General features: G+C 68.8%; 50 protein-coding genes and 2 pseudogenes (1 of these 52 cut by a window edge). 35 read left to right on the forward strand and 17 right to left on the reverse strand.

Annotation, left to right across the window (positions count from 1 at the left end):
- The 8 genes from ACQCX5_RS13720 to proC all read left to right on the forward strand — a co-directional run.
- Positions 1 to 644, forward strand: the 3' portion of a protein-coding gene (locus tag ACQCX5_RS13720; protein ID WP_434542607.1) for an SDR family oxidoreductase. 127 nt of this gene lie to the left of the window's left edge; 644 of the gene's 771 nt are visible here — the last part of the coding sequence; the start codon falls outside the window, past its left edge; its stop codon occupies positions 642 to 644.
- Positions 641 to 1291: a bifunctional 4-hydroxy-2-oxoglutarate aldolase/2-dehydro-3-deoxy-phosphogluconate aldolase gene (locus ACQCX5_RS13725; protein WP_434542608.1), complete on the forward strand. Its 651-nt coding sequence runs from the start codon at positions 641 to 643 to the stop codon at positions 1289 to 1291. Before ACQCX5_RS13720 ends, ACQCX5_RS13725 begins: the two co-directional genes overlap by 4 nt.
- On the forward strand, positions 1291 to 2388 hold the full coding sequence (locus tag ACQCX5_RS13730) for a sugar kinase (RefSeq protein ID WP_434542609.1): 1098 nt from the start codon (positions 1291 to 1293) through the stop codon (positions 2386 to 2388). The genes ACQCX5_RS13725 and ACQCX5_RS13730 overlap by 1 nt, the downstream gene beginning before the upstream one ends.
- 75 nt (positions 2389 to 2463) lie before the next feature.
- On the forward strand, positions 2464 to 3372 hold the full coding sequence (locus ACQCX5_RS13735) for a sugar phosphate isomerase/epimerase family protein (RefSeq protein ID WP_434542610.1): 909 nt from the start codon (positions 2464 to 2466) through the stop codon (positions 3370 to 3372).
- Positions 3372 to 4313 (forward strand): proline dehydrogenase family protein, encoded by a 942-nt coding sequence (locus ACQCX5_RS13740; RefSeq protein ID WP_434542611.1) that lies wholly within the window; start codon positions 3372 to 3374, stop codon positions 4311 to 4313. Before ACQCX5_RS13735 ends, ACQCX5_RS13740 begins: the two co-directional genes overlap by 1 nt.
- Entirely contained in the window at positions 4310 to 5131 is an 822-nt protein-coding gene (locus tag ACQCX5_RS13745; protein WP_434542612.1) for a CPBP family intramembrane glutamic endopeptidase, read from the forward strand. The genes ACQCX5_RS13740 and ACQCX5_RS13745 overlap by 4 nt, the downstream gene beginning before the upstream one ends.
- A gap of 34 nt (positions 5132 to 5165) precedes the next feature.
- Positions 5166 to 6209, forward strand: coding sequence for an aspartate-semialdehyde dehydrogenase (locus tag ACQCX5_RS13750; protein ID WP_434542650.1), 1044 nt, complete (start codon positions 5166 to 5168; stop codon positions 6207 to 6209).
- Positions 6206 to 7018 carry a pyrroline-5-carboxylate reductase gene (proC, locus tag ACQCX5_RS13755; RefSeq protein ID WP_434542613.1) on the forward strand — a complete coding sequence of 271 codons (813 nt, stop codon included), beginning with the start codon at positions 6206 to 6208 and terminating at the stop codon, positions 7016 to 7018. The genes ACQCX5_RS13750 and proC overlap by 4 nt, the downstream gene beginning before the upstream one ends.
- A 43-nt stretch (positions 7019 to 7061) precedes the next feature.
- Here the strand turns inward: proC and ACQCX5_RS13760 are convergent, their stop codons facing one another.
- Entirely contained in the window at positions 7062 to 7895 is an 834-nt protein-coding gene (locus ACQCX5_RS13760; RefSeq protein ID WP_434542614.1) for an endonuclease domain-containing protein, read from the reverse strand.
- A 1093-nt stretch (positions 7896 to 8988) separates the two neighbouring features.
- Here ACQCX5_RS13760 and ACQCX5_RS13765 point away from each other — a divergent pair.
- On the forward strand, positions 8989 to 9090 hold the full coding sequence (locus tag ACQCX5_RS13765) for a 30S ribosomal protein bS22 (protein WP_002550589.1): 102 nt from the start codon (positions 8989 to 8991) through the stop codon (positions 9088 to 9090).
- 90 nt (positions 9091 to 9180) lie between these two features.
- Here ACQCX5_RS13765 and ACQCX5_RS13770 read toward each other — a convergent pair whose 3' ends face one another.
- On the reverse strand, positions 9181 to 9396 hold the full coding sequence (locus ACQCX5_RS13770) for a hypothetical protein (RefSeq protein ID WP_434542656.1): 216 nt from the start codon (positions 9394 to 9396) through the stop codon (positions 9181 to 9183).
- Between ACQCX5_RS13770 and ACQCX5_RS13775 the strand changes: the two genes are divergently transcribed.
- The 9 genes and pseudogenes from ACQCX5_RS13775 (at position 9304) to ACQCX5_RS13815 (ending at position 17651) form a co-directional block, all read left to right on the forward strand.
- Positions 9304 to 9507, forward strand: a complete 204-nt coding sequence (locus tag ACQCX5_RS13775; protein WP_434542651.1) for a hypothetical protein — start codon at positions 9304 to 9306, stop codon at positions 9505 to 9507. The two genes, ACQCX5_RS13770 and ACQCX5_RS13775, sit on opposite strands and share 93 nt — an antisense overlap.
- A gap of 78 nt (positions 9508 to 9585) precedes the next feature.
- Positions 9586 to 10254, forward strand: a pseudogene (locus ACQCX5_RS13780) (redox-sensing transcriptional repressor Rex); the annotation flags it as partial.
- Between the two features lie 53 nt (positions 10255 to 10307).
- Positions 10308 to 11870, forward strand: coding sequence for a uroporphyrinogen-III synthase (locus ACQCX5_RS13785; RefSeq protein ID WP_434542615.1), 1563 nt, complete (start codon positions 10308 to 10310; stop codon positions 11868 to 11870).
- Positions 11871 to 12028: 158 nt separating this feature from the next.
- Complete coding sequence (locus ACQCX5_RS13790; protein WP_434542652.1) at positions 12029 to 12700, forward strand: histidine phosphatase family protein; 672 nt, start codon at positions 12029 to 12031, stop codon at positions 12698 to 12700.
- Complete coding sequence (locus ACQCX5_RS13795) at positions 12693 to 13277, forward strand: TlpA family protein disulfide reductase (RefSeq protein WP_434542616.1); 585 nt, start codon at positions 12693 to 12695, stop codon at positions 13275 to 13277. The genes ACQCX5_RS13790 and ACQCX5_RS13795 overlap by 8 nt, the downstream gene beginning before the upstream one ends.
- 98 nt (positions 13278 to 13375) lie before the next feature.
- Positions 13376 to 14089 carry a cytochrome c biogenesis CcdA family protein gene (locus ACQCX5_RS13800; RefSeq protein WP_434542653.1) on the forward strand — a complete coding sequence of 238 codons (714 nt, stop codon included), beginning with the start codon at positions 13376 to 13378 and terminating at the stop codon, positions 14087 to 14089.
- The gene (resB, locus tag ACQCX5_RS13805; RefSeq protein WP_434542617.1) at positions 14089 to 15687 is read left to right on the forward strand and encodes a cytochrome c biogenesis protein ResB; all 1599 of its coding nucleotides are present in this window, start codon (positions 14089 to 14091) and stop codon (positions 15685 to 15687) included. Before ACQCX5_RS13800 ends, resB begins: the two co-directional genes overlap by 1 nt.
- A gap of 179 nt (positions 15688 to 15866) precedes the next feature.
- A complete protein-coding gene (gene ccsB, locus ACQCX5_RS13810) occupies positions 15867 to 16724 on the forward strand; it encodes a c-type cytochrome biogenesis protein CcsB (protein ID WP_434542654.1) in 858 nt (285 codons plus the stop codon).
- 9 nt (positions 16725 to 16733) lie between these two features.
- Positions 16734 to 17651, forward strand: a complete 918-nt coding sequence (locus tag ACQCX5_RS13815) for a GerMN domain-containing protein (protein ID WP_434542618.1) — start codon at positions 16734 to 16736, stop codon at positions 17649 to 17651.
- Positions 17652 to 17687: 36 nt separating this feature from the next.
- Here the strand turns inward: ACQCX5_RS13815 and ACQCX5_RS13820 are convergent, their stop codons facing one another.
- On the reverse strand, positions 17688 to 18482 hold the full coding sequence (locus tag ACQCX5_RS13820) for an SDR family NAD(P)-dependent oxidoreductase (RefSeq protein WP_434542619.1): 795 nt from the start codon (positions 18480 to 18482) through the stop codon (positions 17688 to 17690).
- Positions 18483 to 18514: 32 nt separating this feature from the next.
- On the opposite strand from ACQCX5_RS13820, the gene ACQCX5_RS13825 reads away from it, so the two are divergent.
- The gene (locus tag ACQCX5_RS13825; RefSeq protein WP_434542620.1) at positions 18515 to 19966 is read left to right on the forward strand and encodes a mycothione reductase; all 1452 of its coding nucleotides are present in this window, start codon (positions 18515 to 18517) and stop codon (positions 19964 to 19966) included.
- Positions 19963 to 21207: a glycoside hydrolase family 3 N-terminal domain-containing protein gene (locus tag ACQCX5_RS13830; RefSeq protein ID WP_434542621.1), complete on the forward strand. Its 1245-nt coding sequence runs from the start codon at positions 19963 to 19965 to the stop codon at positions 21205 to 21207. Before ACQCX5_RS13825 ends, ACQCX5_RS13830 begins: the two co-directional genes overlap by 4 nt.
- A 9-nt stretch (positions 21208 to 21216) precedes the next feature.
- Here ACQCX5_RS13830 and ACQCX5_RS13835 read toward each other — a convergent pair whose 3' ends face one another.
- The 9 genes and pseudogenes from ACQCX5_RS13835 to mshD form a co-directional block, all read right to left on the reverse strand.
- Positions 21217 to 22101, reverse strand: a complete 885-nt coding sequence (locus tag ACQCX5_RS13835; protein ID WP_434542622.1) for a DUF2510 domain-containing protein — start codon at positions 22099 to 22101, stop codon at positions 21217 to 21219.
- Positions 22094 to 23038, reverse strand: a complete 945-nt coding sequence (locus tag ACQCX5_RS13840) for a sucrase ferredoxin (protein WP_434542623.1) — start codon at positions 23036 to 23038, stop codon at positions 22094 to 22096. The genes ACQCX5_RS13835 and ACQCX5_RS13840 overlap by 8 nt, the downstream gene beginning before the upstream one ends.
- 109 nt (positions 23039 to 23147) lie before the next feature.
- The gene (pstB, locus tag ACQCX5_RS13845) at positions 23148 to 23924 is read right to left on the reverse strand and encodes a phosphate ABC transporter ATP-binding protein PstB (RefSeq protein ID WP_434542624.1); all 777 of its coding nucleotides are present in this window, start codon (positions 23922 to 23924) and stop codon (positions 23148 to 23150) included.
- A 17-nt stretch (positions 23925 to 23941) separates the two neighbouring features.
- Positions 23942 to 24667, reverse strand: a pseudogene (gene pstA / locus ACQCX5_RS13850) (phosphate ABC transporter permease PstA); the annotation flags it as partial.
- 485 nt (positions 24668 to 25152) lie between these two features.
- The gene (pstC, locus tag ACQCX5_RS13855) at positions 25153 to 26226 is read right to left on the reverse strand and encodes a phosphate ABC transporter permease subunit PstC (RefSeq protein ID WP_434542625.1); all 1074 of its coding nucleotides are present in this window, start codon (positions 26224 to 26226) and stop codon (positions 25153 to 25155) included.
- 108 nt (positions 26227 to 26334) lie between these two features.
- The gene (gene pstS / locus ACQCX5_RS13860) at positions 26335 to 27498 is read right to left on the reverse strand and encodes a phosphate ABC transporter substrate-binding protein PstS (protein ID WP_434542655.1); all 1164 of its coding nucleotides are present in this window, start codon (positions 27496 to 27498) and stop codon (positions 26335 to 26337) included.
- 265 nt (positions 27499 to 27763) lie between these two features.
- Positions 27764 to 28705 carry an NUDIX hydrolase gene (locus tag ACQCX5_RS13865; RefSeq protein WP_434542626.1) on the reverse strand — a complete coding sequence of 314 codons (942 nt, stop codon included), beginning with the start codon at positions 28703 to 28705 and terminating at the stop codon, positions 27764 to 27766.
- 20 nt (positions 28706 to 28725) lie between these two features.
- On the reverse strand, positions 28726 to 30900 hold the full coding sequence (locus tag ACQCX5_RS13870) for an RNA degradosome polyphosphate kinase (protein ID WP_434542627.1): 2175 nt from the start codon (positions 30898 to 30900) through the stop codon (positions 28726 to 28728).
- Positions 30901 to 30946: 46 nt separating this feature from the next.
- Positions 30947 to 31900: a mycothiol synthase gene (gene mshD, locus ACQCX5_RS13875; RefSeq protein ID WP_434542628.1), complete on the reverse strand. Its 954-nt coding sequence runs from the start codon at positions 31898 to 31900 to the stop codon at positions 30947 to 30949.
- Positions 31901 to 31956: 56 nt separating this feature from the next.
- Here mshD and ACQCX5_RS13880 point away from each other — a divergent pair, with 56 nt between their 5' ends.
- A complete protein-coding gene (locus ACQCX5_RS13880) occupies positions 31957 to 32601 on the forward strand; it encodes a hypothetical protein (RefSeq protein WP_434542629.1) in 645 nt (214 codons plus the stop codon).
- On the opposite strand, the gene ACQCX5_RS13885 is transcribed toward ACQCX5_RS13880, so the two are convergent.
- Positions 32571 to 33233: a winged helix-turn-helix transcriptional regulator gene (locus ACQCX5_RS13885; protein ID WP_434542630.1), complete on the reverse strand. Its 663-nt coding sequence runs from the start codon at positions 33231 to 33233 to the stop codon at positions 32571 to 32573. The genes ACQCX5_RS13880 and ACQCX5_RS13885 overlap by 31 nt on opposite strands.
- A gap of 83 nt (positions 33234 to 33316) precedes the next feature.
- On the opposite strand from ACQCX5_RS13885, the gene ACQCX5_RS13890 reads away from it, so the two are divergent.
- Complete coding sequence (locus ACQCX5_RS13890; RefSeq protein WP_434542631.1) at positions 33317 to 34336, forward strand: NADase-type glycan-binding domain-containing protein; 1020 nt, start codon at positions 33317 to 33319, stop codon at positions 34334 to 34336.
- A 32-nt stretch (positions 34337 to 34368) separates the two neighbouring features.
- Here ACQCX5_RS13890 and dtd read toward each other — a convergent pair whose 3' ends face one another.
- Complete coding sequence (gene dtd / locus ACQCX5_RS13895) at positions 34369 to 34833, reverse strand: D-aminoacyl-tRNA deacylase (RefSeq protein WP_434542632.1); 465 nt, start codon at positions 34831 to 34833, stop codon at positions 34369 to 34371.
- A gap of 201 nt (positions 34834 to 35034) precedes the next feature.
- On the opposite strand from dtd, the gene ACQCX5_RS13900 reads away from it, so the two are divergent.
- The 5 genes from ACQCX5_RS13900 (at position 35035) to ACQCX5_RS13920 (ending at position 39487) form a co-directional block, all read left to right on the forward strand.
- Positions 35035 to 35532, forward strand: coding sequence for an FABP family protein (locus ACQCX5_RS13900; RefSeq protein ID WP_434542633.1), 498 nt, complete (start codon positions 35035 to 35037; stop codon positions 35530 to 35532).
- A gap of 1 nt (position 35533) precedes the next feature.
- On the forward strand, positions 35534 to 36514 hold the full coding sequence (locus ACQCX5_RS13905; RefSeq protein ID WP_434542634.1) for a YgfZ/GcvT domain-containing protein: 981 nt from the start codon (positions 35534 to 35536) through the stop codon (positions 36512 to 36514).
- Between the two features lie 193 nt (positions 36515 to 36707).
- Positions 36708 to 37823, forward strand: a complete 1116-nt coding sequence (locus tag ACQCX5_RS13910) for an S-(hydroxymethyl)mycothiol dehydrogenase (RefSeq protein ID WP_434542635.1) — start codon at positions 36708 to 36710, stop codon at positions 37821 to 37823.
- Positions 37820 to 38449, forward strand: a complete 630-nt coding sequence (locus tag ACQCX5_RS13915) for an MBL fold metallo-hydrolase (RefSeq protein WP_434542636.1) — start codon at positions 37820 to 37822, stop codon at positions 38447 to 38449. Before ACQCX5_RS13910 ends, ACQCX5_RS13915 begins: the two co-directional genes overlap by 4 nt.
- A 63-nt stretch (positions 38450 to 38512) precedes the next feature.
- Positions 38513 to 39487 (forward strand): asparaginase, encoded by a 975-nt coding sequence (locus ACQCX5_RS13920; protein WP_434542637.1) that lies wholly within the window; start codon positions 38513 to 38515, stop codon positions 39485 to 39487.
- 100 nt (positions 39488 to 39587) lie between these two features.
- On the opposite strand, the gene ACQCX5_RS13925 is transcribed toward ACQCX5_RS13920, so the two are convergent.
- The 3 genes from ACQCX5_RS13925 to typA all read right to left on the reverse strand — a co-directional run bounded on the left by ACQCX5_RS13925 (position 39588) and on the right by typA (position 43498).
- A complete protein-coding gene (locus tag ACQCX5_RS13925) occupies positions 39588 to 40523 on the reverse strand; it encodes a hypothetical protein (protein WP_434542638.1) in 936 nt (311 codons plus the stop codon).
- Between the two features lie 172 nt (positions 40524 to 40695).
- A complete protein-coding gene (locus ACQCX5_RS13930) occupies positions 40696 to 41511 on the reverse strand; it encodes a L,D-transpeptidase family protein (protein ID WP_434542639.1) in 816 nt (271 codons plus the stop codon).
- A gap of 127 nt (positions 41512 to 41638) precedes the next feature.
- A complete protein-coding gene (typA, locus tag ACQCX5_RS13935) occupies positions 41639 to 43498 on the reverse strand; it encodes a translational GTPase TypA (protein WP_434542640.1) in 1860 nt (619 codons plus the stop codon).
- A gap of 193 nt (positions 43499 to 43691) precedes the next feature.
- Between typA and ACQCX5_RS13940 the strand changes: the two genes are divergently transcribed.
- The 8 genes from ACQCX5_RS13940 (at position 43692) to ACQCX5_RS13975 (ending at position 53903) form a co-directional block, all read left to right on the forward strand.
- Positions 43692 to 46898, forward strand: coding sequence for an acyltransferase family protein (locus ACQCX5_RS13940; RefSeq protein WP_434542641.1), 3207 nt, complete (start codon positions 43692 to 43694; stop codon positions 46896 to 46898).
- 69 nt (positions 46899 to 46967) lie between these two features.
- Positions 46968 to 47441 (forward strand): DUF3151 domain-containing protein, encoded by a 474-nt coding sequence (locus ACQCX5_RS13945; RefSeq protein ID WP_434542642.1) that lies wholly within the window; start codon positions 46968 to 46970, stop codon positions 47439 to 47441.
- Positions 47442 to 47610: 169 nt separating this feature from the next.
- The gene (locus ACQCX5_RS13950; RefSeq protein ID WP_434542643.1) at positions 47611 to 48897 is read left to right on the forward strand and encodes an adenylosuccinate synthase; all 1287 of its coding nucleotides are present in this window, start codon (positions 47611 to 47613) and stop codon (positions 48895 to 48897) included.
- The gene (locus tag ACQCX5_RS13955) at positions 48897 to 49598 is read left to right on the forward strand and encodes a DUF6498-containing protein (RefSeq protein ID WP_434542644.1); all 702 of its coding nucleotides are present in this window, start codon (positions 48897 to 48899) and stop codon (positions 49596 to 49598) included. Before ACQCX5_RS13950 ends, ACQCX5_RS13955 begins: the two co-directional genes overlap by 1 nt.
- Entirely contained in the window at positions 49595 to 49828 is a 234-nt protein-coding gene (locus ACQCX5_RS13960; RefSeq protein WP_434542645.1) for a PLD nuclease N-terminal domain-containing protein, read from the forward strand. Before ACQCX5_RS13955 ends, ACQCX5_RS13960 begins: the two co-directional genes overlap by 4 nt.
- 72 nt (positions 49829 to 49900) lie before the next feature.
- Positions 49901 to 51199, forward strand: a complete 1299-nt coding sequence (gene purD / locus ACQCX5_RS13965; protein ID WP_434542646.1) for a phosphoribosylamine--glycine ligase — start codon at positions 49901 to 49903, stop codon at positions 51197 to 51199.
- The gene (gene purB, locus ACQCX5_RS13970) at positions 51196 to 52629 is read left to right on the forward strand and encodes an adenylosuccinate lyase (RefSeq protein WP_434542647.1); all 1434 of its coding nucleotides are present in this window, start codon (positions 51196 to 51198) and stop codon (positions 52627 to 52629) included. Before purD ends, purB begins: the two co-directional genes overlap by 4 nt.
- 83 nt (positions 52630 to 52712) lie before the next feature.
- Positions 52713 to 53903, forward strand: coding sequence for a PQQ-dependent sugar dehydrogenase (locus ACQCX5_RS13975; protein ID WP_434542648.1), 1191 nt, complete (start codon positions 52713 to 52715; stop codon positions 53901 to 53903).
- Positions 53904 to 54135 lie beyond the last annotated feature (232 nt).

Genomic DNA, 54135 nt, shown 5'->3' on the forward strand with positions numbered 1-54135 from the left:
TGGTGGGCACAGCCAGGGGCAGCCAGGCCCCGTCCGAACTCGTCGACGCCGTGCAGGCCGCCGGACGCACACTCACCTGGCTGCCCTGCGACATGGCCGACCCCGATGCCGTGGCCGCGCTGGCCGACCAGCTCGGCAGTGTCGATGTGCTCGTCAACAACGCGGGCATGATCATCCGCGAACCGGCCGTCGGGCATTCCGACCAGACGTGGCACCAGGTCATGCAGGTCAACCTCAACGCCCCGTTCGTGCTGGCCCGTGAGGTCGGGAGCCGGATGGTCGAGCGCGGCAGCGGCAAGATCATCTTCATCGCCTCGATGCTGTCGTTCCAGGGCGGCATCCGGGTGCCGAGCTACACCGCCTCGAAGTCGGCCATCGCCGGGCTGACCAAGGCGCTGGCGTGCGAATGGGCGGCGTCGAACGTCAACGTCAACGCCATCGCTCCCGGCTACATCGCCACCGCCAACACGCAGGCGCTACGTGACGACCCGGTGCGTTCGCGCGACATCCTGGCCCGCATCCCGGCGGGGCGGTGGGGCGAGGCCGACGACATCGGTGCCACCGCCGTGTTCCTCGCCTCGGAGGCGGCCCGGTATGTGCACGGGGCCGTGATCCCGGTCGACGGTGGCTGGTTGGCGCGATGAACGACATGGTGGCGACCGAGGTGCTGGCGCAGGTGCTGGCCCAGCGCATCGTCCCGGTGGTGGTCATCGACCGTGCCGGGGACGCCCAGCCGCTCGGCGATGCGCTGGTCGCCGGCGGGCTGCCGGTGGCCGAGGTGACGTTCCGCACGGCTGCGGCACCGGACGCGATCAGGGCGCTGGCGGCGCGGGGTGACGTGCTGGTGGGCGCGGGCACGGTGTGCACGCCGGCCCAGGCGCAGCTGGCCTGCCGCAACGGCGCGCGGTTCCTGGTCAGCCCGGGGCTGTCGCGGGCGGTCATCGAGTGGGCCCACGAGCACGGGGTGCCGGTGCTGCCCGGGGTGATGACCCCCAGCGAGGTGATGGCCGCGCTCGACCTGGGCGTCGAGGTGGTCAAATTCTTCCCGGCCCAGGTCGCAGGTGGGGTGGGCATGCTCAAGGCACTCGCCGGACCCTTCCCCGACGTCCGGTTCGTGCCGACGGGCGGTATCAGCGCGGACACCATGGCCGACTACCTCGCGCTGCCCTGCGTCGCGGCGGTCGGCGCGTCGTGGCTGGTTGAGCGCAGCCTCGTCGCCGGCGGACAGGTCGACCAGATCAGCGACCGACTGCGCGCGGCCGTCCGGATCGCCAACCGGCAGGGGGCGTGATGAACCTGCAGCTCAAACCCGCCGACGACTGCCGCTACGACGCCGTCGCCCTGGGCGAGGTGATGTTGCGGCTCGACCCGGGTGAGGACCGGATTCGCTCGGCGCGCACGTTCAGCGCCTGGGAGGGCGGCGGTGAGTACAACGTCATCCGCGGCCTGAGCAGGGTATTCGGGTGGCGCACCGGGGTGTTGACCGCACTGGTCGACAACGAGGTGGGCCACCTGGTCGAGGGCCTGATGCTGGCCGGTGGCGTCGACACCAGCCGGGTCGTCTGGCAGCCGCACGACGGCATCGGCCGCGAACTGCGCAACGGGCTCAACTTCACCGAACGCGGCTTCGGCGTGCGTGGGGCAGTCGGCGTCTCGGACCGCGGGCACACCGCAATGTCGCAGCTGCGGCCCGAAGAACTCGACCTGGACGGGCTGTTCGACCAGGGGGTGCGGTGGCTGCACACCGGCGGCATCTGCGCTGGTCTGTCGAGGGCCAGCGGTGAGCTCGTCCTCGACGTCGTGCGACGCGCGAAACAGGCGGGGGTGGTGGTCTCGTACGACCTCAACTACCGGCCCAGTCTGTGGCAGGGGATCGGGGGGCAGGCGGCCGCGCAAGAGGTCAACCGCGAGATCGCCCGGCACGTCGACGTGATGCTCGGCAACGAAGAGGACTTCACCGCGTGCCTCGGGTTCGAGGTCGAGGGAAATGCCGACGGGCTCGGCGAGCTTGACCGGTCGGGCTACGAGGCGATGATCGCCCGGGTCGCTGCCGAGTACCCGCAGCTGGCGGTGATCGGCACCACCCTGCGTGAGGTGCACTCGGCGTCGCGCAACTCCTGGGGTGCGATGGCGTGGTCGCCGGGGACGGGAGTGGTGCACGCCACCCAGCGCGACGACATCGAGATCCTCGACAGGGTCGGTGGCGGTGACTCGTTCGCCTCGGGGCTGGTGCACGGGCTGCTGGCGGGTGAGGGGTTGGCGCGGGCCGTCGACCTGGGCGCTGCCCACGGGGCGCTGGCGATGACGACCCCGGGCGATGTCAGCCGGGCCACGCGGCGCGAGGTCGAGAAACTGGCCGACGGCGGCAGCGCCCGGGTGCTGCGGTAGACGTGATGTCCAGTCGGCCCATCCGCATCACCCGGCCCGTACCTGCCCGCCCCGGATCAGCGCTAGTTTGGAACCGTGAGCGCACACAACCCCGTCGTGCTGTCGACATCCTCGGTCTACCCCGAGGCCACCGCCAGCGGCTTCGAACTGGCCGCCCGCCTCGGCTACGACGGCGTTGAAGTGATGATCGGCATCGACCCCGTGGCCGGCGACATCGACCGTGTCGAGGCGCTGCGCGATTTCCACGAGGTGCCGGTGCTCTCGATCCATGCCCCCACGCTGCTGGTGACCCAGTCGACCTGGGGCACCGACCCATGGCACAAGCTCCACCGTTCCGGCGAGGCCGCCAAGCGGCTCGGCGCCAAGGTTGTCGTGGTGCACCCGCCGTTCCGGTGGCAGCGCAAGTACGGCCGTGACTTCGTCGAGGGCATCAAGCGGCTCAACAAGCACTTCGCCCCCATCAAGTTCTGCGTCGAGAACATGTACCCGTGGCGCTCGGTGGTGGGGCAGTTCATGGCCTACCTGCCGTATTGGGAACCCACCGACCTGCCCCACGACTACCTCACCCTCGACCTGTCCCACGCCTCGACCGCCCACCGCTCATCACGTGACTACGCCGCGGTCTGGGGCAAGCGGCTGCAGCATGTGCATTTCACCGACGGTTCGGGGTCATTCAAGGACGAGCACCTGATGCCCGGTGAGGGTGACCAGGAGGCCTTCGAGCTGCTCGATGACCTGGTCGCCGATGGTTACCAGGGCCAGATCGTGCTCGAGGTGAATTCGCGCCGGGCCGGCAACCGTGCCGCCCGCGAGGCCCTGCTGGGGCAGGCGCTCATTGACATCCGCACCCGGCTGGGCCAGGACGTCGCCGAGGGCACCCGCCGCCACACCGAGGATGCGCTCGAGCTCGTGCTGACCGCGGCACCCGAAGACCTCGGTCCTGACCCGAGGGGCGCACTGGGCCCCGATTGGAGAGATGGCTGATGACCCAGGACGACCGCACCCCCCGGACGCTCACCACCCGGCTCGCCACCAGCGCGCAGCTCGAGCACCTCGTGCGTTCCCGGGGGCTGGGTGACCTGCTCGACCAGTTCATCGCCGGCGAGACCCCGTCGACCGCCGTCGTGCTGGCCATGGACCTGGCCACCAAGGGCCTCGACGTCGACTTCGCCCGCACCACCACCACCGCCACCACCGAGCAGGACGCGCAGCAGGCGGCTGATGAGTACCTCGAGGTGGTCCAGTCGGCCCACGGCGCCGGACTGGTCGGCTTCGACGTCTCGATCGCACTGCACGGCCTCGGGCTGGCCCTGGGCGGCCGGGGTCGGCAGCTGGCGCTGGCCCATGCCCGCGACATCGCGGAGGCTGCCCACGCGGCCGGCGGCACCACCACCGTCGAAATGGGCCCCCCGGACGAGGTCGACGACGTGCTGGCCGCCGTGGTCGAGCTGCGTCGTGCTCGTCCGGATGTCGGGGTGACCCTGCAGGCGCGCCTGTGTCGCAGCGCCTCTGACCTCGAACAGTTCCTGGACGCGGGCAGCCGGGTGCGGCTCTGCAAGGGTGCCTTCCCTGTCGGCCACGCCGAGACGTTTGACACCGAGCGCGAGGCCGACCGCAATTTCGTGCGGATGCTGCGCACCCTGCACGAGTCGGACGCCTATCCCATGACGGCCACCCACGACGCCCGTCTCGTCTCGATCAACCACGAACTCGTGCGCCGCAACCGGCGCACCCGCGCCGACTACGAGTTCCAGATGCTGCTGGGCGTGCGTTCGCTCGAACACCGCCGGCTCGTCGACACCGGACGCCGCCTGCGCGTCTACCTGCCCTTCGGGCGGCGCTGGTATGCCTACATCGTGCACCGCGCCCTCGACAACCCCCGCACGTTCGGCCTGTTCGCCAGGCAACTGGTCAACCGCCGGTGAGCCGGGCGTTGCCGGCACGGTTCTCGCTGCCCACCACCCCCCTGCCGGACGCGCCGCTGCGACGCCGCCTCGGCTGGGAGACCGGCCTGCTGCTGGCCCTGAGCCTGGGCCAGTCCGGGGTCTATGCCGTGCTGCGCATCACCGAACGGATGACCCGCCCCGAGCCGCTGGCCCAGCAGACCTCGACGCTGAACGTGAGTGCCACGCCGGATCGTCCGTGGCTCGACTTCATCTACCAAACGACGGATGCGGTGTTCCTGGTGGTGCCGGGGTTGATGGCGATCTTCCTGGTCACCACGGTGCTGCCGCCACGGGGCGAGGGCTCGGGCGCGCTGCGTGTCATGGGCCTCGACGGTGGTCGCAGGGGCTTCGACATCGGCTGGGGCTTCGGCATCGCCGCGGCCATCGGTGTGCCGGGGCTGTTCTTCTATCTGGGTGCGCGGGCGCTTGGCATCAACACCAATGTCGCCGCGGCCAACCTCACCGACACCTGGTGGACCATCCCTGTGCTGGTCGTCGCCGCCTTCGCCAACGGGTTTGTGGAAGAGGTGGTCATGGTCGGCTACCTGTTCACCCGCTGGGCCCAGGCCGGCATGGCGATGTGGCCGGTGCTGGTGGTCTCTGCCCTTGTCAGGGGCTCCTACCACCTGTACCAGGGCTGGGGCGGGTTCGCCGGCAACGTGCTGATGGGCCTGGCGTTCGGCGCGTTCTTCCTGAGGACGAAGCGGGTGTGGCCACTGGTGGTCGCCCACGGGCTGATCGATGTCGCCGCGTTCGTCGGGTATGCGCTGCTGGCGCCGCGGGTGAGCTGGCTTTGAGCAGCTGACGCCCTCGTCCGATGCCCACCGTAGACTGGAGGGCATGCATGTTGGAGTTTTTGGGGCCACCGGCCAGGTCGGCGGCGTGATGTTGAAGCTGCTCGCCGAGCGCGACCTGCCCATCACGTCGATTCGTTTGTTCGCATCTTCCCGCTCGGCGGGCAAGACCATTGACTTCAAGGGCAAGCCGATCACGGTCGAAGACGTCGCCATCGCCGACTTCGACGGGCTGGACATCGCCCTGTTCTCGGCCGGCAAGGGTGCGTCGAAGGAATACGCCCCCAAGGTGGCCGCGGCGGGAGCGGTCGTCATCGACAACTCCTCGGGCTGGCGCATGGACCCCGAGGTGCCGCTGGTCGTCAGCGAGGTCAACCCCGACGACATCGCCGACCGGCCCAAGGGCATCATCGCCAACCCGAACTGCACGACCATGGCCGCCATGCCCGTGCTGCGTCCGCTGCACGAGGCCGCAGGCCTGAAGCGCCTTGTCGTGGCCACCTACCAGGCCGTGTCAGGTTCGGGGCTGGCTGGTGTGGACGCCCTGGCGGCGCAGATCCACGACACCGACCACCCCGAGCGGCTGGCCCATGACGGCACCGTGTTCGAGGACGGCAACACCGCCCCTTATGTGGCGCCCATCGCCCACAACGTGGTGCCACTGGCGGGTTCGGTCGTCGATGACGGCAGCCTCGAGACCGACGAGGAACAGAAGCTGCGCAACGAGTCGCGCAAGATCCTGCACATCCCCGACCTGCTGGTCGCGGGCACGTGCGTGCGGGTGCCGGTGTTCACCGGTCACTCGCTGGCGATCCATGCCGAGTTCGAGGGTGAGATCACGCCTGAGCAGGCGAGCGCGCTGCTGGCCGATGCCCCCGGCGTCGAGCTCGTCGACGTGCCCACACCGCGCAAGGCGGCCGGCGCCGACCCGTCGCTGGTGGGGCGCATCCGCGCTGACCAGTCGGCCCCCGAGGGCCACGGGCTGGTGCTGTTCGTCTCGAACGACAACCTGCGCAAGGGTGCCGCGCTGAACGCCATCCAGGTGGCCGAGCTCGTGGCCAAGGAGTTGCAGGCACGATGAGTGAGCCGCAGGCTGGTGCTGGGTTCGGTCGGATTGCGGTGATCGGCGCCGGCAACATGGGCGGCGCCATCCTGCACGGGCTCATCAAGGCGGGCACCAACCCGTCCGATGTGGTGGCCGCCGAGCCGTCGGCGGCCCGCCGCGAGGCGCTCGAGGCCGACCTGGGCATCGGGACCACCGCCGATGCCGCTGAGGCGGTCGAGGGTGCCGACGTGGTGCTCGTGGCGGTCAAGCCGCAGTACGTGGTCGAGGTGCTGACGGGCCTGCCCATTCGGGACGGTGCGCTGCTCGTCTCGATCGCGGCTGGGGTCACCATCGCGACGCTCGAGGCGGCCGTGCCGCAGGCCCACGTGGTGCGGGTGATGCCGAACACCGCCGCGCTGGTGGGTGAGGGCATGGCCGGGTTGTCGGCCGGCAGTTCAGCGACCGCGGACGACCTGGGCACCGCCACGGCGCTGCTCTCGACGGTCGGCCGCGCGGTGGTGGTGCCCGAGTCGCAGCAGGACCTGGTCGTGGCCGCTTCGGGGTCGGGCATTGCCTACCTGTTCCTGGTGGCCGAGGCGATGATCGAGGGCGGGGTGACGCTCGGCCTGACGAGGGCGCAGGCTGATGAACTCGTCCGACAGACGTTTGCGGGTGCGTCGGCGATGCTGGCCAATGGCGAGCACCCGACAATCCTGCGCGAGCAGGTGACCAGCCCCGGGGGAACGACGGCGGCGGCGCTGGCGGAGTTGGACGCGCATGGCCTGCGCACGGCGATCCTGGCGGCAATGACCGCGGCCCGGGACAAGTCGCGCGCGCTGGGCTGAGTGTGGGGGGCCGCGACCTGCGGAACTGGCCCGGGTGCCCCACTCAGGCCACGTCCGCGAGCCATCCCGCCCCCAGGTGCGGTGCCCGTCCACGCCACCCACGCGCCCGCAGCGCTGCCTCGACGCGGCGCATCAGGGCAACGGGGTCATACAGCGCAATCGCCGTCACCCTGATGACGGTCCAGCCTTCACGTTCGAGGTCTTCGTAGCGGCGGATGTCCTTGTCCCACTGGTTCGAATCCGTCAGGTGCTGCTTGCCCTCGTACTCGAGCACCACCTTGTGCGCGGGCCACGCGAAATCGACTGTGCCGAGCGACCTGCCATCGGCGGCCAGCACCGTGTACTGGGCCCGCGGGGCCGGCAGTCCGGACAGGTGCAACATCATGCGGGTGCGTGACTCGCGCACTGACCCCGAGTTCGCCACGCTCAAGTGCCAGGCTTCTGGACGATACGTGGCCAGCTCAGTCTCATCGGAATACCTCAACCGACCCAGGCGTCGCAGCTCGTCGATGGTGATGACTTCGTCGATCAGCCGCAGGTCGGCGTCGTCGAGGGCCCGCCTGATCGAGGCGACGCTGCCGTCCATGGGTTGGTGCGCCGGCACGGTGATGATGCCGTCGCGACGCACCCGGGCATCGGTCGCCAACCACACGGGGGAGTCGGCGCCGATGCTCGCGCCCCGCAGTCGCAGGGCGGTGATTCCCGTGACGGTCGAGTCGGGGACGAGCGCCCGCGCCGCGGCGACCAGCACCCGCAGGGTGGGCTCGACGTGGACATCGACGTAGACACCGCGGAAGAGACGGCGGAACTTCGGACCCTGCAACTGGCCCCGGGTGATGCCGGCGACGGCGGCGGTCTCTGGCGTGAGGATGCGCATGTGCCCATGGTGGGGCCGGATTCGAGGGGTTCGGGGGTTATCCACAGGGGGAGTTTCTGCGGGGGTGTCATCCACAATCCGGGGTGGGGCTCTTGCCAGCGGGCGGTGTTGACGGTATGGGCTGGACGAGATCCGTGCAGTCGTGGCGCTGGTGTCAGTTGTGCAGGTTCTGGTGTGCCGGGGGCGGGGCATCTTCGGCCCGCCTTGCGTGGATCGGGCCTGCCGACCTTGCACAACTGGCACGCATGCCTCGTCCGCACGCGGTGTGGACGATTGCGGGTGCAGTCGTGGCGGTGGTGTCAGTTCTGCAGGTTCTGGTGTGCCGGGGCGGGTCATCCCTGGCCCGCCGTGCCTGGATCGAGCCCGCCGACCTTGCACAACTGGCACGCATGCCTGGTCCGCACGCGGTGTGGACGATTGCGGGTGCAGTCGTGGCGGTGGTGTCAGTTCTGCAGGTTCTGGTGTGCCGGGGGCGGGTGATCTTCGGCCCGCCGGCGCGTGGATCGAGCCGCTGACCTTGCACAACTGGCACGCATGCCTCGTCCGCACCTCCGCCAGAAGAAACCAGGCGCAGTCGTGGCGGTGGTGTCAGTAATGCAGGTGTGAGGTTGTCAGTGGTGCAGGTGTGAGATCCGGCGGATCGGGGTGGGGTGGCCCGGCTGGTGGGCGTGCTTGGTCTCTGGGGTGGCTCGGGCGTGCTGATCTTGTAGAAGTGGCACGCATGCCTCGTCCGCGCCTCGGGTGGACGATGGCGGGTGCACTCGTGGCGGTGGTGTCAGCTCTGCAGGTTCTGGTGTGCCGGGGCGGGTCATCTTCGGCCGCCGGCGCCTGGATCGAGCCCGCCGACCTTGCACAACTGGCACGCGTGCCTCGTCCGCAGGGGGTGTGGACGATTGCGGGTGCACTGGTGGCGGTGGTGTCAGTTGTGCAGGTTCTGGTGCCGACGCCCACCCAATCCACTCCCCACGCGACCCCACCCACACCCCGCCCCTGAGCAGCCGATTCGGTCGACACCGGCATCAGGCGGTATGATCGTCCCTTGCTGCCCCGGCTGAGGTTCTCGGGGTCCCTGTTCAACACCGAAAGGCCTACCGTGGGTTCTGTCATCAAGAAGCGTCGCAAGCGCATGGCTAAGAAGAAGCACCGCAAGCTGCTCAAGAAGACGCGCATCCAGCGTCGCCGCGCCGGCAAGTAATCGACGCTCACCGAGAATCAGTTGATTCCCGGTTCGTTCTCGCGCTGGTTGTTCCGGCGCGGGAACTCCACATCTGGCGATGACACCGCATCACCCCAGCGGGGCGATGCGGCTTTCGTCGTCCCCGAGCAGGTCACGTCCGCATTCGCGGCCGACCCGAAACGCCGGGTCGTCGTGGCCACCCGCCAGGGCTGCCACCTGTGCGATGACGCCATGGCGACCGTCGCCGCGCACTGCGCCCCCGACGAGTGGACGAGCCTCGATGTCGACGCCGATGACGACCTGCGGGCGATGTTCACCGCGCATGTGCCCGTCGTGTGGGTCGACGGTCGGCTGTTGACCTATTGGACGTTGTCGGAAGTCCAACTACGGCAGGCACTCGAGGTGGGACATTGGCCCCCACCACCCGATTTGTGAGAGCATTCACGTACTTGTCATGAGTTTCGTCAGGCTGTTACGGCCCGGACGAACTCCTGCCACACCAAAGGAGTCGACGTCGTGAGCGACCAGGCCATCTCGGGCGCCACCATCGGCCGCCTGCCGATCTACCTGCGTGCGCTGGGCGACATGAGCCGGGCCGGCACCACCACGGTGAGCTCCGAAGCCCTGGCCGCGGCCACCGGTGTGCAGTCATCGCTCGTGCGCCGTGACCTGGCCCAGTTCGGCAGCTATGGCATCCGCGGGGTGGGTTACAACGTCGCCACCCTGTCCGAAGAGATCCAGCACCTGGTCGGCGCGCACAAGCTCTGGAAGGTGGCGCTCGTGGGCGCCGGCAACCTCGGCCACGCGCTCGTCCGGCATTTCGGCTTGTCAGCGGACACGTTCACGATCGTCGCCATCGTCGACATCAACCCGGACGTCGTGGGCACCACCATGGCCGGGGTCACGGTGACGCACCAGGCCGACCTCGCCGACACGCTGCGCCGGACCGGCGCCGAACTCGCCATCATCGCGACGCCGGCCAGCGCCGCCCAGCAAGTGGCCGACGCCCTGGTCGAAGCCGGCGTGCACAGCCTGCTGAACATGGCCCCCATCACCCTGCACGTGCCCGAGTCGGTCACCGTGCGCAGCGTCGACTTCACCCAGGAGTTGTTGATCCTGAGCTACCACGAGGCCCATCGCTCGCCCCCCGCAGCGACCGCCGACGCCTCGACCAAGAGCTGAAGGTGGCACCAGCACATGAATTTGACCATGATTGGCGGATGGAAGGAGGTCGGATGAGCGAGAGCCCGACCCATACCAGGGTGGCATTCGTCGGCGGTGGCCCCGGCCCTGCGTGGCTGTTGACCTTGGCTGCCGTGGACGCGCTGAATGCGGCCGATGAGGTCATCATCACCTCGGAGGAACTGCAACTGGGCCACCCGCGCCTGCACCTGCGCCATGTGCACCGCCAGCCCCTCGCCGAGCTGAACCCCGACACGCTCGCCGGCCGCCAGGTCGCCGTCGTGGTGTGGGGCGACCCGCTGCTCGATTCTGCGGCTGCCGAGGTCGCCGCCCAGTGCATCGACGCGGGGCTCGAGGTCGACATCATTCCCGGTGTCGCGGCGCGCACCTCGCTGCCGGAGTTCGCGGGCGTCGCCCTCGCCGGTGGCGCAGTGCAGTTGCTCACGCTCGTCCACGAAACCCACGAGAGCCAGTCGCTGCCAGAGATCTCGGCGACCGGCACGGTCGTGCTGCTCGCCCGGGGCGACCAGCTGGGACTCGTCGCCGAACTCGCCGAAGAAGCCCGCCGACCCGCCGCAGAACCCGTGCTGGTGACCGCCCAGGCCGCGAGCCCCGAGCAGGTCTCGGTCTCGACGACGCTCGGCAAACTCGATAAGGCATTGGACGAACTGAGGGCCCCACAGGACGCGGTACTGGTGGTCGTGCTCGGCACCCAGTCGGCCCCCGAGCAGCGCAACCGGCTGAACTGGTACGAAACCAAGCCGCTGTTCGGCTGGCGCGTGCTGGTGCCCCGCACCAAGGACCAGGCCGGCACGCTGACCTCGCGCCTGGCCTCGCACGGTGCCGTGCCCGAAGTGGTGCCGACCATGTCGATCGAACCGCCGCGCACCCCGCAGCAGCTCGACCGCGCCATCACAGGCCTGGTCGAGGGCCGCTACCGCTGGATCGCCTTCACCAGCGCCAATGCCGTGCGTGCCATCCGGGACAAGTTCATCGAGTACGGCCTGGACGCCCGCGCGCTCGGTGGCGTGCAGATCGCGGTGGTGGGTGCGGCGACCGCCGAGACGTGTCGTGCGTGGGGTCTCGAGCCCGACCTGATCCCGATCGGTGAGCAGTCGGCCGCCGGGCTGGCCGCAGAGTTCCCCGCCTATGACGACCTGCTCGACCCAATGGACGGTGTGCTGTTGCCCAAGGCTGACATCGCCACCGAGACGCTGTCGGCCGGGCTCACCGACCTGGGCTGGCAGGTCGAGGACGTCGTGGCCTACCGCACCGTGCGGGCCGCCCCGCCGCCGCTGGAGACCCGCGAAGCGATCAAGACCGGCAAGTTCGACGCCGTTGTGTTCACCTCGTCGAGCACCGTGCGCAACCTGGTCGGCATCGCCGGCAAGCCGCACAAGGTCACCATCGTTGCCGCCATCGGGCCGCAGACCGCCGAGACGTGCCGTGAGCACGGCCTGCGCGTCGACGTCCAGGCCGAGAACCCGTCGGTGGTCGAACTGGCCGATGCACTGGCCCGGTTCGCCATCGAGCGCCGCGCCGACCTGGTCGCCAGGAAGAAGCCCACGGTGCGACCCTCGCTGCAGCGCCGCCGCGGGCGCCCGGTCGGCTCCTGACCCGGCAGGCCGCCCTCTCGACATCGCGTATCGTGGGGGCACGGGTCGAAGAGTCGTCATCAGGAGGAATCGTGAACGAGCCAGCCGCGGGCACGCAGACCCCTGTGCCCGAGCAGACCCCTGAGCCCGAGCAGACCACTGTGCACGAGCAGACCACTGTGCCCGAGCAGACCGTGGTGCACCTGGTCAGGCACGGCGAGGTCAACAACCCCGAGGGTGTGCTCTACGGCCGCCTGCCCGGGTTCCAGCTGACCGAGCGTGGCGAGCGGATGGCCGACCGGTTGGCGGCCCACTTCGCCGGCATGCCCATCACCTACCTGGCCTCGTCCCCGCTCGAACGGGCCCGCCAGACCATCGCCCCGATTGCGGCGAAGTTCCCGCACCTGGCGATCGACATCCAGCCGCTGGTCATCGAGGCCGCCAACGACTTCGAGGGCGAAGTGTTCGGGCGCGGTAACAAGGCGCTGCGCGACCCCCGCAAGTGGTGGCGGCTGCGCAACCCCTTGCTGCCGTCGTGGGGCGAGCCCTACCAAGAGGTGGCCGAGCGCATGCTGCTCGCGGTGCACGAGGCGGCCGAGGCCATCGGGCCCGGCAGGCAGGGCATCATCGTCAGCCACCAGCTGCCGATCTGGATCACCCGACTGCACGTCGAGGGCCGCCGGTTGCCGCATGACCCCCGCAGGCGCCGGTGCACGCTGGCGTCGGTCACCTCGCTGCACCTTGTCGGTGGCCGCGTCGTCCGGGTCGAGTACGCCGAGCCCGCAATCGACCTGATCCCGCCCAAGGACCGCACCATGAACCTGTCGGTAGCAGGTGGCTCGAGTGCCTGATTCGACGCCCAGCCGTCGCGCGGTAGTGCGCATCGGGTTGGGGCTCGGCTCGCTGGCCGTGCTTGCCGGCTGCCAGAACAACCCATCGGCCAGCTCAGAGATCGGGTTCGCCCAGGGCGACGGCTCGTTCACGATGATCGAACCCGGCAAGCGCAAGCCCGCGCCGGTGCTCACCGGCACTGACCTGGCGGGCAAGCCCCTGACCACCAGCACCTATGCCGGGCTCGTGCTCGTGCTCAACGTGTGGGGGTCGTGGTGCGGTCCCTGCCGCAAAGAGGCACCCGAGTTGGTCAAGGCCGCCCAGCAGAAGGCGGGCATCGCCCAGTTCATCGGCATCAACACCCGCGACAATTCAGCGGGCACCGCGACGGCGTTCACCCGCTCGTTCGCCATCGACTACCCCAACTTCTATGACCCCACCGGCGAACTGCTGCTGCAGTTGCGCGACCTGCCACCCAGCGCGATCCCGAGCACGCTCGTGATCGACAAGCAGGGACGCGTCGCCGCCCGCATCCTTGGTGAGACCTCGGCGTCGACCCTGACGGGAATCATCGACGACGTGGCGGCCGACTCGTGACCGACGTGGCGCTGGTGCTGCCGCTGCTCGACCTGGCCCCGCTCGACCTGGCCCCGCTCGACCTCGGCACCTGGTCGAAGCAGGCCGTCGGGGGTGCGATGCCGATCGCCATCCCGGTGGCGATGCTGGCTGGCCTGGTCTCGTTCTTCTCACCCTGCGTGCTGCCGCTGCTGCCCGGCTACCTGTCCTATGCCACGGGGCTCTCGGCGGCCGAGGTCGCCTCGGGCGAGGGCAAGCGCTGGAAGCTGCTGTTCGGCACGCTCGGGTTCATCCTGGGCTTCGCGCTGGTGATGGTGGCGACCGGGGCACTCGCGGGCACCGTCGGCGGCTTCCTGATGCGCTACCGCACCATCATCACCCCCGTGATGGGCGTGCTGATCATCGTGCTCGGCCTGATGTTCTGCGGGGTGTTCAGGTTCGGCACGTCGACCAAACGGCTCAACCTCACACCCAAGGTCGGCGTGGCATTCGCGCCGCTGCTCGGCATCGTCTTCGGCATCGGCTGGACTCCCTGCATCGGCCCGGCGCTCTCGGTCGTGCTCACGCTCAGCGCCACCGAGGGCACGGCGACCCGGGGCGGCATCCTGTCGTTCGCCTATGCCCTGGGGCTCGGCATCCCGTTCCTGCTGGCGGCGCTGCTGATGAACCGCTTCTCGCGCGCGATCCACTGGGTCAAGCGTCACCAGCGCGGCGTCCAGGTCGCCGGCGGGGTGCTGATGGTGCTGGTCGGCCTGGCCATGGTGACCGGCGTCTGGAACTGGATCATCGGCTGGATGCAGGTGTACACGTCGCAATGGGGGACCCCGATCTGATGGCAGACGAAGTAGAGCGCAGCACCGACGCGGCACCGGCGACTCCGTCGCTCAACACCATCGAGTTCCTGCGCTGGATCTGGACGCAGCTGACCAGCATGCGCACCGCCCTGGTGCTGCTCTTCCTGCTGGCGCTGGCCGCCATCCCCGGTTCGCTGATCCCGCAGCAGCCCGTCTCACCGATCCGGGTGCTCGACTTCGCCGAGGCCAACCCCGAACTCGACAAGGTCTACCGGGCGCTCGGGCTCTACGACGTCTATGGCTCGCCCTGGTTCGCCGCGATCTACCTGTTGCTGTTCGTCAGCCTCATCGGCTGCATCCTGCCCCGCATCAAGGTCTATGCCCGCGCCCTGCGCACCCCGCCCCCCAAGGTCCCGGCCCGGTTGAGCAGGCTTCCCGAATGGGGACGAGCCAAGCTGCCGGCAGGCACGAGCACCGCTGCGGCGCTCGACGCCGCCGAACAGGCGCTGAAGGCCAAGCGCTTCCGCGTCGTCCGGTCAGACAACGGGAACGGTGAACACGGGCTCAGCGCCGAACGCGGCTACCTGCGTGAGCTGGGCAACCTGGTCTTTCACCTGAGCCTGGTCTTCGTGCTCGTCGGGGTCGCCTGGAACAACCTGTTCAGCTTCAAGGGCACCGCCATCGTCGTCGAGGGCAACGGCTTCAGCAATGTCATCACCCAGTACGACGAATTCCACGCCGGAGCCGGGGTCAACATGAACTCGCTGCCGCCCTTCTCGCTGAAGCTCAACCGGTTTCACGCCGCCTTCGAACAGGGCCCCGTGCAGCGCGGCGCCGCGCGCCTGTTCAACGCCGAGGTCACCGCCACCCACGACGGCAAGACCGAGGACACCAACATCGAGGTCAACCATCCACTGAACATCGACGGCACCAATGTGCACCTGCTGGGCCACGGCTATGCCGCCCACGTCACGGTGCGTGACGGCAGCGGCAACATCGCCTTCTCGGGCCCGGTGATCTTCCAGCCCCAGGACGGCAACTTCACCAGCTTCGGTGTCATCAAGGCACCCGATGGACGACCGCAGCGGCTGGCCTTCGAGGGCTGGTTCCTGCCGACCGGCGTGGTCGACCAGCTCGGGCCGCGCTCGATCTTTCCCGATGCCGGCGACCCGCAGCTGTTCCTCAACGCCTGGGCCGGACCACCGAAGCAGGAAACCGGGCGCCCCGAGAACGTCTACACCCTCGACAAGACGGGCCTGACCCAGCTGCAGCGCGACGGCCAGCCCGTCGCCTTCAGGCTCAAGCCGGGCGAGGCCTACCAGCTGCCCGATGGCCAGGGCGAGATCATCTTCGACGGTTGGTCCCGCTGGACCCAGCTGCAGATCAGCCGCAACCCCGGCCTGCCGCTGGCCACCGGCAGCCTCGCGCTGGGCGTGCTCGGGCTGTGCTTCAGCCTGTTCGTGCGCCCGCGCCGACTGTGGGTGAAGGTGGTTGAACCGGACGACGACGCACCGGACGATGCCCAACCCACCGTCGAGGTCGGCGGTCTTGACCGGGCCGATTCACGCACCGGGCTGGCAGAGGACGTCACCGAGGTGTTGAGTAGTGTCAGCCCACGCGAAGGAGACAAACAGTGACCGCGGCCGAGTATTCAAGCCTGGGGATCGTTGCGTCGTTCGTGCTGTACCTGCTGGCGCTGCTGGCGCACAGCGCGGAATGGGCCAGCATCCGCGGGGTGACGCTGAAGAAGGACGCGGACGCCGCAGGCGGTGACGACCTGGACCCCGTGCGCGTGCGCAGCGATGCCTTCGGCCGGATGGGGCTGATGCTCACCGCGCTGGGTGCCGTCGCCCACCTGCTCGGCGTGGTGCTGCGCGGCGTGGCGGCCAACCGCATGCCCTGGGGCAACATGTACGAGTTCGTGATCTCGGCGTTGCTGTTCGCCGTCGTGCTGTACCTGGTCGGCGTGTGGCGCTGGGGCCTGCGCTGGCTCGGCGTGCCGATCACCCTGCTGCTGGCCGTGGGCAACGGCCTGGCCGTGACCGTCTTCTACGTTGACGTGGCACCGCTGGTGCCGGCGTTGCATTCGGTGTGGTTCGTCATCCACATCGTCGCCGCCTGCATCTCGGCGGCCGCGTTCAACCTGGGCGCGCTGGCCTCAATCATCTACCTGGTCAAGCGCCGCGCCGTGCTGAACGCCGAGAAGCGGGCCGCTGCCGAGCCGACGACGAAGAAGGGCGCGGCGACTGCCTCGTCCACGGCTGTTGACGAGGGTGGCGACTGGGCGGGCACCGTCGCGGTCAAGACCCGCCCCGCGCTCGGCACCGACAATGTCGTGACCGGCTTCCTGGCCCGCGTGCCGTCGCTCGCCGCCATCGACCGGTTGGCCTACCGTGCGCATGCGTTCGCGTTCCCGGTGTGGACGTTCACGATTGCCGCGGGTGCCATCTGGGCCGAATACGCCTGGGGCCGGTTCTGGGGCTGGGACCCCAAGGAGACCTGGTCGCTGGTCACCTGGGTGGTCTATGCCGCCTACCTGCACGCCCGCGCCACCGCAGGCTGGAAGGGCCGCAACGCCGCCATCATCGCGATCCTCGGCATCGCCACCTTCTGGTTCAACTTCATCGGCGTCAACCTGCTGGTGAGCGGTCTGCACTCGTACGCGGGCATCTGAGCGGCGGCCATGAACGCGTGGCAGGTGCAGCCCCCCGACGCGCCAGTCCCGGGTCTGCGGGCGGCCCGGCGCCGGTGGCGCTGGCTGCTGCTGGCCGCGGGCGTGGCGCTGGTCGTCGGGCTGCTGCTGCCCGTGCTGTGGCCGCGGTCCGCGCTGTTCGGGCGCACCCAGCCCCCCGCCACACCCGGCACGGCACTGACCATCGGGTCGTCCGCGCCGCCGGCCTCATTGCCGACGCTGCAACGAGCGGTGCCCGTCTATTACGTCGGCGACGACCGTCGGCTGTACCGCGAGTTCCGCGACCTGCCAACCCAGGGCGACCGGCTGACCACCGCGGTGGGCGCAGTGCTCAACGTCGCCGCGAACGACCCCGGCTTCAGCTCGCTGTGGGCCGGCGGCCAGGTGAACTCCGCCACGATTGTGGGCAACCGGCTCGTCATCGACATCTCGGCCTCGGCATTCGCCACGTTCACCAGCCGGGTGGTCGCCGATGCCGCCATCAACCAGGTGGTCTACACCGCTGTCGCGGCCGTCGGTGACACGACCGGCGAGCGCACGGTGCAGATCCTGATGGACGGGTCACCGAACCTGCCCGTGGTGGGCCTGCCCACCGCCGACTTCAAGCGCACCGGCACCGACCCCCTGGGGCTGATCTGGATCGAGGTGCCAGAGGGTGACTCGCAACTGCCGGCCGGCAGGCTCACGTTGCGCGGCTACCAGCAGGTCTCGCTGACGAACGACATCGTCAGCTGGATGGTGGCCGACCATGCGGGCAGCACCGTGCAGCAGGGCGAGGTGCCCGCCAGCGGCAACATCGAGGGTTGGCGCTCGTGGGCCGTGAACGTCACGCTGGCTGCCGGTGACTACGAGTTGAAGGTCTGGACGGGAGCGATGACGCCCCGCGTGCGCCACTTCACGGTTGCCTGAAACACGGTGGTCGGGTCCCAGGGTCGTCCGGGTGCCTCAGGTGTGGTGGATGAACACCTTCGCCAGCGCCGTCGACACACTCTCGGGCACGAACCGGTTGGCCATGGCCGTGGCCTGGTTCATCACGCCGTCGATGGCCGTGGGCCGGTTCGCATTCAGCGCCTTGAACGTCGTCTCGACGACGTCTTCGGGGCTGCGCCGGCGGCGCAGCACATTGTTGTTGCCGGCGCGGGTGAAGAACCCGGTCTCGGTCGGCCCGGGGTTGATGCAGACCACCCGCACACCGGTGCCGCGGGTCTCGTGCCACAGCGCCAGCGACAGGCTGCGCACATAGGCCTTCGATGCCGCATAGGCGCCCATGCTGGGGATCGGCTGGTAGCTCGCGGTGCTGGCGACGTTGATGATCGAACCCTGCTTGGCCTCGAGCATCGCGGGCAGCAGCAGCCGGGTCAGGTGGGTCAGGGCCGCAGTGTTCACCTCGACCATGTCGAGCAGGTCGTCGACGTCGGTCTCGTGCAGGTCGTTCACCAGCCCGTAGCCGGCATTGTTCACCAGCGTCGAGATGTGCACGCCTTCGGCCGTGAGCTCGTCCACCATGCGGGTGCGGGCAGCCCGGTCGACAAGGTCGACGGGCAACAGGATCGACTGGGCACCGAAACCCGCCACCTCGGTGGCGATGTCACCCAGCTTGACGGTGTTGCGCCCGGTCAACACCAGGTTTGAGCCGTGCTGGGCCAGGTAGCGGGCGAACTCGGCGCCGATGCCGCCGGTGGCCCCGGTGATCAGGGCCCAGGGGCGCTCGGACGTGGTGGCGTCGGTGGAAGCTGGCATGACTCCACTGTAGAGGTGGAAGGATGAACTACATGGAGCCGCTGAAGTACGACCTCATCATCATCGGGTCGGGATCTGGGAATTCGCTGATCGACCCCCGTCTGGACCACCTGCGCATCGCCATGGTCGATGACGCACCCTGGTACGGGGGCACGTGCCTGAACGTCGGCTGCATCCCGACCAAGATGTTCGTGCTGCCCGCTGACCACGCCGTCGCACCTGCCGAGGCGGCCCGGCTGGGCGTCACCCAGCACACCGACCACGTCGACTTCCCGGCGATCCGAGACCGGGTCTTCGGTCGCATCGACCCCATCGCCGAAGGCGGTCTCGACTGGCGCCGGCGCCAACCCCATGTCGAGGTGCACCGCGAGACCGCGGCGTTCGTCGACGCGCACACGCTCGAGCTCTCGCCGTCCGGCCAGCGGATCACCGCCGACCAGATCGTGCTCGCCGCCGGCTCGCGCCCGCGGTCGGCCGTCGAACCGGACGCCGACATCGCCCACCTGGTGCACACCTCTGACAGCGTCATGCGGATTGATGCCCTGCCCAAGCGCATGGTGATCCTGGGCGGTGGGTTCATCGCGGCCGAGTTCGGGCACGTCTTCTCGGCCTACGGCGTCGACGTCACGGTCGTCACCCGCGGCCCGGCGCTGCTGCGCCGCGAGGACCGCGACATCAGCGCGAAGTTCACCGAACAGCTCGGCCGCCAGGTGAAGCTGGCGCTGAACCAGCCCGTCAAGGGCATCCATGCCGGTGCCGATGGTGGCGTGCGGGTGGTCACCACCGACGCCGAGGGCCGCGAGGTCGTCCACGAGGCCGACCTGGTGCTGAACGCGGTGGGGCGCGTGCCGAACGGTGACCGGCTCAACCTGCCCGCCGCCGGGGTCGAGGTCGACGGGCGGGGCTTCGTGAAGGTCGACGAGCACCAGCGCACCACCGTGGCGCACATCTGGGCGCTGGGCGATGTCGCCTCACCCTGGATGCTGAAGCACGTGGCCAACCACGAGATGCGCGTGGTGATGCACAACCTGCTGCATCCCCACGACCTGGTCGCCTCTGACCACCGCTACGTGCCGCATGCGGTCTTTGCGCACCCCCAGATCGGCGCCGTCGGCCTCACCGAACAGGAACTGGAGGCACAGGGCACGCCCTACCTGGTGCAGGTGCAGCAGTACGGCAGCGTGGCCTATGGCTGGGCCATGGAGGACCAGGAGCACTTTCTGAAGCTGCTGGCCGACCCCCGGACGGGGCGCCTGCTGGGCGCGCATGTGATGGGCCCGCAGGCGGCGACGCTCGTGCAGCAGTTGATCCACATGATGTCGTTCGACCAGGACATCGAATCGGTCGCGACCAAGCAGTACTGGATTCACCCGGCCCTGCCCGAGCTGATCGAGAACGGCCTGCTGGGCCTGGTGGCGCAGCGCCGTGACTGGCTCAAGCAGCAGGGTGGGGTGGCCAACGACCAGGGGCGTGCAGACTCGTGAGCCCCACCAGCCGTCGCGCAATCCTGGGCAGGGCGGTACTGGGCGGTGCACTGCTGGGCGGTGCCGGTCTCGCGCTGGCCGGGTGCGCCGGCCGGGACGACGTGGGCGCGACGACACCAGCCGGTTCGACGTCGGGTGCCGGTTCGACCAGTGCGGCCGGTTCGCCGACCGCGACTGGTTCGACGACCCCCGCCGGTTCGCCGGGCGACTCGACCATGCCCGCCACCAGTGCCTCGTCCACGGCGCTCGACCTGGTCACGGTCGTGGGGCAGCTGCTGATGGTGGGGCATACGACCCCGTCGATCAGCACGGCCACCCGTGACCTGCTGACCACCCACCAGTTCGGTTCGCTGGTGCTGCTGGGCAACCAGTTGGGCGGGCGCGGCGACCTGGCGGCGTTCAGTGCGCAGCTGGGGGCCCTTGACGTGCAGGTGCCGGTGCTGGTGGCGGTCGACCAGGAGGGTGGGCAGATCCAGCGGCTGAATGGTCAGGGCTTCTCGCGCATCCCTACGGCCGTGGCCCAGGGCGAGCTGGGCGCGGCCCGGCTGCAGCGGGACTGGACCACCTGGGGGCAGGAACTGGCCCGTGTCGGCGTGCACTACAACCTGGCCCCCGTCGCCGATGTGGTGCCCGCCGACCTTGTCGCACGCAACGCGCCCATCGGCCAGCTCAAGCGCCACTACGGCACCACGAATGCCCAGGCCATCCCGGCGATCGAGGCGGTCGTGAAGGGGCTCGCCGCAGCGAAGGTGGCCAGCAGCCTCAAGCACTTCCCGGGCCTCGGCCGGGTCAGCGTCAACACCGACTTCGGTGTGGCCCGCGATGACTCGATCACGGGCTCGGCCGACGACCTGGCCCCGTTCGCGGCGGGCATCGCGGCGGGCGCGTCGTCGGTGATGGTCTCGAGCGCCATCTATGAGCGCATCGACCCCGACCAGCAGGGCGTGTTCTCGTCCAAGGTCATCACGGGGCTGCTGCGTGGGCAGCTGGGCTTCGAGGGCGTGGTGATCGCCGACGACCTGGGCGCCGCCGCGGCGGTCAAGGAGGTGACGCCGGGGGAACGGGCCCTGCGCTTCCTGCGCGCAGGCGGCGACCTGGTGATCACCGCCGACCCGTTCCTGGCGCCCCAGATGGCAGGGGCGATCCTGCAGGCGGCGCGGGCCGATGCGGCCTTCGAGGCCGAGCTGCGCCGCAAGGCCGACCGGGTGCTGGCGCTGAAGCGGTCGGTGGGCGTGGGCTGAGGCGCCGCGTCAGCCGCCCACGCGCAGCTGGTTGACCAGATCACGCGCGGTCGGCAGGTACTGCTGGGCGTTGTCGGGGATCGAGGCGTAATAGATCGAGTTCTTCGACCCGCTCGTGTTGACGATGATGATGATCGCCGTCTCGCCCTTGGCCTGCAGCCCGCGCACGTCGAAGCTCAGGTGCATCTCGAGCATGAAGGCCTCACGGCCGTCGACCACCATCGGACGACGCGTGACGTCTTCACGCTGCACTGGGGAATCGCCGTAGAACGCACCCACGATGCAGCGGGCCACCATGTCCATGCCGGCTTCGGGTGACTGGAACCCGTCACCATCGATGAGCTCGCCCACCAGCACCGAGGCCACCCAGTTCTGGCCGGGGCGGTAGTTCTGTTCGATGGTGATCGTCTGGGTCTGCACATCGCGGCCGAAGGGCACCCGGCCGTCCACGGTGGGGGCCGACCACGGTGCGCCCAGCTGTGGGTAGCTCAGCTCCCCGCCGTACACGCGGCCGTCGCGCGGGTGCGGGTCGACCGAATAGTTGCCATCGGTGACCGCGGGGCAGAACTCGGTGGGGTTCGACGGGCCCGGGCCGCGGTTGCCGAGCACACCGAGCTGCATCAGGGCCCAGATGAGCGCGATGATCGTGACCAGCACGATGGCGATGATCACCACCGGGCCCTTCACCTGCGACCACAGGCCGGCCCTGGGCTCGTCCTCGTCGTCATCGGACGACCCCTTCACGACGATGGGGGTGGACGGGTCATGGCCTGCGCCGGGGGCGGCGCTGGTGCCGCCCGGGCGCAGTTGCGTCTGTGCCGACCACCGGTCGCCGTCCCAGTAGCGGTAGCCCTCGCCGCCCGCGGGGTCGGGGTACCAGCCGGCCTCAGCCATGGTCCTCCTCCTCAAGCGTCCACCGTGCGACGGGCACCAGCGAAGCCCCGCACGACGACGGCAACTCGTCGTCGCCAGTCTGCCTCGCGACCCGGACGAGGTGACCGCCCGCCTGGACGAGCCACTGGTCGCCCCCGAGCGGCGACACAGGGGCATGGGCGAGGTCGATGTCCAGGCCCCGACCACGGGCCCAGACGTCGATGACCTGCTGCAGCGGCTCGAGGTGGCTGCGGCCGCGGTCGTGCAGTGGGCCGGCATCGACGAGCCGGCCGGCATCGGCAGCCGCCAGGGCCTGGCGGGCGAGGTCTGGTGTCAGGCGGCCCAGCGTCTGCCCCGACGGCAGCACAAGCGCGGTGGGGGCGAAGCGGTGGCCGCCCAGGTGGGTGACCTCCCAGATGCGTGGGGCCAGGTCGGGGCCGAGGTCATGGATCAGCCCTCGTCCGGACAGGGCGCAGCACTGGTCACGCTTGGCGTTCGTGCAGACGGCGAGCACCGGTTCGGTCGGGGTGAGCCATTCGGGCAGCGGGCCGTGGGCCAGGTCTTCGCCCAACTGCAGCAGCGCCAGCGCGTCACCGGGGTCACCAATCGTGGTGCGGCCCAGCCACGGCCGGGGGCCGGCGAGGCCACCGGCGACCAGCAGCGTGCGCGAGGCGTCGCTGATGTCGACATGTCGTCCTGGGCGCCGGATCAACACGGCGCGACCGCCGGCCTCGCTGCAGGTGTTCTCGAGCAGTTCACCGAGCTGCGGGTCGAGGTGGCTCTGGGTGAGGGCCTTGTTGCCCCAGGGACCTGATTGTTCCAGGGCCACCCAGAAGGCGGCCCGACTCGCCGTGCCCCAGGCCGGCAGGTCATCGCGCAACCATTGCGCCGAACAGCGCAACTCGGGCGCGACATGGACGGTGGGGGTCTCGCCCGCGGCAACCTCAGGGGTGGTCATGCCCCCAGCCTACAAATCACCGGTAATCCGCATCCCCATGACGGCAGACGCGAACGAGCCCGCCACACCGAAGTGTGGCGGGCTCGCGCGTCGAGTGGGTCTCTGCGGCTCAGCCGAAGCGGCCCGAGATGTAGTCCTCGGTTGCCTTCTTGGCCGGGTTCGAGAAGATCTTCTCGGTGTCGTCGATCTCGACGAGTTCACCCGGCTTGCCCTGGGCGGACAGGTTGAAGAACGCGGTGCGGTCAGACACGCGCGCAGCCTGCTGCATGTTGTGGGTCACGATGACGACGGTGTACTGCTGCTTGAGTTCCTGGATCAGGTCTTCGATCGCGAGGGTCGAGATCGGGTCGAGGGCCGAGCAGGGCTCGTCCATCAGGATCACCTGCGGCGACACGGCGATCGCGCGTGCGATGCACAGTCGCTGCTGCTGGCCGCCCGAGAGGCCCACACCGGGCTTGTCGAGGCGGTCCTTGACCTCGTTCCACAGGTTCGCGCCCTGCAGCGACTTCTCGGCCACCTCGTTGAGGGTCTTCTTGTCGTTGACGCCGTTCAGGCGCAGGCCCGCGACGACGTTCTCATAGATCGACATCGACGGGAACGGGTTGGCCCGCTGGAAGACCATGCCGACCTGACGACGCACGGCCACCGGGTCGACGCCCTTGCCGTACAGGTCGACGCCGTCGAGGGCGACCAGGCCCTCGGCGTAGGCGCCGGGGATGACCTCGTGCATGCGGTTGAGGGTGCGCAGCACCGTCGACTTGCCGCAGCCCGACGGGCCGATGAACGCCGTCACCGAACGAGGTTCGACGGTCAGCGAGACGTCCTGCACGGCGTGGTAGCTGCCGTAGTAGATGTTGAGGTCCTTGACCTCGATGCGCTTGGCCATTGTTTCTTTCCTCGTGGTCAGCGGCTCTTGGTGGAGCCGAAGAATTTGGCGCCCAGGTTCAGGCCCATGACGATCAGGATCAGGGTCAGCGCCGCGCCCCAGGCACGGTCGGCTGCGGGGTAGCTCTCGGCGACGTTGGCCGCGTTCATCACCATCATGGGCAGCGAGCCCATGTTGGTGTCGAGCGGGTTGAAGCTGAGCGCGATGCCGGTGTTCAACAGGATGATCAGCGGCGCGGTCTCACCCATGATGCGGGCGACACCCAGCACGATGCCGCTGAGGATGCCCTTGCGTGACGTGGGCAGCACGACCGACAGGATCGTCTTCCACTTCGGCACACCCAGCGCATAGGACGCTTCACGCAGGCTGTCCGGCACCAGTTTCAGCATCTCTTCGGTGGAGCGCAGCACCGTTGGCAACATCAGGATCACCAGCGACAGCGACGCCGCGATCGTGGACCGTCCGAGCCCCAGCGTGGTGATCAGCAGGGCGAAGATGAACAGCGCCGCGACGATCGATGGCACACCGGTGAGGATGTCGACCATGAACGAGACGACCTTGCTGAACTTCTTGCCGCGGGCGTACTCGACCAGGTAGATCGCGCCCAGCACGGCGATCGGCACGGCGATCACCGAGGTGATCAGGCCGAGCATCAGGGTGCCCACGATGGCGTGCAGGGCGCCGCCGTTGGGCTTGAGCAGGTCGTTGTTCTGGCTCAGGTCCTTCGTCCACCACTGCGCATTGGCGACGCGCACGGTGCCGGCACCCTCGTTGTCGGGGGTGACGATGGAGTTGTTCTGCGCCTCGGCCGGCTTGCCGCGGATGATGATGCCACTGGCCGCGTTCGGGTCGGTGGTCTTCGGTGCGGCGGGGTTGAACTCGACGAAGTCGCCGACGGCGGGGTACTTGCCGCCGACCAGCCACAGCGGCTTGGCCTGGTTGGCCGCGTTGTCGCAGTCAGCGTTGGCCACCCGCTTGTAGTTCAGGTAGTCCTGCGACGGGGCCGTTTCCTGCACCGCGCAGATCCGGGTGTAGTCGGGCACTGCGCTGACCAGCAGGGGGGCGCCGCGCACGATCACGGTGGAGAGGATCCAGATCAGCGGGACGATGGCGATGACCGCAGCCAGCCACACCAGCACCCGCACCACGTTGTCCTTCACCTGGCGGCTGCCGGAGGGGCGTCCGAGGTCGAGGGCCTCGTCCGATTCGATGGTCGTCGACTCGATGCTCATGACTTGGCCTTTCCGCCCGAAGCCACGGTGCGGGCCACGGCGTTGACTGCGAAGGTGAGGACGAACAGCACCAGGCCAGCGGCGATGAAGGCACCGGTCTTGGTCGGGCTGTCGAACTCGGGTGCGCCACGGGCGATCTTCGAGGCGAACGTCTCGCCGCCGCTGAAGATCGAGAAGCTGAACTCGGTGACGGTCGAGAGGATCAGCATGACCGCGATCGTCTCGCCCAGTGCACGGCCCAGGCCGAGCATCGAGGCGGCGACCACACCGGAGCGGCCGTAGGGGATGACGGCGGTCTTGACCATCTCCCACTTCGTCGCACCGAGGGCCCAGGCGGCCTCGATGTTGTCACGCGGGGTCTGCTCGAAGACATCGCGCGACAGCGAGGTGATGATCGGCAGGATCATGATGGCCAGCACCAGCGACACGGCGAACACGGTGCCGGGCGACTGCAGGCCGGGGGCGAAGAAGCCCAGCTTGCCGAGGAACGATGACGAGATCGCATCGCTGATCGGCTGCAACCAGGGGGCGAACACGCGGATGCCCCACAGGCCGTAGACCACCGAGGGGACGGCCGCCAGCAGGTCGACGAGGAAGCCCACGATGCGCCCGAGGGTGGGCGGGGCGTAGTGGGTGATCAGCAGCGCCACGCCGATGGCAACGGGCACGGCCAGCACCATGGCGATGAGCGAGCTGATCACGGTGGTCCAGAGCATGCCGGCGATGCCGAAGGCCAGCTGGTTGTCGTTGACCAGCCACTGGTTTGACGTGAGGAAGTTGACCTCGTTGCGGCTCAGGGGGCCGATGGCCGTGAGCAGCAGGAAGATGAAGATGGCGCCCACCAGGGTCACGAGCAGGATGCCGGTGAACAGCGTCGCTCCGCTGAACACCTTGTCCGGAGCCTTGCTGGGCTCAGGCACGTCGACCTTGGTGATGTTGATCTCTTTGGGGACGACATGGTGGTCGGCGGGGACGGGGGAGACCGACGGGTCGATGTCTGCCCCCGGGGGGATGTCGCTCGGCGCGGCAGTAGTGCGCACCTCGTCCTCCTGTGCCTCAGAGGTGGTCATTGATAGCTCCCTAACGTAAGGATGGCCCCTCCGCTGCGCAGAGGGGCCATCCCGATGGTGTTGATGGTGTGGCTCAGCGCACTGAACCACGCGACCCGGGGGTCAGGGTCACTTCATCGCCTTGACGGCAGTCTGCACCTTGGTCAGCATGGCGGCCGGAAGCGGGGCGTAGCCCTGAGCCTCCAGGGTTGCCTGGGCCTGCTCGCTAGAAGCATAGGTCAGGAAGTCCTTCATGAGGGCGCCTTCAGCGGCAGGCAGGCCGGCCGAGCAGACGATCTCGTAGGTCACCATGACCATGGGGTAGACATCCTTGCCGAGGCCGGTGTACTTCAGCGAGACGACGAGGTCGTTGCCCTCGCCCTTGACCTCGGCCTTGTCCATGGCAGCGCCAGCGCTGGCAGCGGTCAGCTTGACAGCGCCGTCACCGTTGTCGATCGACGAAACGCCGAGCTTGGCGTCGGTGGCGTACTTCCACTCCATGTAGCCGAAGCCACCCTCGGTGGCCTTGACGGCGTCAGCGACACCCTGGGTGCCCTGCTTGCCCTCGCCGGCGGTACCGAAGTACTTCTTCGAGGTCTCCTTGGTGAACTTGTCAGGAGCAGCGGCCTTCAGGTACTTCGAGACGTTCTCGGTGGTGCCCGACTCGTCATCGCGGAAGAAGACGTTGATCTTCTTGGCCGGCAGGGTGGCCGAGGGGTTCAGGGCCTTGATCTCAGCGGCGTCCCACGAGGTGACCTTGCCGTTGAAGATGTCCATCATGACCGAGGGGGTCAGCACCAGGTCGTTGACGCCGGGCAGGTTGTAGGCGAAGGCAACCGGGCCCACGATGAGCGGCAGGTTCCAGCCGGCGTTGCCAGCGCAGCGCTCCTTGACCTTCTCAGTCTCGACGACGCCGTCCTTGCCGGCCTTCGACTTCAGCGCCGAGTCCGAACCGGCCCACTGCAGCTGCTTGTTGTAGAAGTCCTTGATGCCGGCGCCCGAGCCCGACTTGGTGTAGACGACCTGGCCGGCGCCACCGCAAGCGGTGTTGTAGGCCTGGGTCAGGGCCTGCATGGCGATGTCCTGGGCGGACGAGCCGCCACCGTTCACCTTGCCGGCGGGGCAGGCCAGCTCGAGGGCGGCGCCGCTCGAGGCGGGGGCCGAGCTCGAAGCGCCGGCGCCACCGGTGGTGGCGGCCGAGGTGGTGGTGGTGCCGGTGGTGTCGCCGCCACAGGCGGTGAAGGTCAGGGCGCCCACAGCCACGACGGCTGCGATCTTGGCGAAGCGGTTCATCTTCACTCGAGTTCCTTGATCTCGTTGGGGATCTGTGTGTGTTGAAGTTCGCTGCGCGGAAGGGCGCATCATGATGCCAACTTCTTCACCTGTGAAAGTAGTGAAGGCAGGTGACACGCCGTCCATCCTTGGGTTAACAGCAGGTTAACGACACGCGAAAAGGTGGCGGATCTGCCGTGTGGCTACGCCGAACGCGTGATCTGCGTTACGAAAACGTGACCCCGGGCACCCTGAAGATTGGCTGGGGTCGGTCGGCATCGGGCTTTCAGAACGACGGTTTGACCCGCTCGTGAGCCATCGGGTGACCGTCGCGGTTGTGGTGGACGACGAGGACCTCGGCCACGAGCATCGGCTTGTCGGCGACCTGCAGCGCCTCTCGCATCATCGGCAGCACCGGACGGTGCCCACACACCACCATGGGTGCGTCCAGGTCGGCGCGGGCCCTGCCGACGAGTTCGGCCATGACCTCGCGCGATCCCTTCGGGTCGTCCTCGTAGCCCTCTTCGCTGAGTTCGGGCACCGTGACCAGGTCGATGCCAGTGCGCCGAGAGAACGGCTCGAGGGTCTGCACGCAGCGGGTGCTCGTCGAGGTCACCGCCCGGGTGATCCCGTAGGCCTCGAGCAGCAGCGCCAGGCGCTCGGACTGGCGTCGTCCACGCCTCATCAGGGGGCGCAGCCAGTCCTTCCCGGTCCAGTGCTTGCGGCTCATCGCCTTCGCGTGGCGCACGAGCACCACCGAGCCGGTCGGGCCGGCCGCCACCGCGCGGTCCAGCAATTCGGCCTCGTCGCTGTAGCTGAGCCGGTGTTCAGCCTTGCTGATCGACCACCACTCGACGCGGTCGACCTCCTGGTCGCCCGATTCGGTGGACGGGGTGCCGTTCACCAACAGGTCACCGCCCGTGGGCGTGCCCGCCCACCAGTGGACGACCTTCGTCCGGTCGCCGACGGGGTAGCTGATGGTGCCCAGCGGCGATCCCAGCCGCACGGTGATACCGGTCTCTTCGGCCACCTCGCGCACGGCGCAGACCTGGACATCCTCATCGGGTTCGAGTTTGCCCTTGGGCAACGACCAGTCGTCATAGTCGGGCCGGTGCACGACCAGCACCTTCGGCTCGCCACCCGACCCGTCGGCATGCCAATCGAGCACCACGACCCCTGCTGCCTCAATCGGGCGCTGCTTCCTGGCCATCGTTGATTTCCCGGCCATCGTCGATTCTGCCCCGGCCCTCAGGCGTGCTGGTCCCGGCGCCTGCGCAGCCGGTCGATCAACTCGGACTGCAGGTCGCGCAGGAACCTGCCGTCCTCGGCCCGCGACCGCTCGGTCCACACGGTGTCGTTCAGGTGCCACGACACCGTCCCGGGGTCGAAGGCCAGCTCGAACAGGTCGATGAGCTCCTGGATGTGACGCTTCTGGCTGATGCCGACGATGGTCTCGACGCGACGGTCAAGGTTGCGGTGCATCAGGTCGGCCGACCCGATGCCCACGACCGGTTGACCACCATTGGCGAACGCGAAGATGCGGGAATGTTCGAGGTAGCGACCGAGGATGGAACGCACCCGGATGTTCTCGCTCAGCCCCGGCACACCCGGGCGGATGGTGCAGATGCCGCGCACCCACAGGTCGACCTTCACCCCCGCCTGCGATGCGCGGTACATCGCGTCGATGAGCCGCTCGTCGACCAGGGAGTTCACCTTGATGCGGATGTAGCCCTGCCGCCCGGCCCGCTGGTGCTCGATCTCGCGGTCGATTCCGGCCAACAGGCCCGTCCGGATGCCATGCGGGGCCACCAGCAGGCGGCGGTAGTCGGTCTCGACCGTCAGCCCCGACAGGTGGTTGAACACCTTGCCGACATCCTCGGTGATCATCGGGTGCGAGGTGAGCAGGCCGATGTCCTCATACATCCGGGCGGTCTTGGGGTTGTAGTTGCCCGTGCCGATGTGGGCATAGCGCCGCAAGGTGGTGCCCTCGTCGCGGATCACGAGCGACAGCTTGCAGTGGGTCTTGAGCCCCACCATGCCGTAGACGACGTGCACGCCGTACTTCTCGAGCTTGCGTGCCCAGGCGATGTTGGCGACCTCGTCGAAACGCGCCTTGATCTCGACGACCGCTAGCACCTGCTTGCCGGCCTGGGCCGCCTCGATCAGGGCATCGACGATGGGCGAGTCGCCGCTGGTGCGGTAGAGCGTCTGCTTGATGGTGAGCACCTGCGGGTCGGCCGCGGCCTGCTCGATGAATCGCTGCACCGACGTGGCGAACGAGATGTAGGGGTGCTGCAGCAGTACGTCACGGTTCTTCAATGCGGCAAACATGTCGGCAGGCTGCGAGGTCTCGACCTCGGCAAGGTCGCGGTGGGTGGCCGCCACGAACTTTGGGTACTTCAGGTCGTCGCGGTCGGTGCCGGTCAGCGAGAACAGGCCCGTCAGGTCGAGCGGGGCCGGCAGCGAGAAGACCTCTTTCTCGCTGATGTCGAGTTCGCTCATCAGCAGCTTGAGCATCTTCGGGTCGATGTCGTCCTGCACCTCGAGGCGCACCGGGGGACGACCGACCTTGCGGCGCAGCAGCTCTTTCTCGAGGGCATAGAGCAGGTTCTCGGCGTCGTCCTCTTCAACCTCGAGGTCTTCGTTGCGGGTGACCCTGAAGGTGGTCTGCTGCAGCACCTCCATGCCGGCGAACAATTGGCCCAGGTGACGCCTGATGATCTCTTCGATGGGCACGAAGCGGCCCTCGTCCAGCTTGATGAACCGGTCGAGCAGCGCGGGCACCTTGACGCGGGCGAACTGCTTCGCGCCCGTGATCGGGTTGCGCACCAGCACCGCCATGTTGATCGACAGGCCCGAGATGTAGGGGAACGGGTGCGAGGGGTCGACCGCCAGCGGGGTGAGCACCGGGAAGATGCGCTCACTGAACAGCGACCGCATGCGGTCCTTCTCGGCGGCGGTGAGCTCTTCCCACGTCAGGATCGAGATCCCCTCGGCGGCCAGTGCCGGGCGCACCTCGTTCTGGAAGATGCGGGACTGCTCTGTGACCAGTGTGCGGGTGCGTGCCAGGATCGCGTCGTGAAGGTCGCGCGGCAGCGTGCCGGTGACGGACGGCACGGCGACGCCGGCAGCGATGCGGCGCTTCAGTCCCGCCACCCGCACCATGAAGTACTCGTCCAGGTTCGAGCTGAAGATGGCCAAGAAGTTGGCCCGCTCGAGAAGCGGCACCCGCTCGGCATCGCGGGCCAGGTCGAGCACCCGGTTGTTGAAGGCGAGCCACGAGAGCTCCCGGTCGGCATACATCGGGGTCTCGGCATGGGCGTCCACGGGGGCGGCCTGGTCGGTGATCAGGGCACCCAGCTCGTCCGAAATTGGCAGAACGCCCTGGCTGCGCGTGGTCGTCGGTGTCGGGGACGCGGTCATGCACGGCCTTTCAGTGGATGGGGGGTAGCGTGCGATTCTGCCAGTCTCAGGACCATCGCGTGTCCCGCAGGGCTTCGGTGAAACCCGCGTTCTCGTACATCTGCACGACGCGTGTCTGGTCAGCCTCGACGTACAGCTCGATGAGTTGGCTGCCCCTGGCCAGCAGGTGGGCCAACCCGACCGCGAGCAGGTGGCGGCCCAGGCCGCGGCCGTGCTCGAACGGGTGCACCCCGATCACGTAGACCTCGCCGATCAGCCGCGACCCCGCATCGTTGTCCTCGGTCACGACCTTGGTCCAGTGGAAGCCCAGCATCCTGCCCTGGTCGTCCCGGGCGAAGAACAGGCCCTGCGCGTCGAACCAGTCCTCGTCGACCTTGTCCTCGACGTCCTGGCGCGACATGCGACCCTGCTCGGGGTGATGGGCAAACGCCAGGGCATTCAGCTCGACGAAGTCATCGATGTCGGCGGGGGTGAAGGTGGTCACGGTGATGCCCTCGGGGGGCGGGCCGGGGGATGCCACCTCGACCTGCGAGGGGTCGAGCGCCATCTTCAGCAACCCACGCACGGGCTGCAGGCCCATGGTCGCCCCGAGCTGCCGGGCAGCGGGCAGTGTGCCGAATGACCAGAAGTCGGGGGAGTCGACCTGGCGTGCCGCGAGTTCGCCCAACGCCCGGCCGATGCCATGACGACGGGCCTGCGGCAGCACGAACAACTGCACCGAGTTGTCGCTCGTGTCGACCTGGGCGTAGCCGAGCACCTGCTGGGCGCCCGAGGGGGAATCGTGCACTGCCACCAGGTGCTGCCCCGGTAGTTGCCCGGCCAGGATGCGCAAGGCCTGCTCGTTCAGTGGGCTGACGTGGTCGTGCTGGCTCACCTGTTCGGCGAGCAGCTTGATGGTGGTGGCCAGTTCAGGGGAGTGGTCGACAAGTTGCACCTGCCAGAGCTCGTCTGCCGCGAGGGCTTCGATCGAGGGTTGATGTGTCTGCAACTCATCGGCCATGACCGCAACTCTAGGCCTTAGCCTGCCCGGGCGTGGCCCAACGTAGTCTGGGCCCCATGGGTGAAGACGGTGGTGGGCGCGTCGTGCGTGTGCGTGCCGCGGCGGGGCAGCACCAGCACTCACTGCTCGATGTGCGCCGCATCTGGCGCCGGCGCCGCAACGATCCCGGGCCGCTGGTCGCCCAGCCCGCGATCGCAGCCCGCGCCCGCCGACATGCCCAGATGATCAAGGTCGGGGTGGTGTTCGCCCTGGTCGGTGCCGCCGCGATGGTCGGCTCGTCAGTGACCCGACTGCGCCTGACTGACGTGGCGCCTGTGCTGCCGGCGGCCGGCAATGCCGCTGCGGTGGTGGCCGCACTGGTGGCGCTGCTGCAGAACATGTTGTGGCGGCGCGCCGTGCGCGAATGGGAGGGCATCGAACCCGCCCATGCCCACGCCTGGTACAGCCTGTCGGCCAATGGCCGGTGGCTGGCCATCATCGCGGCAGGCATCACGGCCTGGTCTGCCCAGCAGACCATGATTGAGACGACGCGTGCCGAGGCCGCGTGGTGGTTGGCCTTCGTGGGGGCCCTTGCAGCGCTCGCCGGGGTGGCGTTGGCCGGGGTGCAGCGGCTGCGCCCGGACGGGCCACCGGGGGTGCCGGCGCACATCCGGCGCAACCACCGGCTGCGTCAGCCCTCGCGCACCGGTGAGAACCGGTAGCCCACGTTGCGCACCGTGGTGATGTGGCCGTCATGCTCGGGCCCGAGCTTGGCCCGCAGTCGCCGGATGTGCACGTCGACGGTACGGGTGCCGCCGTAGTAGTCGTAGCCCCACACCTCGCTGAGCAGGTGTTCGCGGGTGAGCACCCGACCGGGGTGCAGCACCAGGTGCTTGAGCAGCTCGAACTCGGTATAGGTGAGGTTCAGCGGCTGGCCGCCCGCCGAGGCCGTGTACGCCTCCTCGTCGATCACGATCGCGCCCTGGCTCAGCACCCCGGCAGCGTGCTTGGCGGTGATCAGCATGCGCACCCGGGCGTCGAACTCGGCGGCGGTGGCCCGGTCGAGCACGAAATCGTCCGCCCCCCACGACCGCTGCACCACGGGCAGCGATGCCGAGCTCACCAGCAGCAGGATCGGTTGGTCGAGGTTGGCGCGTGCCCGAAGGCACAGGTCGCGTCCGCTCGCGGCGTCCTCGCGGGCATCGATCAGCAGCACGTCGGCGGTCACGGCCTGGCCGGGCAGCGACGGCGAGGTGGGCAACTCGGTGCGCCGCTCAAGGTCGTGCGACAACATCGTCAGGGCATCGGGCAGGTCCTCGGCATCGCGCGCCAGGAGCACACAAATACTTGCCATATCCCCTCCTGCCCTGTGTTCCGTCGATCATTCTGGCACGTCGACCCGGCCCGGCACGCGCCGCGCTGGCTACACTCGCCAAGGTGAGCGGGGAGTTGCCACCCGACTGGTTCCGTCCCGAGCCGTCGGGGACGAACGGGGACGAGGACGCGTCGACGCCCACACTGCCCGCAGCCGGGGCCTCGCCGTACTCACCGCATTCACCCGAGCTGTTGCTGGACGGTGATGGCCAGGGGGTGGCCGCCATCACCGCGGGGACCTCGGTGCCGGTGGCGCCGGAGCCGGGGTCGGAAGACCAGGTCGACGGCCCCCGCCGCGGCATCCCGCAGAAACAGGCGGCGCCATCACCGGACGACGCGATGGTCGACGAACCGATGCCGGTCGTGACCTCGGCCCACAGGGCAAGCGAGGTGGACGTCGGGTGGCAGCCGACCCCGCCGGGGCGTGGGGCGGCGGCACGGCGGCTGTGGCTGGTCCTGGTCTCGGTGGTGGCCCTGGCGCTCGGGGCCGGGCTCTCGGGCGGCACGTTGGTCAGGCGCCAGCTTGATTCACGAGCCGCGGCAGCCTCGTCCACGGGGGTGGCCAGCAGCAACGGCGCCACAGCGCTCAGCCCGTGGACGGGGGCGACGCGGCCCCTGGCCGTGCAGAAGGCGAGCGCCACCTGCACGGTCCCCGACGGGCCGGACGCCTCGGGGGACTGGACGACGTACGGTGTCGGCAACCTGCTTGACAACAACCTCGGCTCGGCGTGGCGCTGCAACGGCGACGGGGTCGGCCAGCGCATCGTGTTCGCCTTCGCCCCCGACACTGAACTGGTGGGCGTCGGCATCGTCAACGGCTATGCCAAGCAGGCGTCGACGGTCTCGCTCTATGACCAGTACCGACGCGTGGTCACGGTGCGCTGGGACCTGCCCAACGGGTCGTGGTTCATCCAGCAACTCAGCGAGAATTCCCAGATGGTGCAGCAGTTGCGGATTCCGCCGACGGTGCTCAGTGGGCCGTTGCAGTTGACCATCCAGCAGACGAGCGCACCGGGGGTCAGCAATGACACCTCGCGCAACGCGGTGTTGTTGTCGACCGTGACGTTCTATACGCGGCCGTGACGGCGGGGTGACCGGGCCGCGGACTGGCTGTACTAACCGCGGGGCGTGGCCAGGTCGGCGGAATCGACCATGAGCGTGACGGGCCCGTCGTTGACGAGTTCCACGGCCATGTCGGCGCCGAAGACCCCCGTCTCGACGTGTGCCCCCAGGTCGCGCAGGCACTGCACGAACAGCTCGAACAGGGGCTGGCTCACGGGGCCGGGCGCTGCCTGTGACCAGCTGGGGCGGCGACCCTTGCGCACAGTGGCATACAGCGTGAACTGGCTGATGACCAGCATCGGGGCCTGCAGGTCGCTCGCCGACTGCTCGCCCTCGAGCACGCGCAGCCCCCAGATCTTCGAGGCCAACGCGCTGGCGTCGTCCGGGGTGTCGTCGTGGGTGACGCCGACGAACAGCACGAGCCCCGGCGAGGGCAGTTCGCCGACGACGGTGGCGCCGCTGGATGAGCCGCTGACGACGACGCGGGCGCTGCTGGCACGTTGCAGGACGATTCGCACGAGGCCCACCCTAGGCCGGTTCGACTAGACTGTCGCCATGACCAGCGCATGGTTCGTGCTCATCGTGGCCGTCGCAGTCATCTTCGTGGTGGGCCTGCTCGGGGCACTGACGTTGGTGCTGCTTGCCTCGGCGAGGCGACGCGGCACGTTCCGTTGACGCGTCGCTGCGACCTGCCACCGATCACCCCGTGAAGGACCACCATGGCTTTTGAGATTCCCGAAAACCTGCCCAGCAACCTGATGGGCATCGCGTGGATGATCGGCCGGTGGGAAGGCAATGGCCACGGCCGCTGGCCCGGTCAGGAGGACTTCGAGTACGGCCAGCAGGTTGACTTCACCTGGAACGGCGGCGACTTCCTGCACTACGTCAGCCAGCTGTACACCACCAACGACAAGGGTGAGCCCGAGTCGCCCATCACCATGGAGACGGGCTTCTGGCGCCCGCAGCCCGACGGCACCATCGAGGTCGTGCTGTCGAGCCCCGACGGCTGGTCCGAGGTGTGGGCGGGCAAGCTTGATGGCGCCAAGATCGAGCTGATCACTGACGCGGTGGTGCGCACCTCGACCGCCGTGGTCGAATACACCGGTGGCCAGCGGCTGTACGGCAGCGTCGAGGGCGACCTGCTGTGGACCTTTGACCGCGCCACCACCGACCAGCCGCTGCAGTCGCACCTGTGGGCGCGCCTGAAGAGGGTCTGACATGGCAGCGGTACAGGTCACGGCAGGCATTGACGAGGGTGCTGTCTGGCACCACGGCAACCCGGTCGCCGAACAGCGCGCGATGGTGGCGGGCACGGCCGTGGTCGACCGGGGCCACCACGAGGTGCTCGAGCTGCGCGGGCCCGACCGGCTGGCGCTGCTGCATGCGCTGACCACGCAGTTCACCGAGGGACTGGGTGCTGGGCAGCCGGTGGCGGGGCTGGTGCTGTCGCCGCAGGGGCACGTCGAGCACGGCTTTCGGGGCGTGGACGACGGTGAGAGCTTCTGGGCGGTGACCGAACCGGGCGCTGGTGCTGGGCTCGCGGAGTTCCTGCGCCGGATGACATTCATGATGCGGGTCGACACGATCGACCGGACCGAGGATTTGCGGCTGCTGTGGGTCGGCGCGGGCGTGGATGTGGCTTTGGCCCCCGAGGGGGTCGGGCGGGTGGTGGCGTGGTCGTCCGAGGTGGCGGGTGGGCGCGACGTGCTCTGGCCCCGGGATGCGGCGCTGCCCGACGGCGAGCTGGCCGGCGTGTGGGCCCATGACGCGCTGCGCATCGAGGCCGGGGTGCCGCGCATCGGCGTCGACACCGACCACAAGACGATCCCCAACGAGATCGGGCTCTACGGAACCCACCTTGACAAGGGCTGTTACCGCGGGCAAGAGACGGTGGCGCGGGTGCACAACCTGGGACGACCGCCGCGCCGGCTGGTGCGGCTGCTGCTCGACGGCTCGGTCGACACGTTGCCGACGCAGGGTTCGGACGTGCTGGTCGATGGCCGCGCCGTCGGCGTGATGGGCTCATCGGCACGCCACCACGAGGACGGCCCGATCGGGCTGGCGCTGGTGAAGCGCGGGCTCGACGTTGATGCCGAGGTCGTCGTGACCGGGCAGGACGGCACCGAGATCGCGGCCAGCCAGGAGCCGCTGGTCGACCCCGAGGCGGGATTGCACTTCAGGGCGAACCTGCGGGGCTGACGGACGGGCCGCCAGGGCTGGGCGGCCCGGACCCGATGGCCCAGCGGTGTGCATCGACCGCGCCAGAATCAGCTGAAACGGGCTGAATCGGCGCGGTCGATGCACGTTGCTGGGGTCACCGACGGTGGGACGAGCCCCCGCCCCACAAGCCCCTTCCCTAGGGTGGGGCACAAGCCAAGCACCAGGAGGACCCATGCCCACCACCGTCAAGGGCGTCGTCTCGTTCGCACGTGACGAGCCCGCTGAACTCGTTGACATCGTCATCCCTGACCCCGGCCCCCGTGACGTCGTCGTCACCGTGCAGGCCTGCGGCGTCTGCCATACCGACCTTGCCTACCTGCAGGGCGGCATCAACGACGACTACCCCTTCCTGTTGGGCCACGAGGCCGCCGGCATCGTCGAGTCCGTCGGCGACCAGGTCACCCATGTGCAGCCCGGTGACTTCGTGGTGCTGAACTGGCGCGCCGTCTGTGGCCAGTGCCGCGCCTGTCGCCGCGGCGAACCGCACTACTGCTTCTCGACCTTCAACGCCTCGAAGCCGATGACGCTGGCCGACGGCACCCCCCTGGCGCCGGCGCTGGGCATCGGTGCGTTTGCCGAGCGCACGCTCGTCCACGAACTGCAGTGCACCAAGGTCGACCCCGCCGCCGACCCGGCAGTCGCCGGGCTGCTCGGCTGCGGCGTGATGGCCGGACTGGGGGCCGCCATGAACACGGGTGCCGTCAAGCGCGGTGAGTCGGTGGCCGTCATCGGTTGTGGCGGTGTCGGGGACGCGGCGATCGCCGGGGCTCGGCTCGCCGGTGCGACGCGCATCATCGCCATCGATGTCTCGGACGAGAAGCTCGAGGTGGCCCGTGAACTCGGTGCGACGCATGTGATCAACTCGTCGAAGCTGGTCGATGACGGCCGCACGGGGGACGACCTGCCGCTGGCGGTGGCCGTCCGCGAGATCAATGGCGGCTTCGGCGTCGACGTCGCCATCGATGCGGTCGGTGTGCCGGTGACGTTCAACCAGGCGTTCTACATTCGGGACTTTGCCGGTCGCGTCGTGCTGGTGGGCGTGCCGACTCCTGAGATGCGCCTCGAGATGCCGCTGCTCGACATCTTCAGCCACGGTGGCGCGGTGAAGTCGAGCTGGTACGGCGACTGCCTGCCCGAGCGCGACTTCCCGATGCTGACCGACCTGCACCTGCAGGGACGCCTGCCGCTCGAGAAGTTCGTCTCGGAACGCATCGGCATCGAGGATGTCAATGCCGCGTTCGAGCGCATGAAGCAGGGCAGGGTGCTGCGTTCGGTGGTGGAACTGTGAGCACCGCGCAGGTCGAACGCGTCATCACCTCGGGCATCTTCGCCCTCGACGGCGGCGAGTGGCAGGTCGACAACAACGTCTGGTTGCTGGGCGATGACCGCGAGGTGATCATCGTCGATGCGGCCCACGATGCCAGGGCCATCGCCGCGGCAGTCGGCTCACGCACCGTGCTCGCCATCGTCTGCACCCACGGGCACAACGACCACATCGGGGCGGCTCTCGACCTGGCCGAGCTGGTCTCGGCGCCGGTGCTGCTGCACCCCGGCGACCGGATGCTGTGGGACCAGACCCACCCGGGGCGTGCCCCCGGCGTGCTGGTCGAGGGTGCCGGGCTGTCGGTGGCCGGGGTCGATGTCGAGGTGATCAACACCCCGGGGCATTCGCCGGGCTCATGCGTGCTGCACGTACCCGCCCTGGGCGTGCTGTTCTCGGGCGACACGCTGTTCCAGGGCGGTCCGGGTGCCACGGGGCGCTCGTACTCGGACTTCGACGCCATCATCGCCTCGATCAGCCAGAGGCTGTTGACGCTGCCGGCCGAGACGCGCGTGCTGACCGGCCACGGGGACGAGACCACCATCGGCACCGAGGCACCCCACCTGCAGGAATGGATCGACCGAGGGCACTGATGAGGGTGGGCCCCGGAGGGTGGCCACTGGGTCGCGGCTTGTGCAGCCACTAGGGTCGGGGGCATGTCGATTGCAGCCATGACCCCCGACTCACCCGTGCTCGTCGAGGTGGTGCGCGGCGACCTGGTCGAATGCATCCATCGGGCGCGGGTGGTGGTCACCGGCGCCGACGGCCAGGTGCAGTTCTCACTGGGCGATGTCGCCTCGCCGATGTATGCCCGCTCGTCGCTGAAGCCGGTGCAGGCGGTGGCGATGCTGTCGTCCGGTCTCGACGTCGAAGGACGGCTGCTGGCCCTGGCGGCGGCATCGCACTCGGGGCAGGACTACCACCTGACCGGGGTGCGCGAGCTGCTCGCGGGCGCCGGACTGGGGGCCGAGGCGCTGCAGAACACGCCCGACCTGCCGCTGGACGAGGCCGCCCGGGTGGTCTGGTTGCGCGCCGGGCGCGATGCGTCGTCCCTGACCCAGAACTGTTCGGGCAAACATGCCGCGATGCTGCGCACCTGTGTGCGCGCCGGCTGGGATGTGGGCAGTTACCTCGACCCCGCCCACCCGCTGCAGCAGGCGGTCGCCGCGACCGTGGACGAGTGGTGCGGCGGTCACTCGCCTGCCACCACCGACGGCTGTGGGGCGCCGCTGTTCGCCACGTCGATGACCGGGCTGGCAAGGGCATTCGGACGCATTGCGGGGGCGGGTGTCGGCCCGGCGAAGCTGGTGGCCGATGCCTACCGCGAGTTCCCGGAGTATGCCTCTGGTGATGGCCGCGACGACCTCGCGCTGCACCGGGCGGTGCCGGGGGTGGTGTGCAAGGGCGGCGCCGAGGGGTGCATGGCCGTGGGCCTGCCTGATGGCCGCGGTGTGGTGGTGAAGGTGGACGACGGCAACGCGCGGGCGGTGCTGCCGCTGACGGCGGCGGTGCTGGCCCGGCTCGTGGCTGAACCGGCCGCCCTGTCGCCGCTGCTGACCAGGCCAGTGCTGGGCCACGGGCGTCCGGTGGGCGAGGTCAGAGTAGCGCTGGGGGCGCTGGCTGGGCTGTGAACGGCACCCCCCTGCTGATTGCCCCTGAACGCAACAGTTGCCCTAGTGCTGGCACCAGGGCAACTGTTGCGTTCAGGGGCAAACCTCGCCGGACGAGTGCTCACCGCCCGCCCACATACATGGCGGGCCCGCTTCGCCGGGCAGCGATGGCGAACGCGCGGTCAATACGTTCACGCAGGGCTGGTGGTCGGCCCACCTCTTCCTTGCCCCATCTGGCAAAAACCCAGCCGAGTGACTCCATGCGTTCCTGACGGCGCTTCTCGCGCCGCATCACCGCCGCCGGTGTCTCACCGGGACGAGCGAGCAGGTCGTACTTGTCCTGGCCGTCGTACTCGCCGAGCACCCCGAGGTCGGGCCAGGCGAAGTCGGTGAAGCCGAGGCTGGTGCCGCCCGGATCAAGCACCTCGTACTGCTGCACTGGCTCCGGGATGCCGAGGGTCCGCATGCGCATCAGGCTGCGTGTCTCCATGGGGCTCTGTGACATTGCTGACGCACGCACCAGTGCCACCTGGGCATGACGAAGCCCCTTGCGGCCCCTCAGCGCCTCGATGACGTCGGCCGCCTCGGCGTCGAAGGCGGTCAGCGCCTCGGCGACGCGGGCCCGCCACCGGGCCGCCTCCCATGCGATCATGCCCGGCTCGAGCCCCCGCACCCGGGCGAGGTCGACGACTGTACGAGGCAGTGTCGTGAGCAGCAGCCCGTCCACCTCGGTGACGTGCTGCGCGGGCAGGGGAGCGCTCAGCACCCTCTTGATGGTGCGGGTGCGTGATCGTCCAGCACCCTGCTGGACGACCTGGACGAGTTCAGGCAGACGGGTGATGGGCAGGCCGTGCACCATCGCCGCGGTTTCGAGTGCGAGCACCTGACCGGCGCATGAGCGTGCGCGCTGCAGGTGCAGGGCCCGGGCATCGAGGGGCGTCTGCACATACTGGCCCCGCATGACCCTGGTCAGGTCACCGCTGGCGATGCGCTCGGCGATCTCGCGTGACCCCAGGCCCCGGAGTTTGAGCTGCGCTGTGGGAATCAGGTCGTCCATGGCCCCAGTCAAGCGCTTCATGGGCGCGACTGGCCGAGGCCACCAGCCGCCTGTGGATAACCCCCGTCCATCACCCCCCAAGAATTGCCCCTGAACGCAACAGTTGCCCTAGTGCCAGCACCAGGGCAACTGTTGCGTTCAGGGGCAAACCGCCACCCGGGGCGGCGAAACCTCAGGCCGTCACGATCGTCAGCGTCCCGATCGGCACCCGGTTGAACATCCAGGCGATGCCGGCGTAGTCGCGGATGTTCACACACCCGTGGCTGCCACCGCGGCTGTTGTCCCAGCCGATCTGGGCGAAGTCAGCCGAGTAGTGGAAGGCCTCGCCGCCCGAGAAGTACATCGAATAGGGCATCGGCACGTGGTACAGGTAGCTCCACTCGTCCTTGACCTTGCGGAAGATGCGCCAGGCGCCGTTGCGGGTGGGGGTGCTGGCGGCGCCGTAGCGGGCGTCGAACTCCTTGACGACCTTGCCGTTCTCGAGGTACCAGACCTTGCGGCGCGACTGGTCGGCGCAGATCACCTTGGCCTCGTCGTCACAGCGCGAATCCAGCTGGTACTTCACCACATCGGCAACTGCAGGCGGGGTCGGCTTCGGCAGGGGGGCGGCGACCTTGCGGACGACCGTCTTCTTCTGCAGGTCGGGCGTCGAGGTGGCGCGGTAGGCCGCCACCAGGTACTCGTATGTCGTCGAGTCGGTGACGCCGGTCACGGTGAACTTCTTCTGCGACTGGAAGCTCTTGACTGCGTTGGTCGTCGCCGCGTCGTAGGTGCCGGTGCGCTCGTTGAGGCGCAGCAGGCCGATGCGGAACAGCATCGCCTGCACCTCTTGCACCTTGGTGCCGGTGTCGCCGGGCTTGGCGTACACCGTCACCTCTGCAGGCGCGGTCACCTCGGCCTGGGCATCGGTGACGATGAACAGCGACCCCAGCGACATCGCCAGGGCTGCCGTCGCAGCAGTCAACACGCGGACGATTCGCTTGTTCATGTCATGATCCTTCGTCATCGAGCCCACTGGTGAGGACTACTGCCATCCTCACCCAGATACGTGTCAGTGCCCAGCCAGGTTGCGTCCGTCCCGGGAAAATTCCGACGAACTTCAAGAAAGCGCCAGGTCAGCCCTGCTTGGCCTTGTTGCGCAGCTTGGCCCGCTCATTGGCTGTGAGCGCCAGCTTGCGGATGCGCACATCGGTCGGGGTCACCTCGAGGCACTCGTCACCGGCGCAGAACTCCAGTGCCTGTTCCATGTTGAGCAGCCGCGGCGGGATGAGCCGCTCCAGCTCTTCACCCGTCGACGAGCGCACGTTGGTGAGCTTCTTCTCTTTGGTGGGGTTCACGTCCATGTCGTCGGCGCGGGCGTTCTCGCCCACGACCATGCCCTCATAGACCTCGGCGCCGGGCGAGACGAACAGCGTGCCACGCTCCTGCAGGTTGAACAGCGCATAGGCCGTCACCGCCCCCGTCCGGTCGGCGACCAGCGAACCCGTCGGACGGGTGCGGATCTCGCCCACCCACGGTTCGTAGCTGTCGAAGACGTGGTGCATCATGCCGGTGCCGCGGGTTTCGGTCAGGAACTCCGTGCGGAAGCCGATGAGGCCGCGGGCAGGCACGACATATTCGAGCCGCACCCAGCCGGTGCCGTGGTTGACCATCTGTTCCATGCGGCCGCGGCGCAGACCCATCAGCTGGGTCACCACACCCAGGTAGTCCTCGGGCACGTCGACGGTCAGCCGCTCGAACGGCTCGTGCAGCTTGCCGTCGATCATGCGGGTGACGACCTGGGGCTTGCCCACGGTCAGCTCGAACGACTCGCGGCGCATCATCTCGACGAGCACGGCCAGCTGCAGCTCGCCGCGGCCCTGCACCTCCCAGGTGTCGGGGCGCTCGGTCGGGTTGACCCGGATCGACACGTTGCCGATCAGTTCCTGGTCAAGACGGTTCTTCACCAGCCGCGCGGTCAGGTTCTTGCCCGACTTGCCGGCCAGCGGCGAGGTGTTGATGCCGATGGTCATCGACATCGAGGGCTCGTCGACGTCGATCAGCGGCAGCGGGTTGGGGTTCTCGGGGTCGCACAGCGTCTCGCCGATGGTGATGTCGGCGATGCCCGCGATCGCGACGATGTCGCCGGGCCCGGCCTTCTCGGCGGGCTTGCGTTCCAGGGCCTCGGTCATCATCAGCTCGGACAACTTGACGTTCGTCACGGTGCCGTCGGCCTTGCACCACGCCACTTGCTGGCCGCGCACCAGTTCACCCTCGATCACCCGGCACAGGGCAATGCGCCCCAGGTACGGGGACGAGTCAAGGTTGGTCACATGTGCCTGCAGCGGCGCACCCTCGGTATAGGTGGGGGCCGGGATCGCGGACATGATCGTCTCGAACAGCGGCTCGAGGTTGGGCGAGTCGGGCATGGCGCCGTTCTCGGGCTGGTTCAGCGAGGCCCGCCCGGCCTTCGCCGAGGCGAACACGACCGGGAAGTCGAGCGCCTGGGCGTTGTCGTCATCGACAAGGTCCATGAACAGCTCGTAGGTCTCGTTGATGACCTCGGTGATGCGGGCATCGGGACGGTCGACCTTGTTGACCACCACGATGATCGGCATCTGCTTGGCCAGCGCCTTGCGCAGCACGAAGCGGGTCTGGGGCAGCGGGCCCTCAGAGGCGTCCACCAGCAGCACGACGCCGTCGACCATTTCGAGGCCGCGCTCGACCTCGCCGCCGAAGTCGGCGTGGCCGGGGGTGTCGATGATGTTGATGGTGACGTCCTGGCCGTTGATCACGTGCCTGACGGCCGTGTTCTTGGCCAGGATGGTGATGCCCTTCTCGCGCTCCAGGTCCATCGAGTCCATCACCCGGTTGTTGACATCGGAGCCTTCACGGAAGGCTCCCGACTGCCACAGCATGGCATCGACCATGGTGGTCTTTCCGTGGTCGACGTGGGCGACGATGGCGACGTTGCGCAGATCTTGGCGTGAGGGCATCAGCTCGGCTTTCGCAGGAGGGCTGGCCTAGCACGAGCCCGGGTTCAGTCAAAGGACGGCGTGAGTCTACGCTGTGTGCACCTGTGCTCCCAACCACGGTTCTCGCGCCTGCCCGGTCTTGTTAGACTCCAGTGCAGCCTTGCTGAACTTCTGCTGAATACCTCCTGACATCGCTGAAAGGGTGCCGAGATCCATGTCGCCGACCCCACCTCGCCATGGGTGGTTCGACGACACCTCGGACGAGGACTCGGCAGCACAGCAGACCGAGCGGTTGGCCAGGCGCGGCACCTTGTCACGGGCCGATTTGTCGGCCGACCAGGTCGCCGCACGCCCTGCCGGCCCCCGTCGCGGAATGGGGGCCATGCGCGCCCTGCTCACGAGTGTCGTGGCATCGACCGAGGCCGCGTCCGAGGGGCACGCGGCACCGGACGACGAGGTCGCTGACGACGACGTACCCCGACGCGGTCTGGCCAGGTTTGCTGCCGGGCCCATCGAGGACGCCGCTGACGCGCCCGCGGCTGGTGACAGCCCTCGGCGGGGGTGGTGGGCGGCGGCCACGAGGTTCATGGCCGAGGACGACGAACCCGAGGACGACGAACCGGAGGACGACGAACCGGAGGACGACGAACCGGAGGACGACGAGCCCGAGGACGACGAGCCCGAGGATGCTGCGCCCGAGGACAGCGCAGCCGACCTCGTGGCCGGCGACGTGCCACGGCGTTCGCGGCGGGGCATCGTGCTCGAGGATGACGAGCCGACCGAGGTGCGCCGGGCCCTGGTGTTCCCGGAGGTCATTGATCCCGAACCTGAACCTGAACCCGAAGCCGAGCCGGTGTGGGCATGGGCCCTGAAGCCGCGGGTGCCGGTCGCGGTTGACCCGGGGCCTGACCCGGAGCCCGAACCGGAGCCCGAACCGGTTCCTGCCCCAGAACCGGAACCTGCCCCAGAACCGGAACCTGCCCCAGAACCAGAACCAGAACCAGAACCAGAACCAGAACCAGAACCAGAACCCGATCCGGAGCCCGAACCCGCATCACCCGAAACGCCCGTGCGGGTGTGGGTGCCGGTCACCGAGTCGCCGGTACCCCCGCCGCCACCCGCGCAGCTCGCGCGCCATCGTGCTGCCATGCGCACCACCGCGCCCGGGCCCAGCCCGGCGAGCCTCGAATCGGCGAGCCACCGCCGCGGCATCGAGGCAGCCGACCCCTGGTTCACCCGGCTCAAGCGGGCGCTGGGTCCGGCCCCCAAGTACTCCCGGCTGCGCGGCGACATCGAGGGCCTGCGCGCCATCGCTGTGATCTGGGTGCTGCTCTACCACCTGGGCGTGCCCGGGGTGCGGGGCGGCTTCAGCGGCGTCGACGTGTTCTTCGTGATCTCCGGGTTCCTCATCACCCAGCAGCTGGTCGGTGAGGTGCGCAGGACCGGTCGCCTGAACCTGCTCGGCTTCTATGCCAACCGCATCAGACGGCTGGTGCCGGCCGCCACCCTGGTGTTGCTGTTCACCGCCATCGCGGGCTGGGCGATCATGCCTTCGTCCCAGTGGCGCAACCTGGGCACAGACCTGCTCGCCTCGGCGTTCTATGTCATCAACTGGGCGCTGGCGCTGCGGTCAGTCGACTACCTGGCCGAGGACGCGCTGCCCAGCCCGGTGCAGCACTACTGGTCGCTCGCCGTCGAAGAACAGTTCTACCTGGTCTGGCCGCTCCTGGTGATCGCCTGCCTGGGCCTCGCCAGGCTGTTCCGCACGAAGGTGGTGCCGTTGCTGGCGGCGGCCCTGGTCACCGTGGTGGCCGGGTCGTTCTACTGGTCCCTCACCTACACCACCACCCACCCGGCCGAGGCGTACTTCGTCTCGACCACACGGTTCTGGCAGATCGGCGTCGGTGGTCTGCTCGCGCTCGCGGTGCCGTGGCTGCGCACCCGTGCCCAGACCCCCCGGGGCAAGAAGATCAACCTGCGCCTCGCCACGGCGGGCGTGCTGATGGTGCTCTCGGCCGCGTTCCTCGTTGACCCCGCGATGGGCTGGCCCGGGTGGGCCGCGCTGCTGCCGGTGGCCGGCACCGGCCTGGTGATCGCCTCGGGTGTTGCTGACGGCGACCACCAGCTCGCCCGGCTGCTCGGCACCGCACCGATGCGGTTGGTCGGCCGGTTGTCGTATGCCATCTATCTGTGGCACTGGCCGCTGCTGGTGTTCGCCCGCCAGTTGTGGGTCGGGCCGGACATGGTTGACCTGACCTGGGAACACAAGCTGGGTGTGGCGCTCGCCTCGGTGGCGCTCGCGTGGCTGTCGGGGCAGGTGCTCGAGGCGCCGATCCGCTTCGGCGAGCTGAAGTGGTGGCGGGGCCGCCTCGCATTCCGCAATGCCGCGATCGCCATGCTCGTGCCCGGCCTGATCGGTGCGGCGATGTGGGGCCGCGCGCCGCAGTTCCAGGGGACGGCCGTGGTGGTGCCCACGGCGTCCATATCGCCACAGACCACCCCGTCGGGGACGGCGTCGACCGCCCCGCCACGTCCCACCGTCGGCCCGGTGAAGGGTGACTACCTCGGCGCGCTGAGCCTGGTGGCCGAGGCCTCGGACCTGGGCATGCCGAAACTGCGCCCCGACATCGCCACCGCGCTCACGCCCACCAAGCCCATCACCCCCTCGCCAGCGGTCGCCGACCAGGACCTGCCCCCCGGCTACGCGAACGGCTGCCAGCGCGCCCGGGCCCAGGAAGAAGTCGTGGGACCCGACGAGTGCATCTCTGGCAACCCGGCCGGGCCGGTGCGGGTGGCGCTGGTCGGCGACTCCAAGATCGACCAGTGGCAGCCCGCCTTCGATGTCATCGGCAAGCGGCAGGGCTGGCGGGTGCAGAACCTGTCCAAGTCGGGCTGCGCGTTCACCTCACGCGACCAGTACCACCAGTGCAACCGCTACAACGCCTCGCTGATCGACACGCTGCTGGCGGTGCCGCCAGACCTGGTGATCACCAGTTCACTGATGTTCGAGCCGAACTCGGCTTCGGGCATGGCCGACTACCTCGCCCAGCTGCAGTCGCGCGGGTCGAAGGTCGTCATCATCGCCGACACGCCCGCGCCGCCCAACGAATCCTCGGTCTACCTGTGCGCAGAGAAGGCCGCCCAGGTCACCGACTGCAACTTCGAGCGCAACAACGGGTCGGGCACACCCCAGCTGGCCGAGGTGCATGACCGGCTCACCAACGCCGCCTGGCTCAACCTGAACGACTGGATCTGCCCGCCCATGGGCGCGAACTGCTCCGTCGTGGTCGGCAACGTCTTCGTCTACCGACAGACCAGCCACCTGTCGAACACCTACGTGCAGTCGCTGACACCGATCCTTGAACGGTCGCTGGTGAGCGCCGGGATCCTCAAGACCTCGACCCTCGCGCTGCAACCCTGAGCGCTGCGCCCCGGGCGCCACCCGAAGGCGGAATGCATTGTCAGCTGCGGTTGTCGCTAGTGTGTGACCATGGCCGGTCCTGAAACCCACCCGAACCTGATGGCGTCAGCAGGCATCCCCACCCGCCTGCCCGACGACCCTGCGGTCGACGCGCTCATCGAGCGCGGTCGCGCCGACTTCTATGCCGTCGTGCGCGAGTACCCCGCGTCGTCGCTGTGCTGGGCCATCCTGGCCGAGGGGTCGCTGATGACGGGCACCGAGGCCGCCGACATCGCCGCCTATGCCTATGCCCGCACCGGCTACCACCGTGGTCTGGACGCCCTGCGGCGCGCCGGCTGGAAGGGTTCCGGGCCGATCCCGTGGGACCACGAGCCGAACCAGGGCTTCCTGCGCTGCCTGTGGGCGCTGACCCTCGCCTCTGAACGCATCGGCGACGTGGACGAGGCAGACCGCTGTGCCCAGTTCCTGCGTGACTCCTCTGAAGAGGCCTACCAGGAGCTCAGCCAGGACGACCTGCGCCGCGAGCACGCCGACGGCGAGTGACGGGCTCGTCGGGTGACGGCGTTTGTCGGGTGACGGCGCTTGTCGGGTGACGGCGCTTGTCGGGTGACGGCGCGATAACGATCCGCGCCCAGCCCTCGACCGCTGCAGGCGCAGTGCGTCGTCCGCAACTAGAGTGAAGCGGCACTTCACCAAGCGGAAGGACGGGCTCATGCCAGGAATCGTCGTTGTCGGCGCCCAGTGGGGCGACGAGGGCAAGGGCAAGGCGACTGACAACCTGGGCGACCGGGTTGACTACTGCGTGCGCTATTCGGGCGGCAACAACGCCGGGCACACGATCAAGGTGGGCGGTGACACGTTCATCCTGCACCTGCTGCCCTCGGGCATCCTGAACCCCGGCACCACCACGGTGCTCGGCAACGGTGTGGTCATCGACCTCGACGTCTTCCGGCAGGAGCTCAACGCGCTCGCTGAACGCGGCGTCACGGTGCCGCACCCCCTGGTCTCGGCCAACGCGCACATCATCACGCCCTTCCACACGACCCTCGACAAGGTCACCGAACGCTTCCTGGGCAAGCGCAAGATCGGCACGACCGGTCGCGGTGTCGGCCCGGCCTATGCCGACAAGGTCAACCGTGTCGGCATCCGCGTGCAGGACCTGTTCGACGAGTCGATCCTGCGCCAGAAGGTCGAGGCCAACCTCGACTTCAAGAACCAGGTGCTGGTCAAGCTGTACAACCGCCGCGAGATCGACCCGATCCAGATCACCGAGCTGCTGCTGAGCCATGCCGAGTCGTTGCGCCCGCATGTCGTCGACTCGGCACGCCTGCTCAATGCCGCGCTCGACGAGGGCAAGGTCGTCCTGTTCGAAGGTGCGCAGGCCAGTCACCTCGACGTCGACCACGGCACCTACCCCTATGTCACCTCGTCGAACCCCGGCGCGGCGGGCGCCTGCACCGGCACCGGTGTGGGCCCGACCCGCATCGACCGCGTCGTCGGCATCGCGAAGGCCTACACGACTCGTGTGGGTGAGGGCCCGTTCCCGACCGAGTTGTTCGACGAGGACGGCGAGGCGCTGCGCGAAAAGGGTCACGAGTACGGCGCCACCACCGGTCGCAAGCGCCGGTGCGGCTGGTTCGACGCGGTGGTCGTCGAGCACGCGGTGATGGTCAACGCATTCACCGATGTGTTCCTCACCAAGCTCGACATCCTGTCGGGATGGAAGAAGATCCCGGTCTGCGTGGCCTACGACGTCAACGGCGTGCGGCACGACACGATGCCGATGACGCAGTCGGAACTGCACCATGCCAAGCCGATCTATGAGTACGTCGACGGCTGGGACGAGGACATTTCGGCAGCCCGCACGTTCGATGAACTGCCCGAGAACTGCAAGAAGTACGTCGCGTTCCTGGAGCAGCGCGTGGGTTGCCGCATCTCGGGCATCGGCGTCGGGCCGGGCCGCGACCAGACGATTGTGATCAACGACCTGCTCAGCTGATGCTGCTGACGCTCGGCAGGTACCTGGGCCTGCAGGCGCTGGCCCGGATCGCCGGGCGGCTGCCGCTGGGTCTCGGCTGGACGCTCAGCCTGCTGGTGATGGTGGTGGTCAACGCCGGGCCGGTGCTGACGCTGCTGTACGGCTCATGGGGCGTGAGCGACCTGGTGTTGTTCTATGCCCTCGAGAACGTGCTGATCATCGTGGTGGCCGTGGTCAGGCTGCTGACCTATCACGGGCGCGAGCCGATGGCATTGTTCAGCGAACACCCCGCAGCGTGGGTGACCGGCTCGGAGCTGTACGCGTTCGTGTTCGGCATGATCGCGGGCATCTTCACCCTGGTCGGCACGATCCTGGCGATCGTGTTCGCGGCCATCGTGGGGGTGGACGGCTCACCCGCGAGCTGGGCCCTCAACCTGGTGCTGCTGGTCGCCGGGTACGTGGTGGCGCTGGTGGTGTTCTGGTTCGCCCAGGGCGGGCGGCGTGCCGTGACGAACGCGCTCTACCTGGCCGCGCCGCCGATACCGCGGGTGCTGGGGTTGCACCTGCTGGTGATCCTGACGTTCCTGCGGCAGTTCGAGGCTGGGCAGGTGCCCGGCATCGTGTGGGGCATCGTGATCGGCAAGACGGTCTGGGACCTCGGTTTCATGGTGGCCGACCTGCTGATCAGGCTGCGAGGCAGCCGGCGTACGCTGGAGGCATGACAACGAAGTCAACCTCGAAGAAGCAGCTCAGCCCCACCAGCAAGAAGCTGTTGGGCGTCGCCGCGGCGGTGGAGTTCGCCGCCAAGGTGTGCATGTGGGTCGACCTGGCCAAGCGCCCGGCGGACCAGGTCAAAGGCCCGAAGTGGGCATGGGTGCTCGGGTCGTTCGTGAACACGATCGGGCCGGTGGCGTACTTCACGGTGGGACGTAGGAAGCCGACGGACGACTGAGGGGAGTCGCTCAGGGGGCCGCCCCTGAGCACCCTGACGCACAGTCGGCGCCCGGCGACTAGAGTTCTGCCCGTGACCGACCCCCAGCCCCAGGCCCTGCGCGTCCTCGTCATCGGCAATGGCGGACGCGAGCATGCCCTCGCCCGTGCCATCGCCGCCGATTCCGCCGTTGAAGCGGTGCATGTCGCTCCCGGCAACCCCGGCACTGCGAAGGTCGCCACCAACCACGCCGTCACGGCGACCGACCCGGCTGATGTCACCCGGCTCGCCACCGAACTGGGCGTGAACCTGGTCGTCATCGGCCCCGAGGCGCCGTTGGTCGCGGGCGTTGCCGATGCCGTGCGTGCGGCCGGCATCGCCTGTTTCGGGCCGGGCGCCGAGGCTGCACAGCTCGAGGGGTCGAAGCACTTCGCCAAGCAGGTGATGGCCGCCGCCAACGTGCCCACCGCGCGCAGCCGCTACTGCACCACCCCGGACGAGGCTGCCGCAGCCCTGGCAGAGTTCGGCCCGCCGCACGTCGTCAAGGATGACGGGCTGGCGGCCGGCAAGGGTGTCGTCGTCACCGATGACATCGAAGAGGCCCAGGCCCACGCCGACGCGTGCGGCACGGTGGTCATCGAGGAATTCCTGGACGGGCCCGAGGTCAGCCTGTTCGTCATCACCGACGGCACGACCGCCCTGGCCATGCAGCCGGCCCAGGACTTCAAGCGCGTCGGCGACGACGACGAGGGCCCGAACACCGGCGGCATGGGTGCCTATTCACCGCTGCCCTGGGCGCCCGCTGACCTTGGCCAGCAGGTGCTCGACCAGGTGGCGCTGCCCACGCTCGCCGAGATGAACCGCCGCGGCACCCCCTTCGGTGCCGGTCTGCTCTATTGCGGCCTGGCCCTCACCAGCAAGGGCGTCCGGGTCATCGAGTTCAACACCCGCTTCGGCGACCCCGAGACCCAGGCGCTGATGGGCCTGGTCGCCTCACCGATGGGCCAGCTGCTGTACGCCGCAGCCACCGGTACGCTCGCCGACTTCGGCCCCATCGAGTGGCACGACGGCTGCGCGGTCACCGTGGTCTATGCCGCCGACGGCTACCCCGGCGAACCCGAGAAGGGCGGAGCCATCACGCTGCCCGCCGATGCCGAGGACGCCTGGACCATCCAGGCCGGCACCGCACTGCAGGGTGACCAGCTCGTCGCCAACGGAGGCCGCGTGCTCGCGGTCGTGGGCCGCGGTGCCGACTTGCGCAGCGCCCGGGGTGCGGCCTATGAGCACCTCGTCAAGATCGACTTCCCGAGCGGATTCCACCGCTACGACATTGCCGAACAGGCCGCGATCGCCCAGATCGAGTCGGCCGACAGCCAGGAGGCCAGCCGATGAGCGTGCCCAACGTCCTTGCCAACCGCTATGCCTCGCCCGCGATGCGCGAGGTCTGGAGCCCCGAGAACAAGATCATCGCCGAGCGGCGGCTGTGGTTGGCGGTCATCGAGGCCCAGCGCGACCTGGGCGTCGACTTCGGCGGCGACGACCCCGATGCGGTGCTGGCCGACTACCGCGCCGTGATCGACAGGGTCGACCTGGACTCGATCAACGCCCGCGAGCGCGTCACCCGACACGACGTCAAGGCCCGCATTGAGGAGTTCAATGCCCTGGCCGGCCACGAGCACGTGCACAAGGGCATGACCAGTCGCGACCTGACCGAGAACGTCGAACAGCTGCAGGTGCTCAACTCGCTGAAGCTGGTGCGCGACCGCATCGTCGCCGCGCTGTCGATGCTGGCAGACCTGGCCGTGCGGTACGCAGACCAGCCCATTGCCGGACGATCGCACAACGTCGCCGCGCAGATCACCACGCTCGGCAAGCGTTTCGCCACTGCGACCGATGAACTACTGATCGCCCACCAGCGCGTGGACGAGCTGATCAACCGCTACCCGGCACGTGGCATCAAGGGCCCGGTCGGCACCAGCCAGGACATGCTCGACCTGCTCGGCGGTGACGAGCAGAAGCTCGCCGTGCTCGAGCAGCGCATCGCCACCCATCTGGGTTTCAACCATGTGTTCACCTCGACAGGCCAGGTCTACCCGCGCTCACTCGATTACGACGTGGTCACAGCGCTCGCCCAGGTGGCAGCGGCCCCGTCGAACGTCGCGACCTCGATCCGGCTGATGGCCGGCCATGAGTTGGTCACTGAGGGCTTCAAGCCCGGCCAGGTGGGCTCGTCGGCGATGCCGCACAAGATGAACACCCGCTCGTGTGAGCGCGTCAACGGACTGTCGGTGATCGTGCGCGGCTACGTGTCGATGGTGGGTGAATTGGCCGGTGACCAGTGGAACGAGGGCGACGTGTCGTGCTCGGTCGTCCGCCGGGTGGCACTGCCCGATGCGTTCTTCGCCCTGGACGGACTGTTCGAGACCTTCCTCACGGTGCTCACCGATTTCGGCGCGTTCCCGGCCGTCATCGAGGCCGAACTGGCCCGCTACCTGCCGTTCCTGACCACCACGAAGGTGCTCATGGCAGCCGTGCGCAAGGGTGTGGGACGCGAGGTCGCCCACGAGGTGATCAAGGAACACGCCGTCGCCGTCGCGCTGGACATGCGCGAGACCGGTGCCCGCACCAACGACCTGTTCGACCGGCTGGCTGCCGACTCACGGCTGGGGCTGTCCCGCGACGAACTGGACGCGCTGGTCAGCGAGCCGCTGGAACTGTCCGGTGCCGCGGCCAGCCAGGTCGCCAACCTTGCCGGACGCATCCGGGGGCTGGTCGAGGTGCACCCGGATGCTGCGGCCTATCGTCCGGGGGCCGTGCTCTGAGCCGCTGACCCCGGCGTGGGCGGCAGATCGTGGTGGGGGCTTGGGTGCAGCACATAGGTTGGTGACACCGAGAGGAGCTCGTGATGACTACTCGTCGAAACGTTCTGATCAGCCTGTCAGCGCTGCCGGCTGTGGTGGGACTCGCCGCCTGTACCTCTGACGGGGGCAGCGTCGGCGCCAGCACCGTGACCACCTTGCCGGAACCACCTGCTTCGTCAGCCCCGTCCCCAGCCTCGTCAGCTGCCCCGTCGTCAGTCCCGACCTCAGCCCCGACCAGTTCGAGCGCGGCGCCGTCCACGGGGCCACTGAAGATCGGCAGCCCCAGCGCATTGGTCACGGGGCTGACGACGCCCTGGGGGCTGCGTGCGCTGGACGACGACCGCCTGCTCGTCAGCGAACGCGACACCGGCGCCATCAAGCTCGTGCAGGGTGGACGCGCCACGCAGGTGGGTGATGTCGCCGATGCGAGGCCCCGCGGTGAGGGCGGGTTGCTCGGCATTGAGGTGAGCGCTGACCAGAAGGCGCTGTTCGTCTACCTGACCGGTGCCAGCGACAACCGGGTGGTGCGCTATGACCTGGCTGCGACGACGGGTGCGATCAGCAACCCGCGGGTGCTGCTCGACGGCATTCCCGCGGCGGGCAACCACAACGGCGGCCAGCTGGCGCTGGGACCTGACGGGCACCTGTACATCGCGACGGGCGATGCGGCCGACCGGCAGCGCGCCCAGGACCGCAATTCGCTGGCTGGCAAGGTGCTCCGCATTGCGGTCGACGGCTCCGTGCCGTCCGACAACCCGTTCGGCAACCCGGTGTGGAGCCTCGGCCACCGCAACGTGCAGGGCCTCACGTTTGCGCCCGACGGCCGGCTGTGGTCGTGCGAGTTCGGCGACAAGTCGGCCGACGAGGTGAACCTGATCGTGCGCGGCGGCAACTACGGCTGGCCCGAGGTCGAGGGCAATGACGGCCAGCGTGCGCCCTACCTGGCGCCGAAGACCACCTGGGAGCCGACGGCCTCGAGTTCGCCCTCGGCGCTGGCCTGGGCCCATGGGCAGCTGTGGGTGGGGGCGCTGCAGGGCAGGTGCGTGTTCCAGGTGCCGGTGCAGGCCGGGGGAGAGTCGGTCACGGCGCCGCAGGCGCACTGGGCCGATGAGTTCGGTCGGATCCGGGCGGTGATCGCGCACCGCGAAGGCATCGTGTTCGGCACCAGCAACACCGACGGCCGGGCCAACCCGCGTGACGGGGACGACCGGCTGATGTACGTGCCGCTGCAGTGACGGTGGGGGTGGGGCGGGCATCGTCCGAACCTGCACAAGTGGCACGGGCGTCGCCAATGAATCCGATTCGGCTGGCTCGGGGTGCGGACGGGGCGGTGGTGTCACTTCCGCAGGTTCGTGGACGAGCGTGGGGTTGGTGAAGGGGCTCGGCGCATGCTTCGTCCGGGGCCCCAACCAGAGAAACTCGCGCCACAACAAGTTCTTCGCCCGGATCGGGCCCCGCGGCCCGAAA

Origin of the sequence: Aestuariimicrobium sp. G57 (assembly GCF_050110855.1) — a bacterium.
Taxonomy (GTDB): domain Bacteria; phylum Actinomycetota; class Actinomycetes; order Propionibacteriales; family Propionibacteriaceae; genus Aestuariimicrobium.

Bases quoted from the DNA above. Each gene is read 5' to 3' on its own strand.
- ACQCX5_RS13950 (WP_434542643.1), top strand. From the start codon at position 47,611: ATGCCAGGAATCGTCGTTGTCGGCGCCCAGTGGGGCGACGAGGGCAAG.
- ACQCX5_RS13825 (WP_434542620.1), top strand. From the start codon at position 18,515: ATGGAGCCGCTGAAGTACGACCTCATCATCATCGGGTCGGGATCTGGG.
- ACQCX5_RS13905 (WP_434542634.1), top strand. From the start codon at position 35,534: ATGGCAGCGGTACAGGTCACGGCAGGCATTGACGAGGGTGCTGTCTGG.
- ACQCX5_RS13930 (WP_434542639.1), bottom strand. From the start codon at position 41,511: ATGAACAAGCGAATCGTCCGCGTGTTGACTGCTGCGACGGCAGCCCTG.
- ACQCX5_RS13870 (WP_434542627.1), bottom strand. From the start codon at position 30,900: ATGACCGCGTCCCCGACACCGACGACCACGCGCAGCCAGGGCGTTCTG.
- pstC (WP_434542625.1), bottom strand. From the start codon at position 26,226: ATGACCACCTCTGAGGCACAGGAGGACGAGGTGCGCACTACTGCCGCG.
- ACQCX5_RS13840 (WP_434542623.1), bottom strand. From the start codon at position 23,038: ATGACCACCCCTGAGGTTGCCGCGGGCGAGACCCCCACCGTCCATGTC.
- ACQCX5_RS13775 (WP_434542651.1), top strand. From the start codon at position 9,304: ATGGCGACCGTCGCCGCGCACTGCGCCCCCGACGAGTGGACGAGCCTC.
- ACQCX5_RS13975 (WP_434542648.1), top strand. From the start codon at position 52,713: ATGACTACTCGTCGAAACGTTCTGATCAGCCTGTCAGCGCTGCCGGCT.
- ACQCX5_RS13925 (WP_434542638.1), bottom strand. From the start codon at position 40,523: ATGGACGACCTGATTCCCACAGCGCAGCTCAAACTCCGGGGCCTGGGG.
- ACQCX5_RS13815 (WP_434542618.1), top strand. From the start codon at position 16,734: ATGAACGCGTGGCAGGTGCAGCCCCCCGACGCGCCAGTCCCGGGTCTG.
- ACQCX5_RS13785 (WP_434542615.1), top strand. From the start codon at position 10,308: ATGAGCGAGAGCCCGACCCATACCAGGGTGGCATTCGTCGGCGGTGGC.
- ACQCX5_RS13920 (WP_434542637.1), top strand. From the start codon at position 38,513: ATGTCGATTGCAGCCATGACCCCCGACTCACCCGTGCTCGTCGAGGTG.
- ACQCX5_RS13835 (WP_434542622.1), bottom strand. From the start codon at position 22,101: ATGGCTGAGGCCGGCTGGTACCCCGACCCCGCGGGCGGCGAGGGCTAC.
- ACQCX5_RS13760 (WP_434542614.1), bottom strand. From the start codon at position 7,895: ATGCGCATCCTCACGCCAGAGACCGCCGCCGTCGCCGGCATCACCCGG.
- ACQCX5_RS13740 (WP_434542611.1), top strand. From the start codon at position 3,372: ATGACCCAGGACGACCGCACCCCCCGGACGCTCACCACCCGGCTCGCC.
- ACQCX5_RS13940 (WP_434542641.1), top strand. From the start codon at position 43,692: ATGTCGCCGACCCCACCTCGCCATGGGTGGTTCGACGACACCTCGGAC.
- proC (WP_434542613.1), top strand. From the start codon at position 6,206: ATGAGTGAGCCGCAGGCTGGTGCTGGGTTCGGTCGGATTGCGGTGATC.
- typA (WP_434542640.1), bottom strand. From the start codon at position 43,498: ATGCCCTCACGCCAAGATCTGCGCAACGTCGCCATCGTCGCCCACGTC.
- ACQCX5_RS13910 (WP_434542635.1), top strand. From the start codon at position 36,708: ATGCCCACCACCGTCAAGGGCGTCGTCTCGTTCGCACGTGACGAGCCC.
- ACQCX5_RS13865 (WP_434542626.1), bottom strand. From the start codon at position 28,705: ATGGCCGGGAAATCAACGATGGCCAGGAAGCAGCGCCCGATTGAGGCA.
- ACQCX5_RS13770 (WP_434542656.1), bottom strand. From the start codon at position 9,396: ATGCGCGGTGAACATCGCCCGCAGGTCGTCATCGGCGTCGACATCGAG.
- ACQCX5_RS13945 (WP_434542642.1), top strand. From the start codon at position 46,968: ATGGCCGGTCCTGAAACCCACCCGAACCTGATGGCGTCAGCAGGCATC.
- ACQCX5_RS13960 (WP_434542645.1), top strand. From the start codon at position 49,595: ATGACAACGAAGTCAACCTCGAAGAAGCAGCTCAGCCCCACCAGCAAG.
- purB (WP_434542647.1), top strand. From the start codon at position 51,196: ATGAGCGTGCCCAACGTCCTTGCCAACCGCTATGCCTCGCCCGCGATG.
- mshD (WP_434542628.1), bottom strand. From the start codon at position 31,900: ATGGCCGATGAGTTGCAGACACATCAACCCTCGATCGAAGCCCTCGCG.
- ACQCX5_RS13820 (WP_434542619.1), bottom strand. From the start codon at position 18,482: ATGCCAGCTTCCACCGACGCCACCACGTCCGAGCGCCCCTGGGCCCTG.
- ACQCX5_RS13885 (WP_434542630.1), bottom strand. From the start codon at position 33,233: ATGGCAAGTATTTGTGTGCTCCTGGCGCGCGATGCCGAGGACCTGCCC.
- ACQCX5_RS13880 (WP_434542629.1), top strand. From the start codon at position 31,957: ATGGGTGAAGACGGTGGTGGGCGCGTCGTGCGTGTGCGTGCCGCGGCG.
- ACQCX5_RS13725 (WP_434542608.1), top strand. From the start codon at position 641: ATGAACGACATGGTGGCGACCGAGGTGCTGGCGCAGGTGCTGGCCCAG.
- ACQCX5_RS13955 (WP_434542644.1), top strand. From the start codon at position 48,897: ATGCTGCTGACGCTCGGCAGGTACCTGGGCCTGCAGGCGCTGGCCCGG.
- ACQCX5_RS13900 (WP_434542633.1), top strand. From the start codon at position 35,035: ATGGCTTTTGAGATTCCCGAAAACCTGCCCAGCAACCTGATGGGCATC.
- resB (WP_434542617.1), top strand. From the start codon at position 14,089: ATGGCAGACGAAGTAGAGCGCAGCACCGACGCGGCACCGGCGACTCCG.
- ACQCX5_RS13730 (WP_434542609.1), top strand. From the start codon at position 1,291: ATGAACCTGCAGCTCAAACCCGCCGACGACTGCCGCTACGACGCCGTC.
- pstB (WP_434542624.1), bottom strand. From the start codon at position 23,924: ATGGCCAAGCGCATCGAGGTCAAGGACCTCAACATCTACTACGGCAGC.
- pstS (WP_434542655.1), bottom strand. From the start codon at position 27,498: ATGAACCGCTTCGCCAAGATCGCAGCCGTCGTGGCTGTGGGCGCCCTG.
- ACQCX5_RS13800 (WP_434542653.1), top strand. From the start codon at position 13,376: ATGCCGATCGCCATCCCGGTGGCGATGCTGGCTGGCCTGGTCTCGTTC.
- ccsB (WP_434542654.1), top strand. From the start codon at position 15,867: ATGGGGCTGATGCTCACCGCGCTGGGTGCCGTCGCCCACCTGCTCGGC.